Origin of the sequence: Stenotrophomonas maltophilia (assembly GCF_023518235.1) — a bacterium.
GTDB lineage: Bacteria > Pseudomonadota > Gammaproteobacteria > Xanthomonadales > Xanthomonadaceae > Stenotrophomonas.
In genome coordinates this window covers 2,887,129-2,943,114 of sequence record NZ_CP090423.1, presented here as the reverse complement: position 1 = coordinate 2,943,114, position 55,986 = coordinate 2,887,129, and the positions used below count along the sequence as shown (strand labels likewise).

Annotated in this window: 53 protein-coding genes (1 of these 53 only partly in view); 27 read left to right on the top strand and 26 right to left on the bottom strand. The window is 66.0% G+C overall.

Translation table 11 applies throughout. The features are described 5' to 3' along the window. From LZ605_RS13835 to LZ605_RS13825, 3 genes are all read left to right on the top strand, one after another. Positions 1–406: the 3' end of a COX15/CtaA family protein gene (locus tag LZ605_RS13835; RefSeq protein WP_249842142.1), read on the top strand. The gene continues 758 nt to the left of window position 1, outside the view; 406 of the gene's 1,164 nt are visible here — the last part of the coding sequence; its start codon lies off the left edge, out of view; the stop codon is at positions 404–406. A gap of 4 nt (positions 407–410) precedes the next feature. Continuing rightward, on the top strand, positions 411–1,304 hold the full coding sequence (gene cyoE, locus LZ605_RS13830) for a heme o synthase (RefSeq protein WP_249842141.1): 894 nt from the start codon (positions 411–413) through the stop codon (positions 1,302–1,304). A 137-nt stretch (positions 1,305–1,441) separates the two neighbouring features. Next, positions 1,442–2,251, top strand: coding sequence for a calcium-binding protein (locus tag LZ605_RS13825; protein WP_249842140.1), 810 nt, complete (start codon positions 1,442–1,444; stop codon positions 2,249–2,251). A gap of 75 nt (positions 2,252–2,326) precedes the next feature. Here LZ605_RS13825 and LZ605_RS13820 read toward each other — a convergent pair whose 3' ends face one another. Genes LZ605_RS13820 through LZ605_RS13805 form a run of 4 tightly spaced genes read right to left on the bottom strand, consistent with a single transcriptional unit; the run spans position 2,327 to position 6,571 of the window. Then, positions 2,327–3,298, bottom strand: a complete 972-nt coding sequence (locus tag LZ605_RS13820; protein WP_249842139.1) for a bile acid:sodium symporter family protein — start codon at positions 3,296–3,298, stop codon at positions 2,327–2,329. 28 nt (positions 3,299–3,326) lie between these two features. Continuing rightward, on the bottom strand, positions 3,327–3,827 hold the full coding sequence (locus LZ605_RS13815; RefSeq protein WP_249842138.1) for a fused DSP-PTPase phosphatase/NAD kinase-like protein: 501 nt from the start codon (positions 3,825–3,827) through the stop codon (positions 3,327–3,329). Between the two features lie 27 nt (positions 3,828–3,854). Continuing rightward, positions 3,855–5,594, bottom strand: coding sequence for a DNA primase (dnaG, locus tag LZ605_RS13810; protein WP_249842137.1), 1,740 nt, complete (start codon positions 5,592–5,594; stop codon positions 3,855–3,857). Positions 5,595–5,653: 59 nt separating this feature from the next. Next, positions 5,654–6,571: a YihY/virulence factor BrkB family protein gene (locus LZ605_RS13805; RefSeq protein ID WP_249842136.1), complete on the bottom strand. Its 918-nt coding sequence runs from the start codon at positions 6,569–6,571 to the stop codon at positions 5,654–5,656. Positions 6,572–6,783: 212 nt separating this feature from the next. Between LZ605_RS13805 and LZ605_RS13800 the strand changes: the two genes are divergently transcribed. Continuing rightward, positions 6,784–7,722: a hypothetical protein gene (locus LZ605_RS13800; protein WP_249842135.1), complete on the top strand. Its 939-nt coding sequence runs from the start codon at positions 6,784–6,786 to the stop codon at positions 7,720–7,722. 78 nt (positions 7,723–7,800) lie between these two features. On the opposite strand, the gene LZ605_RS13795 is transcribed toward LZ605_RS13800, so the two are convergent. Both LZ605_RS13795 and rpsU read right to left on the bottom strand, forming a co-directional pair. After that, the gene (locus LZ605_RS13795; RefSeq protein WP_249842134.1) at positions 7,801–8,247 is read right to left on the bottom strand and encodes a GatB/YqeY domain-containing protein; all 447 of its coding nucleotides are present in this window, start codon (positions 8,245–8,247) and stop codon (positions 7,801–7,803) included. Positions 8,248–8,380: 133 nt separating this feature from the next. Continuing rightward, positions 8,381–8,596 (bottom strand): 30S ribosomal protein S21, encoded by a 216-nt coding sequence (rpsU, locus tag LZ605_RS13790; protein WP_002808376.1) that lies wholly within the window; start codon positions 8,594–8,596, stop codon positions 8,381–8,383. A 166-nt stretch (positions 8,597–8,762) separates the two neighbouring features. On the opposite strand from rpsU, the gene tsaD reads away from it, so the two are divergent. Beyond that, positions 8,763–9,788, top strand: coding sequence for a tRNA (adenosine(37)-N6)-threonylcarbamoyltransferase complex transferase subunit TsaD (tsaD, locus tag LZ605_RS13785; protein WP_057497438.1), 1,026 nt, complete (start codon positions 8,763–8,765; stop codon positions 9,786–9,788). An 82-nt stretch (positions 9,789–9,870) separates the two neighbouring features. Here the strand turns inward: tsaD and LZ605_RS13780 are convergent, their stop codons facing one another. Beyond that, positions 9,871–10,530: a hypothetical protein gene (locus LZ605_RS13780; protein ID WP_249842133.1), complete on the bottom strand. Its 660-nt coding sequence runs from the start codon at positions 10,528–10,530 to the stop codon at positions 9,871–9,873. A 364-nt stretch (positions 10,531–10,894) separates the two neighbouring features. Between LZ605_RS13780 and folB the strand changes: the two genes are divergently transcribed. The 4 genes from folB (at position 10,895) to LZ605_RS13760 (ending at position 15,564) form a co-directional block, all read left to right on the top strand. Further along, the gene (folB, locus tag LZ605_RS13775) at positions 10,895–11,248 is read left to right on the top strand and encodes a dihydroneopterin aldolase (protein ID WP_049465349.1); all 354 of its coding nucleotides are present in this window, start codon (positions 10,895–10,897) and stop codon (positions 11,246–11,248) included. A gap of 87 nt (positions 11,249–11,335) precedes the next feature. Beyond that, on the top strand, positions 11,336–12,607 hold the full coding sequence (locus LZ605_RS13770) for a mechanosensitive ion channel family protein (protein ID WP_107232117.1): 1,272 nt from the start codon (positions 11,336–11,338) through the stop codon (positions 12,605–12,607). 128 nt (positions 12,608–12,735) lie between these two features. Next, on the top strand, positions 12,736–14,910 hold the full coding sequence (locus tag LZ605_RS13765) for a glycoside hydrolase family 3 N-terminal domain-containing protein (RefSeq protein ID WP_249842132.1): 2,175 nt from the start codon (positions 12,736–12,738) through the stop codon (positions 14,908–14,910). 111 nt (positions 14,911–15,021) lie between these two features. Continuing rightward, the gene (locus tag LZ605_RS13760) at positions 15,022–15,564 is read left to right on the top strand and encodes a hypothetical protein (protein ID WP_249842131.1); all 543 of its coding nucleotides are present in this window, start codon (positions 15,022–15,024) and stop codon (positions 15,562–15,564) included. Between the two features lie 46 nt (positions 15,565–15,610). Here the strand turns inward: LZ605_RS13760 and LZ605_RS13755 are convergent, their stop codons facing one another. Then, positions 15,611–16,780 (bottom strand): PQQ-dependent sugar dehydrogenase, encoded by a 1,170-nt coding sequence (locus LZ605_RS13755; protein WP_249842130.1) that lies wholly within the window; start codon positions 16,778–16,780, stop codon positions 15,611–15,613. A 167-nt stretch (positions 16,781–16,947) separates the two neighbouring features. Between LZ605_RS13755 and yiaA the strand changes: the two genes are divergently transcribed. Next, complete coding sequence (gene yiaA / locus LZ605_RS13750; RefSeq protein ID WP_049426932.1) at positions 16,948–17,403, top strand: inner membrane protein YiaA; 456 nt, start codon at positions 16,948–16,950, stop codon at positions 17,401–17,403. A gap of 104 nt (positions 17,404–17,507) precedes the next feature. Here the strand turns inward: yiaA and LZ605_RS13745 are convergent, their stop codons facing one another. The 6 genes from LZ605_RS13745 to LZ605_RS13720 all read right to left on the bottom strand — a co-directional run bounded on the left by LZ605_RS13745 (position 17,508) and on the right by LZ605_RS13720 (position 23,838). Continuing rightward, the gene (locus tag LZ605_RS13745; RefSeq protein WP_249842129.1) at positions 17,508–17,831 is read right to left on the bottom strand and encodes a hypothetical protein; all 324 of its coding nucleotides are present in this window, start codon (positions 17,829–17,831) and stop codon (positions 17,508–17,510) included. 110 nt (positions 17,832–17,941) lie between these two features. Then, complete coding sequence (locus LZ605_RS13740) at positions 17,942–19,243, bottom strand: APC family permease (protein WP_249842128.1); 1,302 nt, start codon at positions 19,241–19,243, stop codon at positions 17,942–17,944. Continuing rightward, entirely contained in the window at positions 19,240–20,001 is a 762-nt protein-coding gene (locus LZ605_RS13735) for a L,D-transpeptidase family protein (protein WP_249842127.1), read from the bottom strand. Before LZ605_RS13735 ends, LZ605_RS13740 begins: the two co-directional genes overlap by 4 nt. Positions 20,002–20,016: 15 nt before the next feature. Then, positions 20,017–20,865 (bottom strand): MurR/RpiR family transcriptional regulator, encoded by an 849-nt coding sequence (locus LZ605_RS13730; RefSeq protein ID WP_249842126.1) that lies wholly within the window; start codon positions 20,863–20,865, stop codon positions 20,017–20,019. A 427-nt stretch (positions 20,866–21,292) separates the two neighbouring features. After that, entirely contained in the window at positions 21,293–22,387 is a 1,095-nt protein-coding gene (locus LZ605_RS13725; protein WP_249842125.1) for a dipeptide epimerase, read from the bottom strand. Next, positions 22,384–23,838: an SH3 domain-containing protein gene (locus tag LZ605_RS13720; protein ID WP_249842124.1), complete on the bottom strand. Its 1,455-nt coding sequence runs from the start codon at positions 23,836–23,838 to the stop codon at positions 22,384–22,386. Before LZ605_RS13720 ends, LZ605_RS13725 begins: the two co-directional genes overlap by 4 nt. Before the next feature lie 132 nt (positions 23,839–23,970). Between LZ605_RS13720 and LZ605_RS13715 the strand changes: the two genes are divergently transcribed. The 9 genes from LZ605_RS13715 (at position 23,971) to hglS (ending at position 34,750) form a co-directional block, all read left to right on the top strand. Then, a complete protein-coding gene (locus LZ605_RS13715) occupies positions 23,971–25,443 on the top strand; it encodes a transglutaminase-like domain-containing protein (protein ID WP_249842123.1) in 1,473 nt (490 codons plus the stop codon). Between the two features lie 51 nt (positions 25,444–25,494). After that, on the top strand, positions 25,495–28,494 hold the full coding sequence (locus LZ605_RS13710; protein WP_249842122.1) for a TonB-dependent receptor: 3,000 nt from the start codon (positions 25,495–25,497) through the stop codon (positions 28,492–28,494). Beyond that, entirely contained in the window at positions 28,482–30,068 is a 1,587-nt protein-coding gene (locus LZ605_RS13705; RefSeq protein ID WP_249842121.1) for a serine hydrolase domain-containing protein, read from the top strand. Before LZ605_RS13710 ends, LZ605_RS13705 begins: the two co-directional genes overlap by 13 nt. Beyond that, positions 30,001–30,714: a M15 family metallopeptidase gene (locus LZ605_RS13700; RefSeq protein ID WP_249842120.1), complete on the top strand. Its 714-nt coding sequence runs from the start codon at positions 30,001–30,003 to the stop codon at positions 30,712–30,714. The genes LZ605_RS13705 and LZ605_RS13700 overlap by 68 nt, the downstream gene beginning before the upstream one ends. A 64-nt stretch (positions 30,715–30,778) precedes the next feature. Continuing rightward, the gene (locus tag LZ605_RS13695) at positions 30,779–31,150 is read left to right on the top strand and encodes a hypothetical protein (RefSeq protein ID WP_249842119.1); all 372 of its coding nucleotides are present in this window, start codon (positions 30,779–30,781) and stop codon (positions 31,148–31,150) included. Positions 31,151–31,382: 232 nt separating this feature from the next. Next, positions 31,383–31,799 (top strand): EF-hand domain-containing protein, encoded by a 417-nt coding sequence (locus tag LZ605_RS13690; protein ID WP_249842118.1) that lies wholly within the window; start codon positions 31,383–31,385, stop codon positions 31,797–31,799. A gap of 84 nt (positions 31,800–31,883) precedes the next feature. Then, on the top strand, positions 31,884–32,636 hold the full coding sequence (locus LZ605_RS13685; RefSeq protein ID WP_249842117.1) for an HAD family hydrolase: 753 nt from the start codon (positions 31,884–31,886) through the stop codon (positions 32,634–32,636). A gap of 31 nt (positions 32,637–32,667) precedes the next feature. Then, on the top strand, positions 32,668–33,156 hold the full coding sequence (locus tag LZ605_RS13680) for a hypothetical protein (protein WP_249842116.1): 489 nt from the start codon (positions 32,668–32,670) through the stop codon (positions 33,154–33,156). A gap of 229 nt (positions 33,157–33,385) precedes the next feature. After that, on the top strand, positions 33,386–34,750 hold the full coding sequence (gene hglS / locus LZ605_RS13675; RefSeq protein WP_249842115.1) for a 2-oxoadipate dioxygenase/decarboxylase HglS: 1,365 nt from the start codon (positions 33,386–33,388) through the stop codon (positions 34,748–34,750). Positions 34,751–34,914: 164 nt separating this feature from the next. Here the strand turns inward: hglS and LZ605_RS13670 are convergent, their stop codons facing one another. Then, a complete protein-coding gene (locus LZ605_RS13670) occupies positions 34,915–36,429 on the bottom strand; it encodes an acetyl-CoA hydrolase/transferase family protein (RefSeq protein ID WP_249842114.1) in 1,515 nt (504 codons plus the stop codon). 364 nt (positions 36,430–36,793) lie between these two features. Between LZ605_RS13670 and glnE the strand changes: the two genes are divergently transcribed. After that, on the top strand, positions 36,794–39,589 hold the full coding sequence (gene glnE, locus LZ605_RS13665) for a bifunctional [glutamate--ammonia ligase]-adenylyl-L-tyrosine phosphorylase/[glutamate--ammonia-ligase] adenylyltransferase (protein ID WP_249842113.1): 2,796 nt from the start codon (positions 36,794–36,796) through the stop codon (positions 39,587–39,589). A 129-nt stretch (positions 39,590–39,718) separates the two neighbouring features. On the opposite strand, the gene LZ605_RS13660 is transcribed toward glnE, so the two are convergent. From LZ605_RS13660 to LZ605_RS13640, 5 genes are all read right to left on the bottom strand, one after another. Next, a complete protein-coding gene (locus tag LZ605_RS13660; protein ID WP_249842112.1) occupies positions 39,719–40,279 on the bottom strand; it encodes a queuosine precursor transporter in 561 nt (186 codons plus the stop codon). Between the two features lie 75 nt (positions 40,280–40,354). Beyond that, positions 40,355–40,870: a hypothetical protein gene (locus tag LZ605_RS13655; RefSeq protein WP_249842111.1), complete on the bottom strand. Its 516-nt coding sequence runs from the start codon at positions 40,868–40,870 to the stop codon at positions 40,355–40,357. A 35-nt stretch (positions 40,871–40,905) separates the two neighbouring features. After that, positions 40,906–41,757 carry a DUF2145 domain-containing protein gene (locus LZ605_RS13650; protein WP_249842110.1) on the bottom strand — a complete coding sequence of 284 codons (852 nt, stop codon included), beginning with the start codon at positions 41,755–41,757 and terminating at the stop codon, positions 40,906–40,908. A gap of 48 nt (positions 41,758–41,805) precedes the next feature. Further along, a complete protein-coding gene (locus tag LZ605_RS13645; RefSeq protein ID WP_107232142.1) occupies positions 41,806–42,033 on the bottom strand; it encodes a hypothetical protein in 228 nt (75 codons plus the stop codon). Between the two features lie 104 nt (positions 42,034–42,137). Then, positions 42,138–43,097 (bottom strand): mitochondrial fission ELM1 family protein, encoded by a 960-nt coding sequence (locus LZ605_RS13640; protein ID WP_249842109.1) that lies wholly within the window; start codon positions 43,095–43,097, stop codon positions 42,138–42,140. 126 nt (positions 43,098–43,223) lie between these two features. On the opposite strand from LZ605_RS13640, the gene LZ605_RS13635 reads away from it, so the two are divergent. Continuing rightward, positions 43,224–43,814, top strand: coding sequence for a malonic semialdehyde reductase (locus LZ605_RS13635; protein ID WP_107232144.1), 591 nt, complete (start codon positions 43,224–43,226; stop codon positions 43,812–43,814). 86 nt (positions 43,815–43,900) lie between these two features. Continuing rightward, positions 43,901–44,617 (top strand): YceI family protein, encoded by a 717-nt coding sequence (locus LZ605_RS13630; RefSeq protein ID WP_249842108.1) that lies wholly within the window; start codon positions 43,901–43,903, stop codon positions 44,615–44,617. A gap of 199 nt (positions 44,618–44,816) precedes the next feature. On the opposite strand, the gene LZ605_RS13625 is transcribed toward LZ605_RS13630, so the two are convergent. Beyond that, positions 44,817–45,218, bottom strand: a complete 402-nt coding sequence (locus LZ605_RS13625) for a hypothetical protein (RefSeq protein ID WP_249842107.1) — start codon at positions 45,216–45,218, stop codon at positions 44,817–44,819. A 238-nt stretch (positions 45,219–45,456) separates the two neighbouring features. Between LZ605_RS13625 and LZ605_RS13620 the strand changes: the two genes are divergently transcribed. Beyond that, complete coding sequence (locus LZ605_RS13620) at positions 45,457–46,290, top strand: hypothetical protein (RefSeq protein WP_249842106.1); 834 nt, start codon at positions 45,457–45,459, stop codon at positions 46,288–46,290. A gap of 77 nt (positions 46,291–46,367) precedes the next feature. Here the strand turns inward: LZ605_RS13620 and LZ605_RS13615 are convergent, their stop codons facing one another. Further along, positions 46,368–47,165 carry a siderophore-interacting protein gene (locus LZ605_RS13615; protein WP_249842105.1) on the bottom strand — a complete coding sequence of 266 codons (798 nt, stop codon included), beginning with the start codon at positions 47,163–47,165 and terminating at the stop codon, positions 46,368–46,370. Positions 47,166–47,226: 61 nt separating this feature from the next. Then, positions 47,227–47,787, bottom strand: coding sequence for a PadR family transcriptional regulator (locus tag LZ605_RS13610; RefSeq protein ID WP_249842104.1), 561 nt, complete (start codon positions 47,785–47,787; stop codon positions 47,227–47,229). Positions 47,788–48,332: 545 nt separating this feature from the next. Here LZ605_RS13610 and aceE point away from each other — a divergent pair. The 4 genes from aceE (at position 48,333) to LZ605_RS13590 (ending at position 53,593) form a co-directional block, all read left to right on the top strand. Then, positions 48,333–51,020 carry a pyruvate dehydrogenase (acetyl-transferring), homodimeric type gene (gene aceE / locus LZ605_RS13605; RefSeq protein WP_249842103.1) on the top strand — a complete coding sequence of 896 codons (2,688 nt, stop codon included), beginning with the start codon at positions 48,333–48,335 and terminating at the stop codon, positions 51,018–51,020. Between the two features lie 195 nt (positions 51,021–51,215). Further along, complete coding sequence (locus tag LZ605_RS13600; protein ID WP_249842102.1) at positions 51,216–52,007, top strand: phosphoribosyltransferase-like protein; 792 nt, start codon at positions 51,216–51,218, stop codon at positions 52,005–52,007. Further along, positions 52,004–52,327 carry a hypothetical protein gene (locus tag LZ605_RS13595; RefSeq protein ID WP_249842101.1) on the top strand — a complete coding sequence of 108 codons (324 nt, stop codon included), beginning with the start codon at positions 52,004–52,006 and terminating at the stop codon, positions 52,325–52,327. Before LZ605_RS13600 ends, LZ605_RS13595 begins: the two co-directional genes overlap by 4 nt. 210 nt (positions 52,328–52,537) lie before the next feature. After that, positions 52,538–53,593 (top strand): reverse transcriptase family protein, encoded by a 1,056-nt coding sequence (locus LZ605_RS13590; protein WP_249842100.1) that lies wholly within the window; start codon positions 52,538–52,540, stop codon positions 53,591–53,593. Positions 53,594–53,677: 84 nt separating this feature from the next. On the opposite strand, the gene LZ605_RS13585 is transcribed toward LZ605_RS13590, so the two are convergent. The 3 genes from LZ605_RS13585 to LZ605_RS13575 form a co-directional block, all read right to left on the bottom strand. Further along, positions 53,678–54,559 (bottom strand): HNH endonuclease, encoded by an 882-nt coding sequence (locus LZ605_RS13585; RefSeq protein ID WP_249842099.1) that lies wholly within the window; start codon positions 54,557–54,559, stop codon positions 53,678–53,680. A gap of 106 nt (positions 54,560–54,665) precedes the next feature. Continuing rightward, entirely contained in the window at positions 54,666–55,133 is a 468-nt protein-coding gene (locus tag LZ605_RS13580) for a hypothetical protein (protein ID WP_249842098.1), read from the bottom strand. 50 nt (positions 55,134–55,183) lie between these two features. Further along, positions 55,184–55,558: a hypothetical protein gene (locus LZ605_RS13575; protein ID WP_249842097.1), complete on the bottom strand. Its 375-nt coding sequence runs from the start codon at positions 55,556–55,558 to the stop codon at positions 55,184–55,186. Positions 55,559–55,986: the final 428 nt, after the last annotated feature.

Sequence of the window (55,986 nt, the reverse complement as noted above, 5' to 3'; positions counted from 1 at the left end):
TGGCGGTGGCAGCCTGTCGATGGACAACTTCCCGCGCTGCGCCAACCAGTGGTGGCCGCAGCACAACTTCGCCGAAGGCTTCACCCTGTGGCGTGGCATCGGCGTGGATTACGAAGGCGGCGTGCTGGATGGCGCGTCGCGCATCGCGATCCAGATGGCGCACCGCCTGTTCGCGATGGTGGTGGCGGTCTACCTGCTGTGGCTGGGCGCGCGTCTGTTCCGCCTGCCGAGCATGCGTGGCTGGGCCAGCGCGCTGATCGCGCTGCTGGTGCTGCAGGTCACCCTCGGTATCCTCAATGTAAAGCTGGCGCTGCCACTGGAAGTGGCCGTTGCCCACAACGGCGTGGCCGTTGCGCTGCTGTTCGTGCTGGTCAGCCTGCTGGCCCGCCTGCGTGCCCCGGACTGATTCCATGTTTGCCAATTACCGCCAGTACTGGGACCTGACCAAGCCCAAGGTCGTCGCCCTGATCGTGTTCACCGCCCTGGTCGGCATGGTCCTGGCCATTCCGGGCGTGCCCAGCTGGGAACAGATACGCGCCGGCCTGCTCGGCTTCCTCGGCATCTGGCTGGCCGCTTCGGCCGCCGCCGCCATCAACCAACTGCTGGATGCGCACATCGACGCGCAGATGGCGCGCACCTCGTGGCGTCCGTTGGTGGTGGGCAAGGTCAAGCCATGGCAGGTGCTGGTGTTTGCCGGCGTGCTGATCGTGCTGTCGATGGTCATCCTGGTGCTGTGGGTGAACCTGATCACCGCCGTGCTGACCTTCGCCTCGCTGATCGGCTACGCGGTGATCTACACCGTGTACCTGAAGCGCGCGACCTCGCAGAACATCGTCATCGGTGGCCTGGCCGGGGCGATGCCGCCGATGCTGGGCTGGGCCGCGGTCACCGGCATGCAGGGCCCGTCGGACTGGGCGTACTCGTCGCTGCTGGTGCTGATCATCTTCATCTGGACGCCGCCGCACTTCTGGGCGCTGGCGATCTTCCGCCGCGAGGACTATGCCAAGGCGAAGATCCCGATGCTGCCGGTGACCCATGGCGTGGTGCACACCCGCAAGCAGATCATGGTGTATTCGGTGGTGCTGGCGCTGGTCTGCCTGCTGCCGTACCTGGTGGGCATGAGCGGCGCGTTCTACCTGGGCGGCGCGATCGTGCTCAACGCCGTGTTCCTCTGGTACGCCTGGCGCATGCTGGACCCGCCGGACGAACTGTTCTCGATGAAGATGTTCCACTACTCCATCGTCTACCTGATGGCGCTGTTTGCCTTCCTGCTGGTCGACCACTGGATCCTGCCCTGGTTGTAAGGCGCCACCTGTAGAGCCGAGCCCATGCTCGGCTGAGGGGGGGGAGAGCAGCCGAGCGTGGGCTCGGCTCTACACTTGATCCCTTCCAGCGGCGTCGCCATTGCTGTTCCTGACCCCAAGGAAAGGAGCGAGCAAGGATGCATTCGATCTTCCGCTGGACCACCGCGCTGCTCCTGGCGCTGGGCATGGCGTTCGGCGCGCATGCCAACGACACTGCCGCGCAGATCCGCCAGCACGCCGCCGAGCATCGCATGCTGGTGCTGGGCGAATTCCACGGCACCCGCGAGGTACCACTGCTGGTGCGCCAGCTGGTGGATGACTACAGCCGCGAAGGTACCCCGGTGCTGGTGGCGCTGGAACTGCCCCGTGCTGAGAACCCCACGCTGCACGACTATCTGGATTCCGATGGCGGGACGGCGGCACGCCAGCGCCTGGACAACCGTGCGTTCTGGACCGTGCGCGATGACCAGCACGACGGCCGCCGCAGCCGCGACATGCTGGCGATGATCGAAGCACTGCGCGCGCTGAAGGCGCAGGGCCGTGCGATCGAGGTGGTGGGCTACGACGTGAACAGCAGCGGCGGCGGCAACCAGGATCGCGATGACCGCATGGCCGCCGAGCTGCGGCGCCTGTACCGGCGCCTGCCCGACAGCGCACGCATGGTCGTGCTGACCGGCAATGTGCACGCCATGCTGCAACGTCCGGCCGATGCGCCGCCGGAGATGCAGACCCGGCCGATGGCATCGGCGCTGCGTGACCTGGATATCTACAGCGTGCGGCTGGAAGCGCTGCGTGGGCACTTCTGGGGATGCATGGACCGTTGCAAGGCACTGGCTCTGCTCGAACGGCCGGCGCGTGCGGCGCAGGTCAACACCCATGCCGGGCGCGAGTACGACCTGTGGGTGTGGATGCCGCAGCTGAGCGTCGGCACCCTGGTGGACCCGTAGCACAACGCAACCCATCCACGCATGGCGTGGATCTACTGCAGATTCACGCCATCCGTGGATGTTTTCCAGGTCGGATCAGGGCTTGCGCCGCGCATACCGCTGAGCAATCACGCCGCAGACAATCAGCTGGATCTGGTGGTAGATCATCACCGGCAGCACGATCGCGCCGAGGCTGCCGCCGGCGAACAGCACCTTGGCGATCGGCACGCCGGTGGCCAGGCTCTTCTTCGAGCCGCAGAACACGATGGCGATCTCGTCCTCGCGGTTGAAGCGCAGGCGGCGGGCGATGAAGGTGATCAGCGGCATGGCGATGCCCAGCAGCACCGCGGCCACGATCGCCACCGCGAACAGCGACAACAACGGCGTCTTGCTCCACAGCCCTTCAGTGACCGCTTCGCCGAACGCCGAATACACCACCAGCAGAATGGTGGCCTGATCGGTGTAGCGCAGCAGCGCGCGCTGCTTCTCCACCCAGCCGGCGATCCACGGCCGCAGCAGGTGGCCGGCCACGAACGGCACCAGCAGCTGCAGCATGATGCCGCCGATGGCATGCAGCGGGTCGTGCACGCCGCCGGAGGTACCGGCCAGCGCGGTCAGCAGCAGGGGCGTGAGGAACACGCCGAGGATGCTCGACAGCGAGGCGCTGCAGACGGCCGCAGGCACGTTGCCGCGCGCCATCGAGGTGAAGGCGATGGACGACTGCACGGTGGACGGCAGCGTGCACAGGAACAACACGCCCAGGTACAGCTCCGGGGTCAGCAGCCAGCCCGACAGCGGCTTGAACAGCAGCCCCAGCAGCGGGAACAGGATGAAGGTGCAGGCCAGGATGGTCAGGTGCAGCCGCCAGTGCAGCATGCCGCCGATGATCGATTCGCGCGGCAGGCGCGCGCCGTGCAGGAAGAACAGCGCGGCGATGGCCACCGTGGTGACGTCGTCGAGGACGATGGCGGCAGCGCCCTTCATCGGCAGCAGCGAGGCCAGCCCGACGGTGCACAGCAGGGCGAGGGTGAAGTTGTCCGGTCGCAGGCGCGACCACCAGCGGGTCATGGGGGGCGGACTCCTTGGTGCGGGTGATTCAGGGCGAGGTGACCGGCGTGGCCAGGCGCTGGCGGGTGGCGGCCTCCAGCGACTTCAGGCCGGCACGCTGGCCCAGTTGCAGCGCCTGATCGGGGCTGGCCTGTTCGTAGCGTGCATTGACCAGGCTGAGCACGGCGCCGGCGCGGTTGCCGGAGGCGCAGTGCAGCAGCACCGGCCCCTGGCTCTGCTGCAGGGCCTGGTGCACGGCACGCACGTTGGCCGCGTCCAGGCCCTCGGCACCGGCCACCGGAATGCGCACGTAGCGCAGGCCCAATGATTCGGCCTGGCGGGTTTCATCGAAACCGCGGTCCTCGCCGGGCTGGCGCAGATCGATCACGGTGCGCACGCCCTTCGCGGCAAGCTCGCGCAGCTGCGCGGCGCTGGGCTGGCCGCCGGCATACAGGCCAGGGCGGACTTGGTTGAGCGCCGCGTCTTCGGCCAGCGCGGCCAGCGGCAGGCAGAGCGACAACAACAGCAGGCAGGTCAGGCGCAGCAGCATGGTCTTCTCCGTGAAAGCGTCCTGCCGCTACAGGCGCAGTCCGGCGCGGGCCTTGAGCAGCTCGCGCAGTTCGTACTTGTCAGTATCGTCCAGGCCCTGCTGGCGCTGCTTTGCCAACAACTCCTCCAGACGTTGCACCAGCAGCTGTTTCTCCAGCTGGGCCACGGCATCGTGCAGTTCCTGGGTCCACATTGCCTCGTCGCCCGGCATCGTCTGCGCGGCCAGGGTATGCAGGGAGGCCTGTTCTTCGCGGCCGTCGAAATGCTCCAGCAGCGCGCCGGTGCTGATGTCCGGGCGCTGTTCGACCAGCCCCAGCAGTTCCAGCAACAGCTCTACCCCCGGCAGGCGCAGGCCCTGGAAGTGGTGCTTGCCGCCCAGGGTCAGCGCCAGCGAAGGCTGCTGCAGCAGTACGGCAATCGCACCACGCACCAGGCTGCGCTTGGCCACCGGTTGGATCGAACGCGCCGGCGGCCGTTGCGGCATCGGCGAACGTGCCGCCTGGGCATTGCCGCCGAGGCCGGTCAGCTGCCCCAGCTGCTGCTTCATCAGATCGCCGAAGGCGCCATCGGGAATCTGCGCCAGCATCGGCTTTGCGCGTTCGGCCAGGCGGGCCTTGCCGTCCAGCGTGCCCAGGTTGATCTCGCGGGTCAGCTCGTCGAAGAAGAACTGCGACAGCGGCGTGGCCTGCTTCAGGCGCTCGTTGAACGCCTCGGCGCCTTCCTTGCGCACAATGGTGTCCGGGTCTTCGCCATCGGGCAGGAACAGGAAGAACGCCTGGCGGCCATCCTTCATGCGCGGCAGCACCGATTCCAATGCCTTCCAGCCGGCGCGGCGGCCGGCGGCGTCGCCGTCGAAACAGAAGAACACGTCCGGCGCGTTGCGGAACAGCAGCTCGGCATGGTCCGGCGTGGTCGCGGTGCCCAGCGTCGCCACCGCCTGGGTGACGCCGAACTGGAACAGCGAGACCACGTCCATGTAGCCCTCGACCACGATCAAGCGCTCGATCTTCTGGTTGGCCTGGCGCACCTGCCACAGGCCGTACAGTTCGCGGCCCTTGTGGAACAGCGCGGTCTCGGGCGAGTTGAGGTACTTGGGGCCGTCGTCCTTCTCGAACACGCGGCCACCGAAGGCGATCACCCGGCCCCGGCGGTCGAAGATCGGGAACATCACCCGGTCGCGGAACTTGTCGTAGACGTGGCCGCGATCGTTCTTGGAGAACAGGCCGGCGCGGTCGAGCAGCTTCATGCGCCGCTCGTCCTTGCCCAGGGCATCGCGCAGGCCGCTGTAGCCATCCGGTGCATAGCCGATCTGGAAGCGCGCGCGGTTGTCCTCGTCAACGCCACGACCATCGAGATAGCTGCGTGCCTTGTCGCTGCCTTCCAGGTTCTTCTGGAAGAACCTGGCGGCCGCATCCAGCGCCGAGTACAGCTCGCGGCTGTCGTCCTGCTGCTGCGGGCTGCGCGGGTTCTCGTTGCGCGGTACTTCCATGCCGGCGCGCTTGGCCAGCTCATCCACCGCATCGAGGAACTCGAGGCGGTCGTAGTTCATCAGGAAGCTGATCGCGGTGCCGTGTGCGCCGCAACCGAAGCAGTGATAGAACTGCTTGGTGGGCGAGACCGTGAACGAGGCCGAGCGCTCGTCGTGAAACGGGCAGCGCGCCGCGTACTCCTTGCCCTGGCGCTTCAACGGCACTCGGCTGCCCACCACCTCGACGATGTCGGTGCGGGCCAGCAGGTCGTCGATGAAAGCGTCGGGGATACGGGCCATGGGCAACAGGGCAGGGCGCAGCCGGCAGGCCGCGCAGAAGGGAAGGCAGGTTCCCTAGTCTACTCGCTGGTGGCCGCCGGGCCCGCTTCTTCGGTGGTGTCCCCGCCCTTGGCCAGCTGCGTCCGGGCATACAGGCGTTCGTCGATCACCGCGGTCATCAGCGCGCCGACGAAGAACACCGCAGTGGCGTAGTAGATCCAGACCAGCGAGATCACCAGCGCGCCCATCGAGCCGTAGGCGCTGCCCGGGGCCACGGTGGCGATGTAGACGCCGATGCCATAGCGGCCCAGCGCGAACAGCGCCGAGGTGATGGCGCCGCCGATGAAGGCCTGGCGCCAGGCCACGCGGCGGTCGGGCAGGTAGTGGTAGAGGAAGGCGAAGGCCAGCGTGTACAGCAGCAGCGAGGTGAGGTAGCCGATGGCCGGCAGCACCGACGGCAGCTGCGCGAACACCACCTGCAGCGCGGTGGTAGCGGTCATCGACAGGATCAGCAGGAAGCCCAGCGCCAGCACCACGCCGAAGGAGAACACGCGCTTGCGCAGCCAGGCCTTGATGCCATCCAGGCGCTGGCCGCTGGTGTGGAAGATGCGGTTCAGCGCGTTCTGCAGCTGGGCGAACACCGCGGTGGCACCGACAAACAGCAGCAGCGTGCTCCACAGCCCGGCCAGCGAGCCCATGCTGGGCTGGCTGTTGGCGTTGTGCAGCACGGTGTCAGCGACGCTGGCCACGCTGCTGCCGGCCACCGAACCGATCTGGCCGATCAGTGCCTGCTGTGCCGGCGGGTACAGCGAAGCGGTCAGCCACAGCAGCAGCACCAGCAGCGGGGCCATCGACAGCAGGGCGTAGAAGGAGACCGAGGCGGCCTGGGTCAGCACGTCGATCTCGACGAAGCGCTTGGCCACGGCCATCGGGAAGCTGTCCTGCAGCTTTCCCAGGCGAGATCGGACGGCAGGCAGAAAGGCGTGGGGATGCGGCATCGAAGCAGGAGAAGGCAGGTGGATGATGCTTTTTCTAGCAAATCAGGGCGTTGGGTTGGGTGAAGTGCCTATTCAGACGTTGTGCCGTGCAGCGTCCGCGCTATCCTTCTGCCCGACCGTGGGTGCGCAGGGGGGCTGCCGCCACGGTATCCGGGGCCGGCTGCCGCTGCGCAGGGCCGCGACATTCCAATTTCTCTGCAAAAGGACGCGTTATGAAAGGGATGGTCTACACCACGATGGTGTTGCTGGCGACGGTGAGTGGCTCGGCGGCCGCCGCCTCAGCTGCCTGCGAGAAGGCATTCAAGACGGTAGGCGATCCGCGCAACGGCGCGATGTACATGGCCGATGTGACGGTGCCGGGGCTGAAGGTGCAGAGCGCACTGGACCAGCTGCGGCAGATCGGTGCCGAGGACCAGTTCGAGATCGGCGGCCAGCTGGTGGAAGGCAACACCGGCAACCAGTACCTGATCCAGACCAAGGGCCTGCGTACGCCGCTGGTGCTGATCGGTACCGCCGACCACACCGGCCGGGTGACCTTGGCGACCAAGCTGGCGCGTGGCCAGACGATCGGGCAGGACGAGGCGCGGCAGTCGATGTGCGCGATGCTGGACAAGCTGAAGGGCGGCAGCCAGGGTGAGGCGCTTGCCGCCGCGGCGCGCGCGAAGCAGCCGATGCCTGCGCTTGAAGACGTGGCCGCACCGGACCTGTCCAAGAGGATGGGCAAGGAAGTGCGCTCCACGATGGCCGCTTACAATGCCGCTGGCAGCTTCAAGGACCTGATGCTGGGGACCACCACCAACAAGGAAGACCTGGGCGATCGGTCGGCCACCTTCCTGCCGCTGTACGCGAAGTACATCGGCCGCCGGTACCGCATCGACGGGCAGATCTATACCGTCAACCGGAACAGCTACTCCACCCGTCCGGGCGAGGTGGGATCGATCAACTACCTGGTGACGCCGGAACGCGGCCTGCTGCGGATCCGCCAGAACGACGCCTTCAACAACAACAACTACACCATCCGCTGCGAGTTCGCGCCGGACCAGGCGGCCAACTTCAGCGTGCTGCGTGAGCGTGACTGGGCCAAGCTGGAAGGTGAGGTCAGTTCGATCGAAGGCAGCTCGATGACGCTGCGCAACTGCCGCCAGGCGTAAGCGGCAGCGCCCCTGCCTGCAGCAATGACAAGGCCCGCATAGCGCGGGCCTTGTCGTATGCAGCGGGCGGTGCGGTGATCAGCCGGCCAGGGCCTGCTTGACCAGCTTGGACACCAGGCCCATGTCGGCCTGGCCGGCCAGCTTGGGCTTCAGTGCGCCCATCAGCTTGCCCATGTCGGCCGCGCCGGAGGCGCCGGTCTCGGCGATGGCCGCCTGGATGGCGGCCACGATCTCGGCTTCGCCCATCTTGGCCGGCAGGTAGGCTTCGATGACCACGATCTCGGCACGTTCGATCTCGGCCAGGTCTTCGCGCTGGGCCGCTTCGTACTGGCTGACCGAGTCCTTGCGCTGCTTGACCATCTTGTCGAGCACGGCGATCACCGCGGTGTCATCCAGCTCGATGCGCTCGTCCACTTCGCGCTGCTTGATGGCGGCGTTGATCAGGCGGATCACGCCCAGCTTGTGCTTCTCGCCCGCCTTCATGGCGGCCTTCATGTCGTCGGTGAGCTGCTGCTTCATGCTCATGAGGAACCTCGTGGTGGTGGAGGGGCGGGGCGGATGCCCGGGCCCGGAAACGCAAAAAGCCGGCGACGCTCGCGCGTGCCGGCTTCGGCTTCACCGCGGAAGGACAAGCCTGCCGCAATGAAGATGCGTCCGATCAGTACAGGCGCTGACGCTTGGTGACGTCGCGCGACGAGCGGCGCAGCTGACGCTTCACAGCAGCGGCGGCCTTGCGCTTGCGCTCCTGGGTCGGCTTTTCGTAGAACTCGCGCTTGCGGGTTTCGGCCAGCACACCGGCCTTTTCGCAAGTGCGCTTGAAGCGGCGAAGAGCAAACTCGAAGGGCTCGTTCTCGCGGACTTTGACGCTGGGCATGGAATCTCCGGGACACAGTAGAACCGGGTCACGCCCGGCGAGCCGCACATTATAGCGGCGAATAGACAAACTGCAAGCGGCCAACCCTGAATACGGGCCGGAAGTTCGAAAGCAGTGAGATCTGCACATCCCCCGAGGGGGCGGCAGGGGCGTCATAATAGCAGGCATGCGAGTCCTTGGCATCGAATCTTCCTGTGATGAGACCGGCGTGGCGGTGTATGACACCGACCTGTCCGGCAGCGCGGCCCTGCGCGCCCATGCGGTCTACAGCCAGATCGCGCTGCACGCCGAGTACGGCGGTGTGGTGCCCGAACTGGCCAGCCGCGACCACGTCCGCAAGCTGCTGCCGCTGGTGCGCCAGACCCTGGCCGAAGCGGGCCTGGGTGTGGGCGACATCGACGGTGTGGCCTACACGGCCGGCCCCGGCCTGGTCGGCGCTCTGCTGGTGGGTGCCGGCGTGGCCCGTTCGCTGGCCTGGGCGCTGGAGGTGCCGGCGGTGGGGGTCCACCATATGGAAGGCCATCTGCTGGCCCCGCTGATGGAAGATGACCCGCCGCAGGCGCCGTTCGTGGCACTGCTGGTCTCCGGCGGCCATACCCAGCTGGTGGCGGTCGATGCCATCGGGCAGTACCGCCTGCTGGGCGAAACCCTGGACGACGCGGCCGGCGAGGCCTTCGACAAGACCGCCAAGCTGATGGGCCTGCCGTACCCGGGCGGCCCGCAGCTGGCCAGGCTGGCCGAGCAGGGCACGCCGGGCGCGTACCGCTTCGCGCGGCCGATGACCGACCGCCCGGGGCTGGATTTCAGCTTCTCCGGCCTGAAGACCCAGGTCCTGATGGCCTGGCGCGACAGCGACCAGAGCGAACAGACCCGCGCCGACATCGCGCGTGGCTTTGAAGATGCGGTGGTCGAGACCCTGTCGATCAAGTGCGAGCGCGCGCTGGAAGCGGCCGGGACCAATGTGATCGTGGTGGCCGGCGGTGTCGGCGCCAACAAGCGCCTGCGCGCGCGCCTGCAGCAGATGGCCGAGCGTCTAGGCGGCCGTGCCTGCTTCCCGCGGCCGGCGCTGTGCACCGACAACGGCGCGATGATCGCCTTCGCCGGCGCGCTGCGCCTGCAGGCCGGCCAGCACAGCCCGCCGAAGGTGGATGTGACCCCGCGCTGGGACATGGCGACCCTGCCGGCGGTGTGAACCGCTGTCTGTAGCGTCGAGCTTGCTCGACTGTTCCAGGCAACGACTACAAAGGCGGTGAGGCAGTCGAGCAAGCTCGACTCTACGGGCGGGCGGCCAACGGCGATGCGGCCAACACCGTCGTCGCCCGCTCGTGCCGCTGCAGCCACCCCAGCGTATGCGGGCAGCGCGCATGGATCAGCCGCCCGATCGCGGCCAGGTCAGCGCCGATGTCGCGCTCCAGGATGGGTTCGTGGTGGGCGATGCGGTTGCGCAGGTGGCGGATGCGTCCAATGTCTGCGTGGATGGCTTTCCTGATGACACTGGGATGGGCCGAAGGCGCATGACGTAGAACCCCGCCGAGTGCAGGTATCCACAATGTGGCGTCGAAGCGGCAGGTGAAGAGCTGCTGCCAGAAGACCATCGGCAGGTTGGCGACGACTTCGGAGGCCTCTGTTGCGCGGCTGGCGACCTGCTCCAGCGCGATTCTCGCCGAGGTGGATGAAGCGGCGGGCAGCCTGCGCCGCAAGGCTTCATTCCACGGCCATCGCGGGCCGTGCTGTCGGGCCAGGACCGACGCCGCTGCGTTGCGAATGACCACTTCGCACAGATGCACCGGCATCATCAGTGCACCGCACATCTGCATGTTCCACACGTACAGGCATTGGGCAGTGACGTCAGCGCTGCAGGTTGATGCGATTCTCTCGTAGGTCGACAGTCGCTCCGCCGACAACGCGCGCCTCAATGCATCGTATGCAGCCATGGTGATGTGTGGTGAGGGAGGGAAGCGGGATGTTGCCGAGGGGACGAGCCGGCCACCATCAGGAAACATCCTTGTGTACGTGGGCTGTTTCCCGCGTTTCAGCCAGGGCGGGAACACGGATCTGCGTTGTCGTGATTGGCCTTGACCCGCCGGTTGGTCACTGACTAGTCTGGGCACCTGCGCCACCGGGACTCGCGGCTTGAGAAAGCTCCCCCCGGGGACAAACGGTAGTACCAAAGGGCCCCGCTAGCAGGGCCCTTTGTCTTTTCCGGGCCCGCCCCATGCGGGACGCCCACCGCCCGTTCCGGGCAGGGTCACCGCCGTGCCGTTACCATGGCCGCCTGTATTGTCGCTGGTAACCGCAATGGACAAGGTTTTCATCGAGGGGCTGACGATCGACGCCCTGATCGGTATCTACGATTGGGAACGACGGATCCGCCAGGACCTGGTGTTCGACCTGGAAATGGGCTTCGACAACCGTCGCCCTGCGGCGACCGACGACATCGCCCACACCCTGAACTACAAGGCAGTGAGCAAGCGCCTGGAGCAGTTCGTGCGTGAATCGGAGTTCGGCCTGGTGGAAACCCTGGCCGAGCGTTGCGCGCAGATCGTGCTGGACGAGTTCGAGGTGAAGTGGCTGCGCCTGAAGCTGAGCAAGCCCGGTGCAGTGCGTGGCGCGCGCGCGGTGGGTGTGATCATCGAACGCACGCGCGACTGACCCGGTGAACCCGGCCGCCGGCCGGCAATCCGGTAGTGCCGGCCGCCGGCCGGCAACCTCATCAGCAGTAAAACAAGGAGACAACCGATGGTGGACGCGGTGGTGGCGGTACAGTGGCTGGAAAAGCTGCAGAACACACTGGAACCCTATCCTGGCGCCTACCTGGCGTTGATGATCACGGCGCTGTTGATCGCCGCCGGCCTGGCCAACTGGGTGACCAAGCGCATCCTGCTGCGTGGGCTGCGGCGCCTGCTCAGCCGCCTGCCGGGCGCCGACACTGGCCGCGGCAGCCATCTGATGCGGGTGATCTCGCGCCTGTCCAATGTGGTGCCCAGCCAGGTGATCGCCTCGGGTATCCGCATCGTGCCGGACCTGCCACCGGGTCTGGTCAGCTTCATCATCGGCGCCTGCCAGGCCTGGGCGATCCTGACGGTGGTGCTGGCGATCTCGCATGCGCTGGATGCGGCCAACGACCTGTACGAACGTCGCCCCGAAGCCCGCAACAAGCCGATCAAGGGCTACCTGCAGGTCGCCAAGATCGTCATCTTCGTGATTGCCGGCCTGTCGATCGTTGCCACCCTGGCCGGTGTCGACCTGCGCTATCTGGTCACCGGCCTGGGCGCCGCCACCGCGGTGCTGATGCTGATTTTCCAGGACACCATCCTGTCGCTGGTGGCCAGCGTGCAGATCAGCGGCGATGGCCGCGTGCGCATCGGCGACTGGATCGAGATGCCCAGCCAGAATGCCGATGGCGATGTCATCGACATCGCGCTGCACACCGTCACCGTGCAGAACTTCGACAAGACCATCACCACCATCCCGACCAAGAAGCTGGTGACCGAGTCGTTCAAGAACTGGCGCGGCATGCAGGAGGCCGGGGGCCGCCGCATCAAGCGCGCGCTGTATCTGGACCAGCACAGCGTGGGCTTCCTGGACGAGGGCGACCTGGCCTTCCTTGGCCAGTTCGCGCTGCTGGGCGACTACCTGCGTGAGAAGGAACAGGAGCTGGGACAGTGGAACGGGCGCCTGCGCGAGCAGGGCGTGGCCGAGGTCAACAGCCGCCGGGTGACCAACCTGGGCACCTTCCGCGCCTACGTGGAGCGCTACCTGCGCAGCCATCCGGGTATCCACACCGACATGACCCTGCTGGTACGGCAGCTGCAGCCGACCACCGAGGGCCTGCCGCTGGAGCTGTACTGCTTCACCCGCAGCACCGCCTGGGGCGAGTACGAGGCGGTGCAGTCGGACATCTTCGACCACCTGCTGGCGATCCTGCCGGCCTTCGGGCTGCGGGTGTTCCAGGCCTCCAGCGACGCCATGTTGATGGCCGGGCAGCGCCAGTTGGCCGGCTCGGAGTAAGCTGCGAGGCCTCCGGCCGGACCGTACGGATCCGGCTGGAGGTTGAAACTGAACGACGAAACCTCTCGCCAAATGGCTCCGGATCGCTAGAATGCCGGGCTTGTAAACGTTTTCATCAAGGACTGCTGGTGGCCTCCGATCGCATCGAATCCCTCATTACCCAGATGACCGTCGAGGAAAAGGTCGGCCAGCTGGGTGTCTTCGCGGACATGGTCCGCCCGTTCGCCCCGGACGTGAACCCGGAAGCCAACGTGCGCAATGCCGACCAGGTGCTGCAGCAGGTGCGCGAGGGCAAGGTCGGCTCGCTGTTCAACGGTGTCGGCGCCGAGCTGGGCCGCCGCATCCAGCAGGTCGCCACCGAGGAAAGCCGGCTGGGCATCCCGGTGATCCTGGCCGCCGACGTCATCCACGGCATGCGCACCGTGTTCCCGATTCCGCTGGGCGAGGCCGCCAGCTTCGAACCGGACCTGGCCGAGCGCACCGCGCGTGCCACCGCCGTCGAAGCCACCGCCGCCGGCCTGCACTGGACCTATGCGCCGGCCGTGGACATCGCCCGTGACCAGCGCTGGGGCCGTGGCGCCGAAGGTGCCGGTGAGGACGTGGTGCTGGGCTGTGCCTTCGCCGCCGCCCGCGTGCGTGGCTTCCAGGGCAGCGACCTGCGCGCCGCCGATTCGCTGCTGGCCACGCCCAAGCATTTCGCTGCCTATGGCGCGGTGATGGCCGGCATGGAATACAACATGGTGGACATCTCGCCGCAGACCCTGCGCGACGTGCACCTGCCGCCGTTCAAGGCCGCCTTCGACGCCGGCGCGATCACCGTGATGTCCTCGTTCAACGACATCAACGGCGTGCCGGCCAGCGCCAATGCCGAACTGCTGACCGACATCCTGCGCGGTGAGTGGAAGTTCCCGGGCGTGGTGATCTCCGATTACACCGCCGACATGGAACTGGTTGCGCACGGCTATGCCGCTGACGATCGCGATGCCACCGCCAAGGCGTTCACCGCCGGCCTGGACCTGAGCATGCAGAGCGGCTTCTATGCCGAGCACCTGCCGGGCCTGGTCGAGAGCGGCGAAGTGCCGATGGCGGTGCTGGATGAAGGCGTGCGCCGCATCCTGTGGCTGAAGGAAACCATCGGCCTGTTCGACGACCCGTACCGTTCGCTGGACCCGGCGCGCGAAGCCGATACCTCGCACCTCGCCGCGCATGACGCACTGTCGCGCGATGCTGCACGCCGTTCGATCGTGCTGCTGAACAACCGCGACAACGTGCTGCCGCTGCAGAAGAGCGGGCAGAAGATCGCGCTGATCGGCCCGTTCGTGCAGGACCGCGAGAACATCGAAGGCTGCTGGACGCTGTTCGGCGACAAGCAGCGCTATGTGGACCTGGAAACCGGCGTGCGCGCTGCCATCGGCGACCAAGCGCTGCTGGAGATCGTGCCGGGCTGCGAACTGGAAACCGCCATTGCGGGCGGCACCGAAGCGGCCGTGGCTGCCGCGCTGCGCGCCGACGTGGTGGTGCTGGCGCTGGGCGAGCCGCAGCGCTACAGCGGTGAGGCGCAGTCGCGCGTGGAGATCACCCTGCCGCCGGCGCAGCAGGCGCTGGCCGAGGCGGTGGCGATGACCGGCAAGCCGCTGGTGGTGCTGCTGCGCAATGGTCGCGCGCTGGCGCTGCAGGGCGCGGTGCGCAACGCACACGCCGTGGCGGTCACCTGGTACCTGGGCACGCAGACCGGTCATGCCGTGGCCGATGTGCTGTTCGGCGATTACAGCCCGTCCGGCCGCCTGCCGGTCAGCTTCCCGCAGGTGTCCGGCCAGCAGCCGTACTTCTACAACCACCCGCGCACCGGTCGCCCGGAACTGCCGACCATGTCGGAGTTCAAGGCACGCTGGCGCGAGATCCCGAACGAGCCGCTGTACCCGTTCGGTCATGGCATCGGCTACACCACGTTTGCCTACGGCGTGCCGCAGCTGAGTTCGGCCCAGCTCGGCTGGGATGACACCCTGACCCTCACCACCACGCTGACCAACCGCGGCGATGTGGCCGGCGAGGAAGTGGTGCAGCTGTACATCCACGACCGCGTGGCCAGCCGCGTGCGTCCGGTGCGCGAGTTGAAGGACTTCCGCAAGGTGGCCCTGCAGCCGGGCGAATCCACCGAGGTGGTGTTCACCCTGACCCGCGAGCAGCTGGCCTTCACCGGCCGTGACGGCGTGCTGCGTGCCGAACCGGGCGTGTTCGACGTGTGGGTATGCGCCTCGTCGGCGGCCGGTGAAGCGGTACAGTTCGAGTTGTTGAATGCCTGATCGCGATGGGTAGCGCCGGGCCATGCCCGGCGTTGCCTTGCTCACGATGCGCGAACACGCCAGGCGTAGCCCGGCGCTACCATCGGGCTTTCGATCCGATGGAGTCCGCGCATGCGCAAGATTGCTTTCCTGATGACGGCCCTGCTGCTGGCGGCCTGTTCGCAGCCACCCGCGCCGGCCGAACCCGCGGCCGACGCACCGCCGCCGATGCATGCCAGTGCCGCGGCAACGCCGGCTGCACCTGCGACTGAGCCAGCCGCCACTGCGCCGGCTGTGCCCGCAACGCAGGCGCCTGCCGATGACGCGCGTGCCCGCATCGACAGCGTGCTGGGCGACGCGGCGCAATACGAAAAGGTGTTCAATGCGTTCAAGACGGCCGTGGTTGGCGGTGATCGCGCTGCCGTGGTCGAGGAAGTGCACTTCCCGCTGAACATCGCCGATGGGAAGAAGATCACCGGTCCGGGTGAGTTCCAGCGCAACTACGAGAAGATCATCACCCCGGCGGTGGTCAAGGCAGTGTCCGAACAGGACTTCGGCAAGGTCTTCGTCAACCAGCAGGGCGTGATGATTGGCAATGGACAGGTGTGGTTGAACGGGCAGTGCCTGGACCCGGCCTGCACGAAGACCGAGGTGAAGGTCATCACCATCCAGTAAACGGAAACGGCCCCGCATGCGGGGCCGTTCCGGGAAAAAGTTCCGATCAGGCTTTCGGCGTCAGCTTCAGCAGGCGTGCCTTGCTGCCGTCTTCCAGCAGCCACAACGCGCCATCCGGGCCCTGTTCCACTTCGCGGATGCGCTCGCCCATGTTGAAGCGTTCGGCTTCGCGCGCGCTGTCGCCGTCGAAGGTCACGCGCACCAGCGAGGTCGACGACAGGCCGCCGATGAAGCCGCTGCCCTTCCATTGCGGGAACAGCGTGCCGCTGTAGATCACGAAGCCGGCCGGCGAGATCACCGGTGTCCAGGTCACCTTCGGTGCAGCAAATTCCGGGCGGGTGCTGTGGTCGGGAATCGGGCGGCCGTCGTAGTGGTCGCCATTGGAAACCACCGGGTAGCCGTAGTTGGCACCGCGCACGATCAGGTTCAGTTCGTCGCCGCCGGCCGGGCCCATCTCATGCGCCCACAGCTTGCCGTTGGCATCGAAGGCCATGCCGAGGATGTTGCGGTGGCCCAGCGACCAGACCTGCGCGGCCACGCCGCCCTGCGAGGCGAACGGGTTGTCGGCTGGCAGGCTGCCATCGTCGTTGAGGCGCACGATCTTGCCGAGGTTGCCGCCCATGTCCTGCGCCGGATCGAACTTCTGCCGCTCGCTGGAGCTGATCCACAGCTTGCCGTCCGGGCCGAAGGCGAGGCGGTGGCCGTAGTGGCCTTCGCCACTGACCTTGGGGCTCTGCCGCCAGATCACCTTCAGGTCCTTGAGCTGGCCAGCGCCGCTTGCGTCCAGCGTCAACGTCGCACGGGCCACGGCGGCACCGCGGGTGTCCAGCGTGCCTTCCTCGGCATAGCTGAGGTAAACAACATGATTCCGGGCGAAATCGGGGTGCAGGATGATGTCGCCAAAGCCCCCCTGGCCACCGTAGGCCACCTTGGGAACGCCGGTGATCTCGTGCTTCTGGCCGCTGGCCAGGTCCAGGTGCTGCAGCTTGCCGCGCTTCTCGGTGACCAGCAGGCTGCCGTCAGGCAGGAAGGTCATCGCCCACGGCTGGTCGAAACGGCTGACTTCGGTGGCGGTGAACGGGCGCTGGTCGGTGGCGGCGGAGGCTGCCGGTGCGACGGCCTGGGCGCCGTTGGCGGCCGGGTCGGCGGCGTTGCAGGCGGAGGTGGCGAGGATCGGCACCAGGCCGAGGGCGAGCAGCAGGGAGGTGCGGGTCATGGGTATCTCCAGGGCGGGGATGCGGATGGCCGGGCTGTCCCTTGTACACCACCCGGCGTGTGACCGTCGTGGCCCGAAGGTCCTGCGCCCCCTGTGCGACGACGGCCGGATCGACTAGGGTGGGCACGCCCGGGCAAAGCATGCCCGCCTGCCTGCAAGGATCCGCAATGAACACTGCCATGCCGCACAAGCCGTCCACCGCCTTCATCGCCGCCTCCTGGGTTGCCCTGCTGCTGGGAGCGGCGGCCTACCTGATCGGCCTGTTCAACGCCGCCACCATGGCGCTCAACGAAAAGGGCTACTACCTGACCCTGCTGCTGTTCGGCCTGTTCGCAGCGGTATCGCTGCAGAAGAGCGTGCGCGACCGCGTCGAGGGTATTCCGGTGAGCGCGCTGTACTACGCACTGTGCTGGTTCGCGTTGCTGTCGGCGCTGATGCTGCTGCTGGTTGGCCTGTGGAATGCCACCCTGGCATCGAGCGAGAAGGGCTTCTACGGCATGGCGTATGCGCTGTCGCTGTTCGGTGCGGTGGCCGTGCAGAAGAACACCCGCGACCTCATCGCCGCAGGTGGTGGTGAGAGCAAGCGCAGCGCGGTCGTGCCGCCGCTGCCGGAACAGGAGTGACTCCGCAGAGCCGAGCCCATGCTCGGCTCTCCTGCCGCATCTGTAGCGCCGAGTCATGCTCGACTCCCAGCCGAGCATGGGCTCGGCTCTACACGAGCATGGCGTTATCGCTTCAACCGCGGGTCCGCCAGCTGCGCGTCTTCCCAGCCACGGCGCACCGCATTGCGTGCCTGTGCCCATTCCAGCCGGCTGCGGCCACGTTCGCCGGCCCAGCGCGATTCCAGCTCGGCTTCCACCTGTTCGTAGGCGCGGATCATGTCCTGCGCGCGGGCCGCGTGGCCGATGCGGTAGGCCGGTTCGTAGTCCTCGAAGAACAGCTGGTCGTCGTAGTACGGCTCGGCGCTGTAGCGCTCGCGCCAGTAATTGCTGACCGCATCACGCGACGTGCTGTCATCCGGTACGCGGCCAGGGATCTGGTACTCGGTCATGGAAGGCTCCGTTGTGTACGAAGCCTGATCGTGCCTGGGTGGCGGTTAACGGCCCGGTCCGGCAGTGTGATCACCAGATCAATCCGCCGGGCATGGCCCGGCGCTACCAGTTACCCGGCGTCGGCATCCTTGCGCGGCAGCTTGTAGATCACCGCGCCGATGGCAAATGCCACCAGCGCAGCGGCGATGTTCTGCCAGCTGGCACTGGCGAACAGCGCCACGCACAGCAGCAGTGCCAGCACCGGAATCAGCGGCCCACCGGGCAGCTTCAATGCGCCCGGGCGGTCGGCGTAGCGCTTGGCCAGCACCAGCACCGCAGCGGCGGTACCGATGTAGGCAAACAGGCGCGTGGTCATCGACAGCAGTGCCAGCTGCACGAACGAGCCGGACAGCGCCAGCCCGAGTGCAATCAGGCCCTGGCACAGGATCGATGCGGCCGGGGTGTGGAAGCGCGGATGTACCTGCGCCAGGATCTTCGGGCCGTAGCCATCGCGTGCCAGCGCGAACAGGAAGCGCGGGCCCATCATCATCGTGTTGCTGTTGGTGCCGAGGATGGAGATGGTGGCACCGACCGTCAGGATCAGCGCCAATGCTTCGCCACCGAAGCCGGCGGCGGCATCGGCCAGCGGCGTGGCCGAGCTGGCCAGGCCGGCCAGCGTACCCTGTGCCACCACCTGTACCGCGCCGTAGATGACGGTGACGGTGATGATCATGGTGATCAGCGCGAACGGAATATCGCGACGCGGGTTGCGGTATTCGCCGGCGGCCGCGGGGATGTTCTCGAAACCGGCGTAGGCGTACAGCAACAGCAGCGCGGCCTCGCCCATGCGCTGCAGGTCATGCGGGTCCGGGCGCTGGCCGGAGAAGGCCAGCTGCGGGTCGATGTAGAACGCGCCGATGGCCACGAACAGCAGCAGCGGCAGCATCTTGCCGATCACCAGCACCACGCCGGTACGCGCGGCCGAACGCACGCCGATGATGTTGATGCCGGTGAGGAAGCCCAGCGACACCACGATCACCGCGATGCGGCCCAGGCCAGCACCGGCCCACGGCCAGAAACGCGCAACTGCATCGGCCAGCGCGTTGCTGAGCGCAGCGGCCGAGCTGATGCGGGTCAGCCAGATCATCCAGCCGATCTCGAACCCGGCGAAGCGCCCGAACGCCTCGCGGGCATACAGGTAGCTGCCGCCGGGCTCATCGAAGTAGCTGGCGGCCTGCGCGTAGCACAGCACCAGCAGGGCCACGACGATGCCTGCGGCAACCACGCCCCACAGGCTGAACGGGCCGAGCAGGGCGACGGTGGCGGCCGGCAGCAGGTAGATACCGCTGCCGATCACATCGTTGATCGACAGGCCGACGATCTGCCAGCGGCTGACCGCGCGCTGCAGCTGCGGTTCGTCTGGCGCGCTCAACGGGCGTCTCCGCTCAGTGCGGGCAGCTGCCACTGCGCCTGCAGCCGCTTGTACTCGGCGCGTGGCAGCAGCACGAAGCGCGGCGTATCCTGCGGCCGCAACCAGTCCAGCAGGGCCTGCATGCGCGCCTGCGGCATGGCGGTGCAGCCGGCAGTGGCTTCGCCGGGCTGGCGCCACAGGTGGGCGAAGATGCAGCTGCCCTTGCCGGGCTGGTTGTCGGGATTGTGGGCGATCACGAAGCCTTCCTGGTAACGCACGTCGCCCTTGGTGTGCAGGTCCAGCCGCATCGGTTCGGTGGAGCCTTCCACGGCCGCCTTGCCCACCTTCTTCGCGTCGACGATGCGGTTGTAGAACGGCGAGCCGGGTACGTCCATGCAGTAGCTGCTTTCAAGCATCGGCTGGTAGGCCATGGCCGTGCCTGGGCGTGTGACGGCATAGCCGAACGCGCTGCCGAGCGCGAACACGCCCGCAGGGCTGCGGCCATCGCCTTCCTGCTTCTGCGGGCCGTCGGCCTGCGCCGGATGCAGGCCCAGCCCCCAGGCGCTGCCGGTGCGGCCGAGGGCCACCGGGAACGCCTGGCCATGCGCGTGCCAGCCCTTGCCGTCGCGCACATAGGCCTGCAGCTGCCCCTGGGGGCTGTCCCAGCCTTCGCTGGTGACCACGATCAGCTGGCGCGCCCCATCCAGCGGCGCAGCATGGACGGACACCGCCGCAGCAAGCAGCAGCGCAGCGGTAGCGAGGCGGACCAGCGATTTCATCAACAGGTGCTCCGGTCAGGAATCCAGCAGGTGGTCGATCCGCTCCAGGTTCACCGCCAGCTGCTGCTGGCGGTCCGGATTGGTGTGGCAGAGCAGCACGAACAGGAAATCGAGCAGGGCGTGCATGGCGCTACGGTACAGCAGCTGCGCCACCTGCGGCGTGCGATCGTGTGCGCACACCACCAGTGCTGCATCCGCATGCGCGCGCAGCGGGTTGGCGGTGTGGCGGGTGATGGAAATCACCTTGCCGCCCATGTCCTGGAACTGGCGCGACAGCTGCGAAAGCTGGGGCAGGTTGCCGAATTCGGAGAACACCAGCAGCACATCGCCGGGGCGTGCGGCCGACAGGTTGGCCAGCATCAGGATCGGGTCGGTATGCGGCACCACCAGCAGGCCGAGCAGCGACAGCCGCATGGCGAACTCGCGGGCATACAGGCCATCGTCACCCAGGCCGTACACGAACAGCTTGGGCGCGTCGTCGAGCAGCTGCACGATGCGTTCGATCTCTTCGCGCGGATTGGCCTGTCGGGTCTCTTCCTCAGCCTGTGCCTTGCTGCGGCGCAGGGCCTCGCCCAGGCGAAGGTAGTCATCGCCGCTGTCGGGTTCGCTGGGCGCCTGCTGCGGATCGGCACCGGCGCGGGCCACATCCTGGCCGATCGAGTACTTCAGGTCCGGGTAGCCCTTGAAGCCGAGCTTCTGGCTGAACTTCACCACGCTGGACTGGCTGATGCCCAGCGCGCTGGCCAGCTGCTGCGAAGAGTAGTCGCGCAGCAGGTGGGCGTTGTCGAGGATGAAATCGGCAATGCGGCGTTCGATGGCCGACATCTGCCCGCGCTCGGAACGGATCTTCAGCAAGGGCGGCATGCGGGGCGTCCGGACATGGATAGGCGCGTTGCGGTTGGCAGCGTAGGGCGTGTCATGGAATGGGTCGGGCGGGTGGGATGTGCAGGGGACGCCGTGAATCCATCCATGGAGGCTTGGCCGCGCCATCCATGGCGCGGACACCCCTGCAAATCCCACCCGCCCGACCCCGGACAGATCGCGCGCGTGCCAGCCGCGAAGAGGATACGGGGTAGGGCAGAAGCAGGAGCATCCACGCATGGCGTGGATCTACCCGGAGCTGCTGTTGAGTCCGCCTTGTAGCGAGCCGAGCACCGCAGGGCACCGGCGTGCGTAGCACGTCGGCTCGCGGCCGGCGGAGCGTTTCTTTTGGTTACTTTTCTTTTCGCGAAAAGAAAAGTAACGCCCGACCCAATGTCAGTTGCATGCCAGGTCAGCCGCAAGGCAGAGATCAACCCAGCATCTCCAGCCCGCGCACTTCGGTGATGCCCAGCCCCGGCACATCGCTGACGCTGATCTCCGATTCGTTGAAGTGCACGCCGCCGCTGACTGGATCGAACTGGCCCAGCGACGGGCCGTCCAGATCGACCTTGGTGATCACATCGCTCTTGGCCACCGCCAGGTGCACGGCAGCGGCGACGCTGATGCTCGATTCGATCATGCAGCCGATCATGCACGGCACACCGTAGATGCCGGCGATGTCGGCAATGCGGATCGCGTTGGACAGGCCGCCGGTCTTCATCAGCTTGATGTTGATGATGTCGGCGGCGCGCTGCTGGATCAGGTCCATCACCTGGCTCGGGCTGAACACGCTTTCGTCAGCCATCACCGGTGTATTGACCCGGTCGGTGACGTACTTCAGGCCGCTGATGTCGGCCGCCTTCACCGGCTGCTCCAGCAGCTCCAGCACCACGCCGGCTTCTTCCAGAGTGCGCATGGCATGCACCGCCTGCTTGGCGGTCCAGCCCTGATTGGCGTCCAGGCGCAGCAGGGCGCGGCCCTCGACGGCGGCATGGATCGCCTTGACCCGTTCGATGTCCAGGCCGATGTCCTTGCCGACCTTGATCTTCAGCGACTCGAAACCGCGGTCGATCGCCGACAGCGAATCGGCCACCATCTTGTCGATGTAGTCCACGCTGATGGTGATGTCAGTGGTGATCACCGGGTCGCCGCCGCCGAGCATCTGGTACAACGGCGCACCATGCAGCTGCGCCCACAGATCGTACAGCGCGATCTCCACCGCGGCCTTGGCGCTGGTGTTGCGCTCCATCGCGCCCTGCACCAGGCCGCACAGGCGGTTGAGGTTGACCACGTCCTGGCCGATCAGGCGCGGGGCGATGAAATGGCGGATCGCTTCGATGATCGAGCCGTGCGTATCGCCGGTGATCACCGCCGTGGCCGGGGCTTCGCCATAGCCGGTGTGGCCACTATCGGTGCGGATCAGCACCACCACGTCTTCCACGGTTTCCACCGTGCGCAGGGCGGTCTTGAACGGTGTCTTCAGCGGCACGCGCAGCATGCCCAGTTCGATGGCAGTGATCTTCATTCAGGAGTCTTGGCGCGCAGGCGCTGGATGTTGGTGATGCGGTCGATGTAGCGGACGGTATCGCTGGCCATCATCGGCTCCAGCGGCGTCACCGAAACACCATTGAGGTGGGCCTGCACGCGTTTGCCGTCGGCACCGGACCAGCTGCCGCCTGCCGTATCGTGGATGACCCAGGTACGGCCGTCGACGTGGCCGATGGCCATCATCACGTGGCCGGGTATGTAGACCAGATCGCCCACCTGAAGGTCGGTCACAGCACGGTCGCGCGCGGCCTTTGTGTCCTTGTCGGTGAACGGCAGGCGGTCCAGTGCCGGGCTGACGGCCTGGGCGCTGGTATTGCGCGGCAGCAGCACGCCGAAGCTGCGGTAGATCTCGGAAACGAAACCGCTGCAGTCGCGGGTGTCGTAGTCGTGGCCCCAACCGTAACGCTCGCCGAGGAACTTGAAGGCCTGCTGCAGCAGCAGGCGCGGGGTCAGCGGCAGGTAATCGGCTGCGGTGTCCTGCGAGCGCGGCAGCAGGGCCGGCACCAGCTTCAGGCGCCCGTCGGCCTCGCGTACCGGCAGCTGCACCACCCACGAGGCATGCGCCTGCTGGCCGTTCACCGCTTCGGCGGCGGGCCAGTCGGCCAGCACCGGCAGTCGCACGCCCATCTCCAGCTGCAGGCGCGAGACGCGCGGTTCCTCCGGGGTGTAGGCGGTCTGCGCGGTGGCGCCGGTGACAACGCGGTACGGGCCCTTCGTGCCGTAGCCGAGCACCGTGGCCTTGTCGCCGCCAGCGATCGCATCGGCTTCGATCCACGCGCTGTAGCGCTCGCTGTGCACGAACAGCCAGCGGCCATCGGCGCTGCGATGGACCACCGCCACCTTGTCGCCGGGGAACAGAGCCGACTCCTGGAAGCGGTCGATGTCGGTGTCACCGACGGTGCTGAAGACGCGCTCGCGGGTGGGGAAGGTGCGCAACGCCGCGCGCTTCACCACCAGGCCGTAGGCGGGTGCGACGTGTGCGGGAATCGCATCGAGGCCGAGGTTGGCTTCGATGCCACTGCGCAGCGCAGGCGCGATGGCCTGGCCCCGCTCGTTGAACAGTGCACGCCCGGGCCAGCGCGACAACGCGCTGATGCTGGCGCGTACCTGCGCGGCATCAAGCTGTGCGGGCAGCGCGGCGATGTCCTGGATGTGGCTGTCCTGCGCGCGCATCCGCGCGTTCTGCGCATCGATCTGCGCGCGGTCCATGATCGGCGCATCGGCGTTGTCCAGCCGGGCCGCCCAGTACTGCGGCGTCAGGTAGGCCTCATGCAGGCCGATCACATACGGCAGCGGCGCGCCGGGATCGGGTGCCGGTGCGGCCGGTGCGGCCGGTGCAAAGGCCGGTGCGGCCAGCAGGCACACGGCCAGGGTCAACCGGCGCGGCCATCGCCACTGCCGCAGTGGTTCGCGGGAAGCCAGGATCATGCGCAGCACACCCTCCTCGAATGCCTATTGGAATATTTATTCCTTTCGGCACAGAAAGCAAGAATAAATTATTGACCGGCGTCCCGGCCCGTGTTACACAGCCATTACCACCCGCGCTGGGGAAGTGTCGCTGTGGATCCTGCCGTTCGCAAACCGCGTCTGCTTGCTGCTGCCGGCCTGTGTGCCGCGCTGCTGCTGTGGGCGTCGGCCACGCAGGCGGCCGATGGGCGCAGCAGCCAGCAGCGGGCGCGGCAGACGCAGGTGATCGACCTGATCGGCAGCGGTCGCTTCAACGATGCCCAAGCCCTGCTGGCAACGGCGGCCGATGCTGCCGAAGGCGCCTTCCAGCGCGAACGCATGCGCCGCATCCGCCTGGATTTCAGCCTCGACGAAACCGCCGCCAAGGCCGCTGTGCGGCGCTGGATTCCCGATCTGAGCGACGAAGAATTCGCGCGCTGGGACCAGCTCGGCCTGATCGAACACCTCGATATCGATGGCACGCGCGGGTACTTCAAGCGCGCTCCGTCGAACCTGTTCCTGCTCAGCGACGAAGCACGCGCGCGGCGCCGCGCAGATGCACCGATGCCGCCTCCGGGGCCCAACGAAGTGCTCAATGCGCACCACGCGCGCGTGCTTGCTGCGGCCGAACACAGTGGCCGGGTGGCGGTGCTGCCGCAGCGCATCGAGTTCACCCAATCGCTCACGGTGAAGGCCGATGCCGTGCCGGCCGGCGAGACCGTACGCGCCTGGATTCCCTACCCGCGCGAGATCCCCGGCCAGCAGGAGCAGGTGCAGTGGCTGGGCAGCACGCCGGGCAAGGCACGCGTGGCTCCGGCCAGTACCTTGCAGCGCACCGCCTACCTGGAAGCCAAGGCCGTAGCCGGCAAGCCGACCCGCTTCGAGATCCGCTACGCAGCGACGATCTTCGCCCGGCATACCGCGATCGATCCGGCCAAGGTGCAACCGACCCCGGCCGATCAGGCCTTGAAGCCCTATCTGGCCGAGCAGCTGCCACATGTGCGCTTCACCCCGGCGCTGAAGCTGTTCTCCGACCAGGTGCTGCAGGGCGAGACGCGCCCCCATGAAGTGGTGCGCAAGCTGTTCGCGGCGGTCGACCGCATTCCCTGGGCCGGTGCACGCGAATACTCCACGATCAGCAACATCAGCGATTACGCCTTGCGCGCTGGCCATGCCGACTGCGGGCAGCAGACCCTGCTGCTGATCGCGCTGCTGCGCCTGAACGGCATTCCCGCGCGCTGGCAGTCGGGCATGGTGTTCTCCGACGATGGCAGTGGTTACAACAACCTGCATGACTGGGGGCAGGTCTATCTGGCGCCGTACGGTTGGCTGCCGATGGATGTAACCACCGGCGCGCTGGCCAGCGATGTGCCGGCCCTGCGCGATTTCTACCTGGGTGGCCTCGATGGCTACCGCATCGCCTTCAACGATGATTTCGGCCAGCCCTTCGTGCCGGCCAAACAGCACTACCGCTCGGAAACGGTCGACTCGCAGCGCGGCGAGGCCGAGTGGGCAGGCGGCAACCTGTACTTCGACCAATGGAGCTACGACTTCCAGTGGCGGGTACTGCCAGCCAGGCAACGCTAGCGCGACACCTCGCATTCCACACCATTCAATTCTTGCAGGAGAGAGCAGGGGATGAAGGCTTACAGCATCAAGCGGGCGGCGTTGTGCGTCGCCCTTGGGGCGTGTCTGGGCGTGATCGCGCCCAGCGCATTCGCACAGGATGGTTCGGTGGTCGGCCGATTGGTCAGCGATGCCGGACAGGTACCGGCCGGTGCCACGGTGACCGTACGCAATCCCGCAACGGGGTTCGTCCGCTCCGTGCAGGCCGAGGCCAACGGCAGCTACCGTATTCCGCTGTTGCCGGTCGGTACTTATGACATGGAGGTGAGCCTGCCCGGCGGAGGTGCCAGCCGTGTTGGCCAGGTGACGGTCGGTCTGGGCAGCGCGACCACGGTGAACGTGCCGCTCGGCGCGGTCAGCACGCTGGGCACGGTTGAAGTGCGGGCACCGCAGGTGGTGTCGATGGTGGATGTGAAGTCCACCGAGTCGGCCACCAACATCACCCGCGAAGAACTTTCGCGCCTGCCGGTGGACCGTGACATCACTGCGGTGGCGCTGCTGGCGCCGGGTGCGGTGAAGGGCAAAGGGTCGCTGGGTGGCCAGGGCATTTCCTTCGGCGGTTCGTCGGTGGCCGAGAACACGGTCTACATCAATGGCCTGAACGTCACCGACTTCTACAACCGGGTCGGCTTCTCGTCGGTACCGTTCTCGTTCTACCAGGAATTCCAGGTCAAGACGGGTGGCTACTCGGTGGAGTTCGGGCGCAGCACCGGCGGTGTCATCAATGCGGTGACGCGTTCGGGCAGCAATGATTTCAAGGCGGGTGCCGAGCTGGTGTTCGAGCCTCGCGCGTGGCAGTCGCAGGCACGCGACCGCTACGACGGCAATGGCAGCCGCTACATCACCGCCAGCCGCGACGACTACAGCCGCAGTGCGCTGAACGTGTTCGCCTCCGGTGCGCTGGTGCAGGATCGACTTTTCTTCTTCGGCATGTACGAAGCGCGCGATTACCGCCCGACCTCGACCAACGACGCCGGTACGCGCCTGAGCCAGGGCAAGGCTGATGATCCGTTCTGGGGCGGCAAGATCGACTGGCAGATCACGGACAACCAGATGTTGTCGCTGTTCGGTTTCTCGGACAAAAGCAAGACGCTCACCGATGTCTACGCCTACGACTACGCCACGGGGCAGGCCGTGGGCGAGCGCAGCAACCAGATCTACAACACGGTGGGCGGCAAGAACTGGTCCGGCACCTACAGCTGGCAGGTCAACAACGACCTGACCATGAAGCTGATGTATGGCGAGAACAAGCGCAACCGTGCGCAGAGCTCGTTGATGGACGAGAACTGCAACCGCGTGTTCGACAACCGCACCGCCAGCCAGGGCGTGCCGCCCTCGCTGCAGGGTGACCGCAGCTGCACCAGCAGTTCGCAGCTCGAATCCGCACTGGACACCCGCAAGGCTGCGCGCGCCGATTTCGAATGGACGCTGGGCAACCATCTGCTGCGGTTTGGCCTGGATCGGGAAGAGAACACGTCCGACTACAGCCGCGCCTATCCCGGGCCCGGCGGCCTGCGCTATGACATCTACGCCCGCACGCCCGGTAGTTCGCTCAACGGCGGCGTCGTGCCGGCCAGTGGCCTGGTGGCGCGCACCCGTCGTTATGAAGTGGAGGGTGCCTTCGAGACGATCAACTCGGCCTACTACCTGGAAGACAACTGGCAGGTGACGCCGAATCTGCTGCTGAACATGGGCCTGCGCCTGGAAGCCTTCGACAACAAGGGCGGCGACGGCAGCAGCTACATCAAGATCGACGACATGCTGGCCCCACGCCTGGGATTCTCCTGGGACGTGCGCGGCGACGGCACCACCAAGGTGTTCGGCAACCTGGGCCGCTACTTCCTGCCGGTGGCCAACGTCATCAACATCAAGCAGGCCGGTGGATTCCTCGACGAACGCACCTGGTATGAGTTCCTTGGCTATAGCGGAGCGACCAACAACATCCCGAACCTGGGCGCGCAGATCGGCCCGGTGGACAATTCTCAGGGCGACGGCAGCGTGCCGGACCTGCGTGCGGAAGTGAACCGGGACATGGACCCGGTGTACCAGGATGAGGCGATCCTGGGCTTCCAGCAGATGATCAACGAGGCCTGGTCGGTCGGTGCCAGCGTGACCTACCGCCGGCTGCACAACGCCATCGATGACATGAACATCACCGCGACCGGGCAGTGTGGTGCCATCGACGGGGTGTGGATCATGGGCAATCCGGGCCGGACCAATACCGTATGGGGTGACACCGACTGTGACGGCAGCAATGACGGCTGGATCAGCATCGACACCTCGAAGGAAGGCTGGGCGCTGTACGACGACAACGGCAACTACGTCGGCCAGCGCGGCTGGGTTAAGCCCAAGCGCGACTACAAGGCACTGGAGCTGCAGGTCGACCGCGCCTGGGACGGCAAGTGGGGTTTCAACGCGTCCTATACGCTCGCATACGGTCGCGGCAATGCAGAAGGCCCGGTCAACTCCGATACTGACTTCGCCGATGCCGGGCGTACCGAGAACTTCGACAATCCGTGGGTGAACTACCGCGGCTACGGCTATCTGGCCAACGACCGCCGCCACCAGTTCAAGTTCCGTGGCAGTTATGCCTTGACCGAGAACCTGAGTGTAGCCGCTACGCTGGGCGTGCAGTCGGGCAGCCCGATCACGCGCTTTGGCGCCGGCAACCCGTTCGACGACACCGATTTCCACAGCTACTACGTGTGCGTGTCCAACTGCCAGGCGACGGTTCCGTCCCAGCGCGTGTTCGTGCATTCCCCACGCGGTGGCGACGGGCGTACGCCGTGGACCTACGATCTGGACGTGAGCGTGTCGTACAAGGTGCCGACCCCCACCGACCTGCGCCTGAAGCTGGCGGTGTACAACGTGCTCAACCAGCAGCGCGTGGTGACCGTGGACCAGGACTACGAACCGCAGGACAGCATCGGTACGCTCAACCCGCTGTACCGCTACGGTACCGGCTTCCAGTCACCGCGCTATGCGCAGTTGACCGTGACATGGGCCTACTGAAACCTGTCCGGCATGCACGACGCTGCGTCTGCGTGGCGGCGTGGGCGGTGTTCCCGATTGCCGCGGCGCAGACGACCACGACCGCCTCCATCGATGCCGACGTCGCGGCCATCGTCCAGCACGAGCACCTGCCCGGGCTGGCCATGGCCGTGGTCGACCACGGGCAGGTGGTCTACCAGCACGCCGATGGTATGCGCGGCGATGGTGGCCACATCGATCAGGACACGCTGTTCAAGATCGCCTCCAACAGCAAGGCGATGACCGCCGCGCTGCTGGCGCGGCTGGTGCAGCAGGGCCGGCTGCGCTGGGATGATCCGGTGCAGCGGCACCTGCCAGGTTTCCGCATGCATGACGCGTGGGTGGGCCAGCAGATGCAGGTGCGCGACCTGCTGATCCACAACAGCGGCCTCGGCCTGGGCGCGGGTGACCTGATGCTGTGGCCGGAGCCGAACGCATTCACCCGCGCCGACATCATTGCCGGTCTGGCGCACCTGAAACCGGTCAGCAGCTTCCGCAGCCGCTATGCCTACGACAACCTGATGTATGTGGTGGCCGGCGAAGTGGCGGCCGCTGCCGGTGGCAAGCCATACGACCAGCTGATGCGCGAGCAGGTGTTCGAGCCGCTCGGCATGGACCGTTGCCAGGTCGGGGCATGGCCGGTGAAGCAGGTGGGCAACGTGGCCCAGCCGCATGCCTGGCGCGCGGGCCGCAACGTGGTGGTGAACTCCGATGGTGAAACCAGCCCCGACCTGACGTCGATGGCCGCCGGCGGCATCCGCTGTTCCCTGCGTGACATGACGCGTTGGATGCAGGTGCTGCTGGAGCCTTCCCTGGTCCCTGATTGGCTCAATGCCGAGCAGCGCCGCACGCTGTGGACCCTGCACATGCCGATGCCGCTGGGCGAACGCCAGCGGCGCTGGGACAACGCGCACTTCTACGGCTACGGCTATGGCTGGCGGGTGTCGGACATGGACGGGCAGTGGAAGGTGGCGCACACCGGCACGCTGTCGGGCATGTATTCGTCGCTGGCCCTGCTGCCCGACCGCAAGGTGGGCGTGGTGATGCTGATCAACGGCGAGGGCGAGGACGCACGCACGGCGCTGATGCAGGCGCTGCTGAAGCGCTTCACCGCTCCGCATGATGCGCGCCCGGCCGAGGCCTATCTGGCCGAACTGAAGACCGAGCAGGCCACGCGGGCAGCATCGGGCCATCAGCGACCTGTGACGTCCCCGGCGCAGGCGGCGCGCGCGGTCGATCTGCCGCGCTGGCAGGGCCGTTACCGCGATCCCTGGCTGGGGCCGGCCTCGCTGTGCCCGGGCAAGGACGGCCTGCGTTTCAGCGTGGACAAGTCGCCGAAGCTGCAGAGCGCCGTGCTGCAACAGCAAGGACGCTGGCTGCTGCGCTGGGATACGCTGGGAGACGAAGCGCAGGCATGGCTGCAACCGGGCGAAGGCCCGGTGCCGACGCTGGACCTGCGCGCCATCGATCCGGACATCGACTTCAGCTATGACTTCCAGGACCTGCATTTCACTCGTACTGGCGATTGCCCTGGCCGCGACCGCCCACGCCGCTGAGCCACCCCGCGTTTCGCCGGCCACCGATGCGGCGGAGGCTGGGCTGGTGGAGATCGGCACGCTGTCGCCGCACATCGAGATGGATATCCGCTATGCGACGGCGAACAACTTCACCGGTGCGCGCGTCCCCGGCTACGAGGCGCCGTCCTGCTATCTGCTGGCGCCGGTCGCGAAGGCACTGGCCCAGGTGGAGCAGGACCTGCGCGCGCAGGGCTTCGGCCTGCGTGTTTACGACTGCTATCGACCGGTGCGTTCGGTGCAGGCTTTCATGGCCTGGGTGAACGATCCGAACGAGCGCTCGCGCAAGGCGGTGCAGTATCCAGACCTGGAGAAGCCGCGCCTGCTGGCCGACGGCTATATCGCCGAGCGCTCCGGTCACAGTCGCGGTGCCACCGTAGATCTGGGGTTGCTGGATTGCCGCAGCGGTGGTTGTACGGTGCTGGAGATGGGCACCGACTTCGATTTCTTCGGCCCGCGTGCGCATACGCAGACGACCGGGCTGAGTGAAGCACAGCAGGCGAACCGCCAGCAGCTGGTGCGGGCGATGGCGCGGCGCGGCTTTGTGAACTATCCGCAGGAGTGGTGGCACTACACGTTCCAGCCCGAACCGGACCCCGGCACCGCCTACGACGTTCCCGTGCGGTAGGGGCGACACGGTAGTGCCGGGCGATACCCCTTACACTGGCCGCCTTCCCACCGCTGCCCACCCGATGAACCTTCCCCTGCACTTCGGCCTGCTCGGTACCCTGGAAGCGGGCGCCATCGCTCTGCTGGCCGGCCTGCTGGTGTACCTGCTGTGGTCGCGGTTGTGCCGGCTGCTGCACTGGCCGATGGGCCATGCGATTGGCTGGTCCTGCGTCATCTCGGTGGTGATCTCGGCGGGCATCGATGCGTGGAAGCTGTTCTACATGGGCATCGTGCGCCTGGAATCACCGCTGTACGCGCGCATCTTCCTGTCCACCATCCACGATCCGAACGAACTGGGCAGCCGCGTGGTGCTGGAAATCGCCGGCGCGCTGGCCGGTGTGGCATTGGGATGGGTGATGTTCAGTTCGCGGTCATCGGAAAAAACCGTCGACTGACGCAGGTTTTTCGTTGGCACCCGGTTAAATCCGGGCGCACTGAATGCGCATCTTATGAGCCACTCACCCGCCGCTAACCAGCGCACTAATGCATGCGCGCGGGCCAGTGGTTAATCGCGCGTGTGGGCGCCGGTCGCAGCGCAAAATCGATTCAGAAAGGCGGTGGCAGGGTAGGTGCCGTGCGGAGACAACAGGCCGCGCAACACCATCCAACAGGTAGGAGACACCCCTGATGACTATTCGCAACCGCAAGCCCCTGATCGCCCTGATCGTCGCCGCCGGCAGCGTACTGGCCATTCCGGCGATGGCGCAGTCGGCCAAGCAGCAGGCCGCGCAGGCGCAGAACGAGGCCGCGCAGGCCCAGCAGGCAGCGGCTCAGGCGGGTCAGGCTGCTGACCAGGCGACCAATGCGGCCGCGGCGGCATCGGCGCAGGCCAATGGCGGTGGCCAGACCTGGGCCAGCATCGATACCGATGGCAACGGCACCATCAGCAAGACCGAGGCGCAGGTGAACGCGGGTCTGGCACAGGTGTTCGACCAGGCCGACAGCAACAAGGACGGCGAGTTGAGCGCCGATGAGTACAAGGCCTACGTGGCCGCCCAGCAGGCGGGTGCGGGCGGCGCTGCGCAGGGCGCGCAGGGCAGGTAACACCTGCATCGGGGCGTATGGGAACCCGGGCGGCTGCGGCCGCCCGGGTTTTTCTCGTCACCATGGCCCCTGTATCCTTGGCCGATGAATACCTCCACGCCTGCGCCGTCGCGCGCCATCGGCCTGGTCGGTTTTGACGGTGACGATACGCTGTGGAAGAGCGAGGACTACTACCGCAAGGCCGAGCAGGATTATCTTGACCTGCTGTCGCGCTACGTCGACGTGCATGACACCCAGACCGCGCGCCACCTGCTGGAAGTGCAGCAGCGCCACCTGGGTACCTTCGGCTACGGCGTGAAGAGCATGACCCTGTCGATGATCGAAGCGGCCATCGACATCACCGGCCAGCGCATCGAAGCCAAGGACATCCAGCGCATCCTCGATATCGGCCATGCCACCCTGGGGCATCCGGTCGAGTTGATCGACGGTGTGCGCGAAGCGGTGGCGGCCATCGCCGAGCACTACCCGGTGGTGCTGATCACCAAGGGCGATCTGTTCCATCAGGAAGCCAAGATCAAGGTCGCCAACCTGGCCGAGCTGTTCCCGCGCATCGAGATCGTCTCCGAGAAGGATCCGGAAACCTACGCCCGCGTGCTGTCCGAGTTCGACCTGCCGATGCAGCGCTTTGTGATGGTCGGCAACTCGCTGCGTTCGGATATCGAGCCGGTGGTCACCCTCGGTGGCTGGGGCGTGCATACGCCGTACGCGGTGACCTGGGCGCACGAGACCCAGCACGGCGTGGCCGAGGACGAGCCGCGCATGGTCACCGCCGACAGCGCCCACGATTGGCCGGCCGCGCTGGCCGCGATCGAGGCCAAGGCCGCTGCTGCGGCCTGACAGGAACGGGCGGCTGCGGCAGAATCGGGCCATGAACCTGCGACTGCGCGCACTGCTGTTGTCCCTGCTGCTGGCGCCGGCCACCGTGCTGGCCCAGCAGACCGCCGAGCGTTCGGCCGCGTATGAGGTGGAGACCGGCGACAGCTGGGTGGATGACCAGCTGCAGGACATCAACCATTACGCCGAACGCTACCCCGACGCCTTCCTTGACGAAGTGTCGCGCTATGCGGGCGTGCCACGCGGCTACATCAGCGCGCTGTTCACCACGCATGGCTGGCAGGCCGGGGACATCTATTTCGCCTGTTTCTGGGCCAAGGCCAGTGGCCAGACCTGCCGCGACAGCGTGCGTGCGTTCAGCCAGAACCCGGAGGGCGGCTGGGAGGCGGTGGTGAAGCGGATGCCGGTGAAACCGCAGAACGTGCATGTGCGCGCCGTACGCCATGCCATCGTGGCCAGCTACCAGCACTGGGACCGGCCGATCACCCTGGATGCCACCCTGAAGCGTCAGCTCAACCGGTAATGCCGGGCCGCGTCCGGTGGGTGCGAACCTTGGTTCGCACGGAACTGCCAGGGGCCGGTGCAGAAGCACTGCGAACCAGGGTTCGCACCTACCAGGAGCAGTCCGGGGGTTGCCGGCCAGCGGCCGGCACTACCGGTTTGCTTCATGTTGCTCTGCATATCGCCGCCGCCCCGCGCTCCGGCGACAATACGGGCCCGAGCTGTTCCCCGTTCCCGTAATCGAGTGACTGATGAGCGCCTCTTTCGTTTCGCCTGATGTGATCCGCCGCCTGTTCGCACAGGCCATGTCCCGCATGTACCGCACCGAAGTGCCGCTGTACGGCACGCTGGTGGAACTGGTGGAGCGGATCAACGCGCAGGTGCTGGCCCAGGACCCGGCGCTGGCCGCGCAGCTGCAGCGCAACGACGAGCGCGCGCGCCTGGATGAAGAGCGCCATGGCGCCATCCGCGTTGGCACCGTGCAGGAACTGGCCACGCTGCGCCGCCTGTTCGCGGTGATGGGCATGTACCCGGTGGGCTACTACGATCTGTCGGTGGCCGGTGTGCCGGTGCATTCCACCGCGTTCCGCCCGCTCACCGGCGCCGCGCTGGCGCAGAACCCGTTCCGCGTGTTCACCTCGCTGCTGCGCCTGGAGCTGATCGAAGACGAAGCGCTGCGTGCCGAATCGGCAACGATCCTTGCCCGCCGCCGCATCTTCACCGACGGCGCGCTGGCGCTGATCGAGCAGGCCGAGCGTGACGGTGGCCTGTCACAGGCCGATGCCGAGCGTTTTGTCGAGCAGGCGCTGGAGACCTTCCGCTGGCATGGTGATGCCACCGTCGACCTGCCGACCTACCACGCCCTGCACAACGCGCACCGCCTGGTGGCCGACGTGGTGAGCTTCCGTGGCCCGCACATCAACCACCTGACCCCACGTACGCTGGACATCGATGCCGCGCAGACTGCGATGATCGAGCATGGCATGGCGGCCAAGGCGGTGATCGAAGGCCCGCCGCGCCGTGACTGTCCGATCCTGCTGCGCCAGACCAGCTTCAAGGCGCTGGAAGAGGCCGTGCACTTCCCGGACAGCGAAGGCGGCGATGCCGGCACCCACACCGCGCGTTTCGGCGAGATCGAACAGCGCGGCCTGGCCCTGACCCCGAAGGGCCGCGCGCTGTACGACCAGCTGCTGGCACAGGCGCGCGATGCCGGTGGAGCCGGCAGCACCGGTGGCGACTACGGCCAGCGCCTGCAGGCGGTGTTTGCCAGTTTCCCGGATGACCACGACACCCTGCGCCAGGAAGGGCTGGGCTATTACCGCTACCAGCTGACCGACGCTGGCCGCGCCGCACCGGAGCGCGTGGCCGATCTGCCCGCCGAAGTGCTGGTGGCCGCGGGCCTGGCCACGGCCGACCCGATCGTCTACGAAGATTTCCTGCCGGTCAGTGCCGCGGGCATTTTCCAGTCGAACCTGGGCGGCGAGGAGCAGCGCGCCTATGCCGCGCATGCCAACCGCGAGGCATTCGAACAGGCGCTGGGTGTGGCGGTGAATGACGAGTTCGAGATCTACGAGCGGCTGCAGGCCGAATCGCTGGCGGCGCTGCGCACCGCCTGAAGGTAGAGCCGGCCGCTGGCCGGCTGTTGCGGAAGCCGGCCAGCGGCCGGCTCTACCCGATGTCCGTACCTGGGGTCATGCTGCTGCCCCTTTGTAGAGCCGAGCCATGCTCGGCTGCACGGGGAAGGAGAGTCGAGCATGGCTCGACTCTACAGAAGCGGGCGTCAGCCCTTCATCGTGCCGGTATCCAGCCAACGCTGGTGCCACGACAGCGCTTCGGGCAGCAGGTGCGGGGTGTGCTTGCCGTAGCTCTCGCGGCTGGCACGGTCGAAGTAGTCCTGCAGCTGCGCGCGGAAATCCGGGTGCGCGCAGTTGTCGATCAGCACCTGCGCGCGCTTGCGCGGGGTCAGCCCGCGCAGATCGGCCAGGCCCTGTTCGGTGACGATCACCGACACGTCGTGCTCGGTGTGGTCGACGTGGCTGGCCATCGGCACGATTGCCGAGATGGTGCCGTTCTTGGCGGTGGACGGGCTCAGGAATGCCGACAGGAAACCGTTGCGGGCAAAGTCACCCGAACCGCCGATGCCGTTCATGATCCGCGTGCCCATCACGTGCGTCGAATTGACGTTGCCGTAGATGTCCACCTCGATCATGCCGTTCATGCCGATGCAGCCCAGGCGGCGCACCAGTTCCGGATGGTTGGAGATCTCCTGCGTGCGCATGATGATGCGCTCGCGGTAGAAATCGATGTGCTCCTTGAACGTCTCGTTGGCCTGCGGGCTCAGCGCAAAACCCGTGCACGAGGCATAGCTCAGCACGCCGTCGCGCAGCAGGTCGAGCATGCCGTCCTGGATCACTTCGGTGAACGCGGCCAGGTCGCGGAAACCACTCTTGGCCAAGCCGGCCAGCACCGCATTGGGAATATTGCCCACGCCCGACTGCAACGGCAGCAGGTTCGGCGGCAGGCGGCCCTTCTTCACTTCGTGCTGCAGGAACTCGATCAGGTGCGAGGCGATCTGTTCGCTGGTGGCATCGATCGGGCTGAACGGGCTGTTGCGATCCGGGCCGTTGGTGCGCACCACCGCCACGATCTTGTCCGGGTCGCAGCGCAGCGCGGTATCGCCGATGCGGTCGTTGGCGTTCACCAGCGGAATCGGCTTGCGGTGCGGCGGCAGCGCGGTGCCGTAGTAGATGTCATGCATGCCATCGACGCCGGCCGGCTGCCACTCGTTGACCTCGACGATCACCTTCTTCGCCAGGTCCAGCCAGGTCTTGTTGTTGCCCACCGAGGTGGAGGGCACCAGCGAACCGTCTTCGCGGATGGCCGACACTTCGATCACCGCGGTATCGATCTCGCCGTAGAAGCCGAACCACACGTGCTGGGCCACGTGGCTGAGGTGGATGTCGATGTAATCCAGCTTGCCCTCGTTGATGCGGTTTCGCGCATCCGGGTCGCTCTGGAACGGCATGCGCATGGCGATGCCATCGGCCTTGGCCAGCGCGCCATCGAGTTCCGGCGCGGTGGAGGCGCCGGTCATCAGTTTGATCTGGAAGGGGTTGCCCTGGGCGTGCACCGCTTCGATGCGGCGGGCCAGTTCGACGGGAACGGCCTTGGGATACCCGGAGCCGGTAAAGCCGCTCATGGCCACGGTTTCACCGGGCTGGATCAGCGCGGCTGCGGCCTCGGCGGAGACCACGCGGTCACGGAGACGCGCGTTGGCGATGCGATCAACAGACATGACGACAGTGTTTCTGGGGGGAAACCCGATTATCGGCCATCCTCATCCGTACGGGGGGTTCTACCTTCGTGGAATGGCTTTTCCCCACAGGGCTCACCCATACCCACCGGTTCTGTTTTGCAGTGCAGCGTGCAAAGTGCTTTCGCAGCCCGCACGATGGCCCTGCATCCCGACGTGGGGGAGGGAGCAGAGCCCGCTGGCAGTTCGCTGCAAGCGGGCTTTTTTATTGCCTGTCGCCCAGAATGAATACGCGACCTCCATTACCGGTAGTGCCGGCCGTTGGCCGGCAACCCCAGCAACCTTCGGCAGGATCATCGGATTTGCCGGCCAGCGGCCGGCAGCACCGGGTCGCTACAATCAGCCCATGACCCTCGCCCCCGCTGAACTGCCCGCCTCCCTGCAGCCGCTCGTCGACCGCGCGCTGTCGCGATTGACCCAGGTTTTGCCCGAGCCCGTCACGGTCGAGCTGCAGCCGCTGCTGATCCGGCTGGCTGTGACCAGCGACTTCGCCCTCGATACGCTGGTGCGCCAGCCGGCCCTGCTGGCGCAGCTGGCTGCCCCCGGTTGCCCGCCGATCCCGGCGCCGGTGCTCGACCCGCTGCAGCCCAGCGACTGGCCGGCACAGCTGCGGCGTTGGCGTGCGGCGATGTCCACGCGGCTGATCTGGCGCGACCTGGCCGGTCTGGACGACGTGGCGCAGACCCTGGCCGGTGCCACCACCCTGGCCGAAGACTGCCTGCGGCTGGCGTTGGAGGCCCTGCAGCAGGAGTTCGCGCAGCGCCACGGCGTGGTCTGTGATTCCGAGGGCCACCCACAGCAGCTGGTGGTGTTCGGCCTTGGCAAGCTCGGCGGCGGCGAGCTGAACTTCAGTTCCGATATCGACCTGGTCTACGCCTACCCGCACGGCGGTGAATCCGACGGCCCGCGCGCACTGGCCGCCGAAGAGTATTTCGCCCGCCTCGGCCAGCGCCTGGCCAAGTTGCTGGACGAAACCACGGTCGATGGCTTCAGCCACCGCGTCGACCTGCGCCTGCGCCCGTTCGGCAGCGCTGGCCGCGTCGCACTTTCGTTTGCGGCGATGGACCAGTATTTCCAGCGCGAGGGCCGCGACTGGGAACGCTATGCCTGGTTGAAGGCGCGTGCAGTGGCCGGTGATATCGCTGCCGGTGAAGCATGGCTGCAGACCCTGCGCCCGTTCGTGTACCGGCGTTATCTCGATTTCACCGCGCTCGATGGCCTGCGCGAGATGAAGGCGGCGATCACCGCCGAGGTCGCGCGCCGCGAACTGCATGAAGACATCAAGCGTGGTGCCGGTGGCATCCGCGAGATCGAGTTCCTGTGCCAAGCGCTGCAGCTGATCCGTGGCGGCCGCGAGCCGGCGCTGCGTGAGCGCCGCCTGCTGGTGGCGCTGGAGGCACTGGTGGCCGCCGGGCAGATCGCGGCGGAGGATGGCGCCGCGCTGCGCGAGGCCTACCTGTTCCTGCGCCGCCTGGAAAACCGCCTGCAGATGCTGCGCGACGCGCAGACCCACGTGCTGCCCAGCGATGCCTTGGACCGCGAGCGCATCGCCATCGGCCTCGGCTACCCGGACTGGGACGTGCTGCGCGCGGCGCTGGCCGTGCAGCAGCAGCGGGTCAGTACCGAATTCGCCGCGCTGCTGGCACCGCGCAAAGGACAGGCCGCGCCTGACGCGCTGGCCAACTACTGGCGCAGCCTGCCCGACGGCAGCGATGCACCGCTGCTGGCCGAAGCCGGTTTCCTCGATGCCAACGGCGCCGACCAGTCACTGCGCGATTTCGCCCAGGGCACCGGCGTGAAATCGCTGTCCGACGCCGCACGCGCACGCCTGGACCGCGTGCTGCCGGCGCTGCTGCATGCGGCCACGCGCTCGCCGCAACCGGACGCGGCGCTCAAGCGCGTGCTCGGCCTGCTGCAGGCGGTGCTGCGCCGGACCAGTTATCTGGCGCTGCTGGACGAACAGCCGAGCGCGCTGGCGCGGCTGGTGGACGTGCTGGCGCGCAGCGCATTGCTGGCCGAACGGCTGGCGGCGTATCCGCTGCTGCTGGACGAACTGCTGGACGTGCGCGTGTCCGGGCCGATGCCGGATGCGGACGGCATGCTGGCCGAGTGCCGGCAGGTGCTCTCGGTGGAGGATCCCGAATCCGCGCTGCGCTGGCTCAACGAGACGCGGCTGGCGCTCAGCTTCCGCATGGCGATGGCCACGCTGGACGGCCGTCAGGGCGCGGTGGACAGCACCCGGCAACTGGCCGAGCTGGCACAGGCCGTCGTCATCACGGTGCTGGCGATGGCCGAGGCGGACATGCGCGCCGCGCACGGCGAGATTCCCGGCGGCCGCTTCGCGATCATCGGCTACGGCAGCCTGGGTGGTCTTGAACTGGGCTTCGGTTCCGATCTGGACCTGGTGTTCCTGCACGACAATCCGGCCGGGGTGGATGCCAGCGATGGCGCGCGCCCGCTGGAACCGGGGCGCTGGTACGCGCGCCTGGCGCAGAAGGTGATGGCCCTGCTCGGTGCGGTCACCGCTGCCGGGCGCCTGTACGACATCGACGTGCGCCTGCGCCCGGATGGCGGCAAGGGTTCGCTGGTGTCTTCGCTGGCAAGCTACACCGAGTATCAGCGCGAACGCGCCTGGACCTGGGAACACCAGGCGCTGGTGCGTGCGCGTGGTGTGGCCGGTGATGCCAGCCTGCTGGCCGACTTCGAGCAGGTGCGCGCGCAGACGTTGGGTCGCGAACGCGATCAGGCCACGCTGTATGCCGATGTGTTGAAGATGCGCGGCCGCATGCGCACCGAGCTGGACCGAAGTGATGCCGCGCGGCTGGACCTGAAGCAGGGCGCCGGTGGCGTGGTGGACCTGGAGTTCCTGCTGCAGACCGGCGTGCTGGCGCGCAGCGCGCAGCATGCGGCGCTGCTGCAGCCGCGTGATACGCCATCATTGATCGATGCATTGGCCGTTACCGGTTTCCTGCCCGATGGCACTGCGCAGGCGCTGCACAGCGCACATGCCACGCTGCTGGAGGTGGGTTTGGCCTGCACGCTGGATCGGCGGCCACGTTTGGCAGCGACCACCCCGGCCATTGAACAGGCCTGCGCGGCGATCACTTCGGCGTGCGTTGAGGCGGAGTTGCCGTTCGCCTGACCGGCAGCGATGGCTGGGCAATGGCCCGCTTCTGGTAGGCGCCAACCTCGGTTGGCACAGGCCCTCAGGGCTCATGACCCCGGCGAGAGCGTGCCGACCAACGGTCGGCACCTGCCAGAGCGATGGCGGTCAGCCGGCGGTGCGCAGCGGCGCCATCTTCCACAACAGCGCGCGGAACGGGGCCAGCAGGCACACGCCGATCGCCAGCTTCACCGCCAGGTCGCCGGCGGCCCAGCTCACCCACGGCAGCGCCGAACCGGCAAACGCGATCGACCAGAAGATCGTGGTGTCCACCGTCGCGCTGCAGGTGGTGGCCACCATCGGCGCGCGCCACCAGCTGCCACGGCGCAGGCGGTCGAACACGGTGATGTCCAGCAGCTGCGCCACGATGAACGCCGAGCACGAGGCAATGGCAATACGTGGCGTGGCCACCCACACCGACAACACCACCGCCACCAGGAAACCAATCCACGCCACGCGGCGTGCGGGGCCCGGGCCGAAGCGGCGGTTGATCAGGTTGCTGACCAGAAACGCCACCGGATAGCTGAAGGCACCCCAGGTCAGCCAGTCGTTGATCGGGTACTGCACCAGCACGTTCGACAGCAGCACCACCGCGCCCATCGCCAGTACCGCCAGCACCAGGGCGCTCGGGGTCAGCGGGGCAAAGACAGGGGCAGGACGCACGGACATGGCGAGCCAGGGGGACAAGGGGAATCGCCCATTATCCGCCCGGCCCGCGGCAAAGCCAAAACCGGCCGTTCAGCTTTACAGCGCTTCGCTCATCACATCGCCGGCGGCGTAGGCGGTGGGCACGTAGGCAAGCGTCTGGCCCTGGGCACCCTTCACGTTCCAGCCGGCACCGGCCGGGGTCGGCTCGAAACGCACCTGCTGGCCGACCACAAAGGCCGCCGTCGGGTCCTGGTCCTTCGGCGTAACCGGCCAGTGCAGGGTGGCAGTCTGGTCGGCCTTGTCGGGCACCTGCAACTGCACCTTGCGCTCGCCCTGCGGCGTGGTCTCCACCTTCTTCACCTCCATCGGCGGCAGCGGCACCGCCTTGGTGCGGGTGGCCTTGCCGTGGCGCTCGCTGGCTTCGAACGGCGCCTTGGACAGCTCGGACAGGCCCATCGAGGCCGCCAGCGGCAACGACAGCACCACGAACGAAGTGACGATCACGCTGGCCTGGCTGCTGTTCAACTGCGGCGCAGCGCCGGCATGGACGGTGGGCACCAGCAGTGCGGACAGCAGCAGGGCGGACGCGGGAACACGCAGGCAACGGAACATGCAGACCTCCAGGGAGCGAGGAAAATGGAAAGGATTCAGGGCGCGGCGGCGGCAGCACCAGCCACCGGCACATGAGGGATCACCAGTTCCTGCTGCAGCTGGCTGCGCTGGTGCAGGAAGTCGAACACCGATTCCACCGTCACCACCGAGTAGTTGCCGGAGATGCGTTCGCCGGCGGGATGATCGGTGGTGGTGGCGTTGGCCACGAACAGGCGCGCACCCACGCGCTTGCCCAGGCCGATATGCAGCACGCTGGGCTGGTACTTCTGCTGCCGCAGCCACTGCTGGGCCTGTTCGCGCTTGACGATGGCCGGCGCGCCGTCGGCCTGTGCCATTGCTGCGGCCAGCACTTCCAGCACCCACTGGTTGGAGTTCTGGTAATCGGTGGCGAACGGATAGGCCACCACGTTGTACCGGGTTTCGTGCAGCGCCTTGGGCTGGATCGACGGCGCGGCCAGCATCGCCTTCAGCGCCGCACGCAACGCCGGCGAAGGGATGCCGATGCGCACATCGGTATGCCCCGCGCTTTCACCGACGAAGTTGCCCAGGCCCTCGTGGTACAGCTGCGAGCTGTCGGTCTTGCAGCGGTTGAGCAGGTGCATCGCGCGCCAGCGGCCGTCGTCGTCGCGCAGCAGGAAGGCCAGATGGCTGTGGCGCAGGCCGTAACGGCTCAGGTCCTGGCCACCGCGCGCGGCCACCACCACGTCCACCTCGGGCAGCGCGTCCAGGCGTTCGGCGGTGGTCCAGGCAACGTCCAGCATCGCCGCCTGCGACGCCACGCTGGGGTAGTGCTCGCGGCACTCGGTGCTGTTGGCCCAGGCGGGTGTGGTCGCCAGCAGGCTGGCGAACAGCAGCGCGGCGCGGGGCAGGCGATAGAAACGATCCATGTCGGTACCTTCAACGGCGGTCAGGGCCGCGCGCTGATCATACGCCGGTCAGCGCAGCGGGCGGTCCACACCCTTGCGCTTGAGCTCGCGGTCGCAGGCCTCGCTGATCGGTGCCACCGGCAGTGGCGGGCGCTCGTCGCGCGGATTGCGCAGCGCCGGCTGCTCGCGGTACGCATCCAGCTGCTGCTGGCACTGGTAGGAAATCGGGTCCAGCTCGGTGGGCGCGGTGGAGCACGCGGCGAGCAGGGCCAGCGGCAGCAGAAGCAGGGTACGCATGGGGACATCCGGTCCGATGGGGGAAGCTGGACTCTAACCGTGCGGCCCGATCGAGATGTTCAAAAATCGCTGGGCGATCAGGTGGTGCCGGCCAGCAGCCGGCACTACCGTAGTGCCAGGCGCTGCTTTACCTCGGCGGCAATCCGCGCGGTTTCGCGCAGTGGTTCGATGCGCTCGTACTGCCAATCCAGCCACTTCGGCTGCAAGCGCCCGCGTTCGCGCAGCTGCTGCTGGAAGCGCGCCAGCCGCCCTTGCACGGTGTCGGCCAGCGCCACCATCACCGGCATGCGCGTGGCGCAGGCTTCAGAGAGCAGGTTCACCGAATCGGGCGATACCACCACGCGGTTGGCCCAGCCGAGCAGGCCGCCATACGGATTCACGCCGTCGCCGCCGTCGCCCCAGATCACGTGCGGCAGGTCGGCGAAGGTCGCGCGCAGGATCTCGGCCAGCGCCGGCGGCGTGCGTCGCGAGGTGGTCGCCAGCAGGCTGCCACCTTCGCTGCGGATCTGCTCGGCCAGGGCGCGGAACACACCGACCATCGCGGTCTCGTCCCACGGCGCCAGCGGCGTAGGGCCGCCCACCAGCAGTGCGGTGCGCGGGCCGGGCAGCGTGCTGAAGCCGGCGAACGCGGCGCGGCCCCAGGCCAGCCAGTCGTCGTCCACCGGGTTGAGGCTGCCGAGCAGGGTCAGCACGTTGCTGCCGCGCAGGCGGTCGTGCTCGGGCACCACCACCACATCCCAATGGCGCGCGCCCAGGCGCGGGTCAAGGATCTGCACCACCTGGCTGCCGCGTGCACGCAGCACGCGCAGGGCACCGGCGGCCTGGCGGCCACAGCCGATCGCCAATGCCGGCGGGTCGGCAGCCAGTGTCGCCAATGCCTCGCCATAGCCATTCACATCACCGGGCAGGCGGCGAGGTGACAGCCAGCGCCACGGTGCACGCGGCTGCAGGAGCAGCGGCCGATGGGTGCCCTGGCGCAGCGCCGAGGCCAGCGCGACCGCCTGGCGGACATTGCCCGCGCGGCCGTCGGTGACCGTCCAGGGCGCGCTCGATCGTTTCACCATTGGCATTAATTCGTTTCAGCCCTGCTGGGTGTTGCAACAGTCGCGACACTCTACACTGCGGCTCGTCGATTCGCCCCGCGCCGCCCGCGGGCACTGACTTCCCTTAGCCGCCCTGGAGATCCACCGATGTCCCACGCGCTTGACGCTGCCGCCCTGGACCAGCTGTTCCGTACCGCCCGCACCCAGAACGCCTTCCTCGACAAGCCGGTGTCCGACAGCCTGCTGCAGGAACTGTACGAGCTGGTGAAGTGGGGCCCGACCGCAGCCAACACCACCCCGGCCCGCTTCGTCTTCGTGAAGTCGGCCGAGGCCAAGGCCAAGCTGGCCCCGGCCCTGTCCGAAGGCAACCACGACAAGACCATGGCCGCCCCGGTCACCGTCATCATCGGTTTCGACCTGGATTTCCACGAGAAGCTGCCGTACCTGTTCCCGCACACCGATGCCAAGGCCTGGTTCGAGGGCCCGCGTGAAGGCCGCCACGAAGCCGCCATCCGCAACGGCAGCCTGCAGGGCGCCTACCTGATCCTGGCCGCGCGCGCGCTGGGCCTGGATGCCGGCCCGATGTCCGGCTTCGACAATGCCAAGGTGGACGAGGCGTTCTTCGCCGGCACCGCCATCAAGTCGAATTTCCTGGTCAACCTGGGTTACGGTGACTCGGCGGGCCTGTTCCCGCGTCTGCCGCGCCTGTCGTTCGACGAAGCGGCGCGCATCGCGTAAGTCGCTGTATCGGTTTCGGGCCCGCCGTCGCTCGGCGGGCTCTTGCTGCACCGTGTACCCACCCTACGATCCGGAGAGTTCCTCAGATGAGCGCCACCCGTAAACTGCTGCTGCCGATGGCCCTGACCCTGGCCATCGCCGCCTGCTCCAAGCCGGCCGATACCGCTGCCCCGGCCGCTGATGCTGCCGCCCCGGCCACCACCGAACAGGCCGCTGCCCCGGCTGCTGCGGCCGCCGATGCTGCCGCTGCCGCCCCGGCCGCCGAAGCGATCAAGATCGCCTCGGGCACCTACAAGCTGGACCCGAGCCACACCGACGTGCTGGCCCAGTGGAGCCACTTCGGCTTCTCCAACCCCAGCGCGCACTTCGGCAACGTGGAAGGCACCCTGGTGTACAACGCCGAAGACGTGACCAAGTCCACCGTGGAAGTGAAGCTGCCGCTGAGCGGCCTGAACAGCTTCACCGCCAAGTTCGACGAGCACCTGAAGAGCGCCGACTTCTTCGACGCCGCCAAGTTTGCTGATGCCACCTTCAAGAGCACCAAGGTGGAAGCGGCGGGCACCAACAAGCTGACCGTCACCGGCGACCTGACCATCAAGGGCATCACCAAGCCGGTCACCCTGGACGTCACCGTCAACGGCGGCGGCGAGCACCCGATGGCCAAGGTTCCGGCCGCCGGCTTCGATGCCACCACCACGCTGAAGCGCAGCGATTTCGGCGTCGGCGCCTATGCTCCGAACGTCAGCGATGAAGTGAAGATCCGCATCACCACCGAAGCCACTGGCGAAAAGCCGGCGGCTTGATGCACCCCGCTCACTCGTCGTGAGAAGGCAGAAGGCCCGCTGAAAAGCGGGCCTTCTTTTTGGGTTCCGGTAGAGCCGGCCGCTGGCCGGCTGCATGCGAGGTGCCCGCTGCTGATGGGGTTGCCGGCCAGCGGCCGGCACTACCCGGTAGGTGCGGACCTGCATCTGGTGGGGGCGGACCGTTGGTCCGCACGATCCCTCAGCGCAGCGCGCCCATCCACGCCACGCACGCCTCGCTGGGGCTCTGCTTGGCCTTCACCGTCAGCCCGCTCACGCGCACGAAGGTCTGCGCCGCCTGCGCCACCACCTGACGGGCGATCAACGCCGCCTGCTTGGTCGCGGCCTGCTGCTTGCGCAGCTGCACGATGTGCACCGACGGGCGGCCCACCGGCGCGTACTTCTGGTCGCGACGCAGCACATCGGCCACCTGCGCCACTTCGAACTCGGCCTGCAGGTAGCGGTGCTGCGCCTCCACCAGGTCGCGCAGCGGCGCGCGCAGCGCGGCGGTGTCGGTGAACGCGGCCAGCGCCGTGTCGCAGGCGGCATCATCGGCGAAACGGGTACGCAGCGCGTCCACGCTGGCCAGGGTCAGTTTGGCCATGTGGGCCTCGTTGCTGCAGGAAAGGAGCGCGATTGTCGCATTGCTCGCCGGCCCCTGCGTTGATCCGGGGTACTTTCGGCCTTCATTGGATGGGGCGGGGCGGCACGCCTGTAGAGCCGAGCCGATGCCCGGCTCATCGCGCGTGGCGCGGGGAACTGATCAATGGCGGCTGGGAGAGCAGCCGAGCGTGGGCTCGGCTCTACAATGGGCCGCTGTTTCATTCACGGAAGAACGACCCATGCAGGACGCGCAGTACTGGTTGAACGAATTCTGGGCCGGCTTGAGCGTGCTCGATCTGGCGTTGGGCAGCGTGCTGGGCACGTTGCTGGGGCTCATCGCCGGCCTGGCCGTGTGGTATGGCCTGCGCCGCCGCGGCTGGCTGCAGCGGCGCAAGCGCTGGCATCACTGGCTGCTGGCCAGCTACATGGTGCTGCTGCCGCTGGCCACCGCCTTCTTCGGTCTGCAGCTGGGCTTCACCGCCGGTGCGCACCGCGCGCTGTTCAAGCAGCTGGACCATTTCCAGCCGCACCTGCAGACCCTGGTGGCCGAATGGAGCCACGGCTTCACCGATTCGCTGGACGACCCGCGCATGCGCGAGGCGCTGCGCAGCCAGGGCACGGTGGGCGATGTGGCCGATGCGGTGGCCTCGGCCTACCTCAGCGAGCATCCGCTGCCGGCACTGGACCGCCTGGGCGACGGCATACTGGCACGTGCCACGGGCTGGGTGATCGGCAAGGTGCGCGAAGGCGTGCTGCGTGGCCTGGTGGAAGACACGCTGGTGGACAAGGCGGGCGCACTGGGCGTGGAGCCGAAGGTGGTGCGTGAGGCCCTGACCATGCACGTGGATGAGCTGCTGCACACGCGCGGCGTGCTGCGGCTGGTGAAGGCGCAGATCAACGGCATGATGCCCGGTGTGTACTTCGGGCTGCTGCTGCCGTGGCTGTTGATCCTGCTGCTGGTGGCGCTGGAGATCTGGGCCGCGCACCGGTTCGGATGGACGCGGAAGGTGGCGGCCGGCGTGGTAGTGCCGGCCGCTGGCCGGCAGCTGCAGGTTCCTGCCGAAGGTTCATGAGGTTGCCGGCCAGCGGCCGGCACTACCTGTCGGAGAGCGTGCGGACCAGCGGTCCGCACCTACCCAGGTGCATGCAGTCAGTCGCCGTCGGTTTCGTCCGGGTGGGCTTTCCAGTAGCCGGTCGAACGGATCCAATCGCGCGGCACGCCCAGGTGGCCTTCGATGAACTTGCGCATCATCCGCGCGCGGCGCGATTCGGTGGCGATCCAGTAGAAGGCATCGCCGTCCGGGGCCTCGAAGTCGGTCAGCATGTCCTCCAGCAACGTGCTGCTGGCGGCCGGGAAGCCGTTGCGCTCCAGCCAGTGGATGCGCACGTTCTCGTACTGCGGCAGGTCCTGGCGTTCGGCTTCATCGCTCACTTCGATGTAGGCCTGCACTTCGGCGCCGTCCGGCAGCACGTCCAGCCAGCGGGCGATGGCCGGCAGCGCGGTCTCATCGCCAATCAGCACATAGGCGTCGTAGCTGTCGGCCACCACGAACGAGCCGCGCGGGCCGCCGATCACCAGCGGGTCGCCCGGCTGCGCGCGTTCGGCCCACGGCCCGGCGATGCCCTGGTCGTGCAGCACGAAGTCGATGGCCAGCTTGCCAGTCTGGTGGTCCCACCAGCGCGGGGTGTAGTCGCGGGCGGGCGAGGGCTCCTTGCCCTCCGGGTAGCTGCGGCCTTCGGCGGTCAGCACCGGCAGCACCATCTCGCCAGCGGCATTGGGGAAGAACAGCTTGATGTGGTCGTCGGCGCCGGGCGAATCGAAACCGGCCAGGTCGTCGCCGCCCAGCACGATGCGGCGCATGTGCGGGGTGACTTCTTCAGTGCGCAGCACGGTCAGTTCACGGAAGCGCACATCCAGGCGCAGGCGCGTGTTGTTGTGTTCGGTCATTGGGGGTACCTGCAAAGGTGTCGCGCAGTGGTGCGCGGCGTAGGGGAGGACCTGGCTGGAATCAGTCTGGCTGGGTCGTTGAAAGCGGGGGTGTCTCGTTACCGGCGGTGCCGTTGAGCAGGGCCGAGGCCCGGGTCAGCAGCGCCGCCACTTCGTCGGCCTCACCCTCGGCCCAGCGGCCGTGGTGGTGCACCAGCGCCCGCTTGAACTCGCGCAGGGCGCTGGCCAGCGGCGGCGGCAGCGAGGCCTTGGTGATCTCGCGGGCGCGGTCGAAGGCGCGTCGCTGCGCCAGCCGCACCTGGGTGCGCTGCACCTTCAGCTCGAACTCGCCGGCGGCGGTGATGCGGAAGATCCGCTTGCCATCCACTTCCTCGGCCTCGATCCAGCCGGCCTGCTCGAAGCTGGCCAGCAGCGGGTACATGGTGCCGGCGCTGGGCGTGTAGGCCTGCATGAACTGGTTGCTGATCAGCTGCATCAGCTCGTAGCCATGGCGCGGCTGCTCGCCGATCAGGGCCAGCACCAGCAGGCGCAGGTCACCACGGCTGAGTACCCGCGGCTGGCCGTTGCGGCGTGGCACCGCCGAATCGGTGGAACGGGCTCGGGGAGAAGGGGAACGGCTCATTTCGATATATCGGTAAACGAGTGTGCAAACGATATATCGATATGTCGAAGCCGGCAATCATCGATCCGGCCACAAGCAGATCTGTTTTGGGCCACGGCCGACGGCGCGCACGGTAAAAGGGGCGCCCCTTGCGAGGCGCCCCGGCGATGCTGTGGAAGGGAGCAGGGCCACCGGGCCCATCACTCACGGGCCACCCTGGGCCCATGGCCAGCGGCAATCCAGAGGCAGGTGCGACACGTTGTCGCCGGTTCAGAACCGCTGCCCGGCGCCCACCTACGGCGGTGCCGGAGTTGCCCCACAACCGTCATCGGCAGCAGTAACACTGCGTCCTGCACATGGGCGCAGCGGCCCGTAAGCGACAGCCCACGCAGCCGCCAAGGCCCGCCGCAGGGACATCAAGGGCGCTTGCAAGCCCCTTGCGGACACTGGCCGCTTGCGTCCATACGCCAGCGTAGCCAAGTGACGAAAGCCCTTGGTGCGCTACACTTTGCGGTCTAGAAATCTATACAACAGTCGCGCGCGTGCGTGCGGTTATGGGAGCGCTAATGAACTGGTTGAACGAGGTGCTGAACAACGACCCGAATCCTGTGGAAACCCAGGAGTGGATCGAGTCGTTGAAGGCCGTTATTGATGTCGAGGGCTCCGAGCGCGCGCATCAGCTGCTGGAAGGCATGGTGGAGCTGACCCGTCGTTCGGGCGCCTACCTGCCGTTCTCTCCCACCACCGAGTACGTCAACACCATCGAGCCGCAGCTCGAGGCCAAGAGCCCGGGCAATGCCGAGCTGGAATGGCGCATCCGTTCGATCATCCGCTGGAACGCGATGGCCACCGTGGTCCGCGCCAACCGCAAGCCGGGTGACCTGGGCGGCCACATCGCCTCGTTCGCCTCCGGCGCCACCCTGTACGACGTGGGCTTCAACCACTTCTGGCGCGCCCCGAGCGAAAGCCACCCGGGCGACCTGCTGTTCATCCAGGGCCACAGCGCCCCGGGCATCTACGCGCGTTCCTTCCTGGAAGGCCGCATCAGCGAAGAGCAGCTGGACAAGTTCCGCATGGAAGTGGACGGCGGTGGCCTGTCCTCGTACCCGCACCCGTGGCTGATGCCCGATTACTGGCAGACCCCGACCGTGTCGATGGGCCTGGGCCCGCTGGCCGCCATCTACCAGGCGCAGTTCATGCGCTACCTGGAAAACCGTGGCCTGATCGAGAAGTCCGACCGCAAGGTGTGGTGCTTCATCGGCGACGGCGAGAGCGACGAGCCGGAAACCCTGGGTGCTATCGCGCTGGCCGGCCGTGAAGGCCTGGACAACCTGATCTTCGTGGTGAACTGCAACCTGCAGCGCCTGGACGGCCCGGTGCGCGGCAACGGCAAGATCATCCAGGAACTGGAAGGCGTGTTCCGTGGCGGCGGCTGGAACGTGATCAAGCTGCTGTGGGGCGGTTACTGGGATGCCCTGCTGGCCAAGGACACCGACGGCGTCCTGAAGAAGCTGATGATGGAAACCGTCGACGGCGAATACCAGAACTGCAAGGCCTTCGGCGGCGCGTATACCCGCGAGCATTTCTTCGGCAAGTACCCGGAAACCGCTGCGATGGTGGCCGGCCTGAGCGACGACGACATCTGGCGCCTGAACCGTGGCGGCCACGACCCGCACAAGGTGTATGCCGCCTACCACCAGGCCGTGAACACCAAGGGCATGCCGACCGTCATCCTGGCCAAGACCGTGAAGGGTTACGGCATGGGCAGCGCCGGTGAAGCGCTGAACCCGACCCACCAGACCAAGAAGCTGGACGACGATGCGGTGCGCCACTTCCGCGACCGCTTCAACATTCCGGTGACCGACGCGCAGCTGGCCGATGGCCAGGTGCCGTTCTACCACCCGGGCCCGGATTCGCCGGAAGTGCAGTACCTGCAGGAACGCCGTGCCGCGCTGGGCGGTTACCTGCCGCAGCGCCGCCGCAAGGCCGACAAGACCTTCGTGGCGCCGAAGCTTGAAGCCTACGACCGCCTGCTGAAGAGCAGCGGCGAGCGCAGCTACTCCACCACCATGGCGTTCGTGCAGAGCCTGAACATCACCCTGCGTGACAAGGAACTGGGCCCGCACATCGTGCCGATCGTGGCCGACGAAGCCCGTACCTTCGGTATGGAAGGCCTGTTCCGCCAGATCGGCATCTACGCGCCGTTCGGCCAGAAGTACAAGCCGGTGGACGCCGACCAGCTGATGTTCTACCGCGAAGACCAGAGCGGCCAGGTGCTGCAGCAGGGCATCAGCGAGCCGGGTGCAATCAGCTCGTGGATGGCCGCCGGTACCAGCTACTCGGTCAGCAACGTGCCGATGCTGCCGTTCTACATCTACTACTCGATGTTCGGCTTCCAGCGCGTGGGCGACATCGCCTGGCAGGCGGCGGATATGCGTACCCGCGGCTTCCTGCTGGGTGGCACCGCCGGCCGCACCACGTTGAACGGTGAAGGCCTGCAGCACGAAGATGGCTTCAGCCATCTGGTGGCCGGTGGCATTCCGAACGTGCGCAGCTACGACCCGACCTTCGGCTTCGAAGTGACCGTGGTTCTGCAGCACGGCACCAAGCGCATGATGGAAGACCAGGTGGACGAGTATTACTACGTCACCCTGATGAACGAGAACTACACCCACCCGGAAATGCCGGAAGGCGCGGCCGAAGGCATCGTCAAGGGCATGTACCTGTTGACCGACGCCGGCAAGCCGAAGAAGGGCGAGCTGCGCGTGCAGCTGCTGGGTTCGGGCACCATCCTGCGCGAAGCCATTGCCGCGGCCGAGCTGCTGGACAAGGACTTCGGCGTGACCGCCGATATCTGGAGCTGCCCGAGCTTCAACGAACTGCGTCGCGATGGTTTCGACGTGGAACGTGCCAACCGCCTGCATCCGGAAGGTGAGCAGCGCAAGGCCTACGTGACCGAGCTGCTGGAAGGCCGCCAGGGCCCGGCGATTGCCGCCACCGACTATGTGCGTGCGTATGCGGACCAGATCCGTGCGTTCGTGCCGATGAGCTACACCGTGCTGGGTACCGATGGTTTCGGCCGCTCGGATACGCGTGCGAACCTGCGTCGGTTCTTTGAGGTGGATCGCTACTACATCGCGCATGCCGCGATTGCGGCGCTGGCGAAGGAAGGGAAGATGACCGCGAAGGATGTGGCCCGGGCGATCAAGCAGTACAAGATTGATCCGGAGAAGGCTAATCCTGTTGGGGTTTGATCTGGTAAGTTAGTTGACACAGGGAAAGGGCGGCCAATGGCCGCCTTTTTCTTGCAATGGAAAAACATAGTTGTGTGCCAAAAACTGGCTCAATTCCGTTGATGCCTAGTCTGTGAAAGAGCGTGGGGCGATGCGCACTGGCTTTCACTTCTTGTAAGCTAAGGCGACAAACTCATGGGGGCCGGAATGCTCGACGTGGAAGATCTGGATAGGCTTACAAAGATTCTGGAGAGCCGCTCGATTCCAATGGAAGTACTTGAAAACATGATCGAGCTCTTCAACTATCATGATCACGAGGGCAGAGAGCTCCTATTCGAACTGCTGGGAGAATTTCAAGTATGCGAATTTGAACAGTACAAGAAGAAGGGGAGCGAGTTGGCTGAGGCGTTGATGCAGGACGTTCCGAGCTCCGTGAAGACGATTGTTCTGCTTCCCTTGCTTGATAAGGTTCCGGCCTCAAAGTCAAAGAGCGGCGATGCAATTGCATGGATCATGAGCCGATCTTTGGGGAGGCTAGCTAAAGCGACTGGGCGCGAATTTAAAATGGCTTCTCAGACAATCTCCGCGGAAATAATTTCACGCGGAGATGCCACGGCTTTCTTTATGGTCGATGACTATATCGGCAGCGGCAATACTGCCCTTGGCGCGGTGGAGGGGTTGGTGCAGCAAGGAGTGCATGCAGCTCAAATATCCGTCGCAGCTTTTGTTGGTATGGCAGAGGCGGGTACGAGACTTGCGTCAGCCGGAGTTCGTACGATCTTCCTAGCAAATCTTCCAAAGGGAATCAGTGGTTCTTCTCGAATTTCAAATAAGAATTACGCAATTGAAGTAATGTTGCGTATGGAGAATAAAATGAAGGTGGGGCGACGATTTGAGTTAGGCTATGAGCGCACTGAGGCGTTGGTGTTGATGTGTTTCTGTCCTAATAATACGTTTCCTGTGTTTTGGTGGAAGGGGCCGACATGGGGGGGGGTATTCGAGAGATGAATGATGAGCAGGGGGCTACTCGACTCAATGTTCTAGTCTTGGCTCTTGTTCGAAAGAGAGTTTCGATGCCACAAGTTGTAAAGGAGGGGTTCACGCCTGGTCAGGTGGCGCGGGCACTTCTAGCGCTTGAAGATCTCGGGATGATCATCGATAGCGATCAAGGCCTCGCCTTGAGTGAGAGTGGTTTGAAAGCCTTGACAGAGGGTGATAAAAGCATCGAGCATAGTGGATGGGTATCTCCACTTGAAGGAGCTAGAGTTGGGAGTGGAATATCTGTTCTCGATGTATTTTTGCCGCAAGAGTACGTAAGATTGGACTGAGAGGCGCCTGTAGGGAGTGAGCGGCGAGTTAGCACATGCCGCAAGGCAGGATCGGCGAGTCGCCGTATCTGGAAAGAACTGTCATTCAAGCCTCAGGCCGAATCCGTCGTCGCGAGCAGGAGCTCGCAACGCCGCCTTCGACCTGCGCCATGAAGCCGGCGCACTGAAGCCAAAGAGCGGCTTCAGTGAAAACAGAAAGGACAATGTGATTTGACCGCTCACTCCCTACAGTCGCTTCCCGATTTTAATGAGTATTCGGCAAGATTCACTGAAGCGCTGATCTCGCGAGACGGCGAAGATTACGATCCATCTTATCTTTCCCGCTGCCTCAGTTATGCGAAGGGCCTTCTTGAAAGACGATTGCCCGTAATCTTTGACCGGGAGCATCTATGTGCTCTGACTGGCTATTCAAGCCGATTTATAGAGTCGGCAGTTGGTTCTCCGCACCTGTTTTATCGGAATTTTGAGATCCCCAAGAAATCCGGTGGATTTCGCGAGATATCCGAGCCTCTTCCTTCGCTTAAGGACGTTCAGCGATGGATTTATCAGAATTTGCTTCTGAGGATTCCTGTGTCTGTTGCGGCAAAAGCTTTTGTCCCCGGGAAGAAGCTGCGGGATGGGGTTAGGTTCCATGTTGGACAGAAGTTTGTAATTAGAGTTGACATTGCAGATTTCTTTCCAAGCATAACGAGAGGGAGAGTATTTGGTCTATTTAGATCGCTTGGCTATTCATCTGAGGTTTCAGGGGATCTTGCGAGTCTTTGCTGTGTTTGCGACTGCTTGCCTCAAGGTGGCGTATGTAGTCCATACCTGTCTAACATTATTATGAGATCCGCAGATCGACGCCTTCTTGCGTACGCTAGAGAGAACTCGCTGCGCTATACAAGATACGCTGATGACTTCACGGTTTCGGGTCAGAAGTTCTCGAAATCAATCATTGAAGAAGTTATGAGCGTTATTAAGTCTGAAGGATTTACTGTCAATCAGAAGAAGACTAGGGTAAGTAGATCTGGTGGCCGGCAAGTTGTACTTGGACATGTTGTGAATGGGAAGGTTAATGCCCCGCGGGAGTATAGGCGTGAATTGCGAAAAGTTGCGTATTACGTAGATAGGTTTGGGCTTGATAATCATCTCGCATATTTGAATGAGCGGCGATCAAGTGCCAGTGATTATTATCTTGGAAAGGCGTCATTTGTCTTGTCTGCTAACCATCGAGATCGAGATGCTTTAGATCTCAAGCGGATTCTGTTGGATGAAGTTGAATGACTGTGGCGTAGTCGATGCTGTTGCCATTTTTCCTGGAGTGGACGGAAGATGACGCGATGATCGCGCCAGATTCCTCAGCTTCTACTATCGTCTATCGAATATAAGATTGCGGTGAAATTCCAAGAAGCCAAGCTGCTTTTGGGAGAACTTCCTGTAATGAGGATGCGCATCCAAGTTCAGGCCGATCCGATCTTTTACATCGGAGGGTAGATAGTTGGAAACGAGCAGTAGACCGCTTGCCGAAAAGCTAATCCACCCCCGATCAAACAGCAGATCCGCATGGGGAGCGAGCAGAAGCCCGTTCTCCCCATCAACGCGCTCGCTATGAGTGCTGTCCGCCCATGGCTTGATATGGCTTGCGCGGAGGAACCTTAGATCCTCAATGCCAGTCAGCCGGCAGCCCTTCTCGACGCCGATCAAGCGCTCGCGGAACAGGCGTTGCTTCGTCCGCACTTCGGTTTCGCGTCTTGTGGTCGTCGCGCCAACGTCATCGATAGAGGAATCGATCTCTGCCTGGTCCGTCTCTCCTGCCGCGAGGCCAAGTGAAGCGTCCAGTGATCTCAAACGGAACACGATGGCAGATCGTGGCTGCCCTTCTCGATCGGGCGTGCCAGGTTGAACGTAAGAGGACTGGCACATGAACCTACCAAGGTACCGATAGGGCCGCCCCTTGCCCATCATCTGAAACACTATGAGCGTCTTGCCATCCTTGACGTGCTCACCAATCGCTCGGTTGCCCGCCACATACTTCATGTCTCCGACTTGGCCCTCGCCGAAGTAATGAAAGACTTCGTCGTCGTCCCAGAAATCATGGTAGCCGTGAGACACGCCGGCCTCGCCAGTGAACGCGATGACTAGCGGATGATCCTTGGGTGTCGAAATGCCGCCTTGCTGCTGCCCGCCAAAGACGCCATGGATCTGCTTTTGACGGTTGTAGAGCGCGCCCACCTCGAATGGGAGTTCCATCCTAGATCCCTGTCCCAGAAGCTAAGTGCCCAGGATTCTAGCCAGAACCAGGTTACTTGTGTCATTGGTTGACGCGTTTGGCTGATGGGAAAGATGCAGATGGGCGCTACTGGGATGCGGAACGAGCGCAGCTGCTCTCAGGCGAGCTCAAATTTCTCCTTCGTTTCTCTGGTGAGTCCCATCCATCTTTCCAGTGTTGTAGGTCCATTGCATCGCCCGCAACCGCAGGCATGGTGACGACCAACAGCCTAGGGCCAGAGTTGTCCGCGAACAGGATAGGATCAGTCCGCACGCTCACGACAAAGAAGTGCGCGCCGGAATCATGCTTTCCGATGGTGACTCCTTGGCAGGTCAACTCTTCGGCGAAGCGCTTGGCTTCGGCCTGAAACATCGAGAACTCCGAGTCGGCGAGACTTGGGTAGATCTCAAGATTCATGGTGGTGGCCGGTACATACACCCGGCCAATGAGCAATCCCAGCAGCGCTGCCGCCGCCAGGGCAAGTAAAGTCCGGCTTGGCATAGTGAGGCCAGCGTTGGAGGCCATAAGGCTCAGGCTGCGGCGGATGTCTCGCATCGCGGACACGATCCGGTGCATTGCAGCGGATGTGCGTAGCGAAGCGCGTGCTACTCCCGCACCTGCAACCGATCAGCCACCTGCGCCGTCAACGCCACGCACGCCATCTTCAACCCTTCCATCACCCGATCCCCCAGGTACTCCTCGGGCGCACCATTCTGGCGCGTGCGCTCCGCAGCCAGCATCAACTCCGCGACCACACGCAGACCGGCCACGGCGCAGTCCGCATCTGCCAACTGAAGGCAGCGTCCAGGCAGCTGATGCCGCTCCGGCCAAGGCTGGCCGTCTGCCGCCGCACCGGTTCCGATGCGGCGCAACGTGGCGACGAAGGAGTTGGGATCGGTGGACGGTTCGCGCTCGGCGTCGGCGTCGGCGTTGTCCGGATCGTATAGCGCGTGCAGGGAACGGAAGTCCGAGGTGCTCATGGCAATGCTCCGTACAGGACAGATAGCAGCGCCACCAGTAAAGGCGGCGGACGGTGCGGGCTCGAAAACCGGTATGTACCAGACCGGCGGATCCGAAGATCCCCACGCACCGTCCGCCATAGAACGCGAACGGATTGCCAGCCGGCGCCCCACAAAAGGTGACGCCGGCCGGCAAGCGCATACATCTGGTACATGGACGGGTTTTCGAGTCCCGCGCCACCCTTTTCCGGTGGCACGCCAAGATGTACCCGCACTAATGCGAATTGCCAAGAATTCGTAGGCCACAAGGGCCTCAGATGCTGACGCTTCCGGCATTGTTGCATGGCAGGCACAGGGCGGAACCCTTGCCGTGCAGCGGTCTCGGCCGTTGTTAAGTTACCGCCTGAATGCGCTCCTAAAAGCACGGTTTGCCGCCGCCCGCGGTTCCA

Excerpts from the sequence above, each read along its gene's own strand:
- cyoE (WP_249842141.1), top strand. The coding sequence starts at position 411 with ATGTTTGCCAATTACCGCCAGTACTGGGACCTGACCAAGCCCAAGGTC.
- LZ605_RS13825 (WP_249842140.1), top strand. The coding sequence starts at position 1,442 with ATGCATTCGATCTTCCGCTGGACCACCGCGCTGCTCCTGGCGCTGGGC.
- LZ605_RS13820 (WP_249842139.1), bottom strand. The coding sequence starts at position 3,298 with ATGACCCGCTGGTGGTCGCGCCTGCGACCGGACAACTTCACCCTCGCC.
- LZ605_RS13815 (WP_249842138.1), bottom strand. The coding sequence starts at position 3,827 with ATGCTGCTGCGCCTGACCTGCCTGCTGTTGTTGTCGCTCTGCCTGCCG.
- dnaG (WP_249842137.1), bottom strand. The coding sequence starts at position 5,594 with ATGGCCCGTATCCCCGACGCTTTCATCGACGACCTGCTGGCCCGCACC.
- LZ605_RS13805 (WP_249842136.1), bottom strand. The coding sequence starts at position 6,571 with ATGCCGCATCCCCACGCCTTTCTGCCTGCCGTCCGATCTCGCCTGGGA.
- LZ605_RS13800 (WP_249842135.1), top strand. The coding sequence starts at position 6,784 with ATGAAAGGGATGGTCTACACCACGATGGTGTTGCTGGCGACGGTGAGT.
- LZ605_RS13795 (WP_249842134.1), bottom strand. The coding sequence starts at position 8,247 with ATGAGCATGAAGCAGCAGCTCACCGACGACATGAAGGCCGCCATGAAG.
- rpsU (WP_002808376.1), bottom strand. The coding sequence starts at position 8,596 with ATGCCCAGCGTCAAAGTCCGCGAGAACGAGCCCTTCGAGTTTGCTCTT.
- tsaD (WP_057497438.1), top strand. The coding sequence starts at position 8,763 with ATGCGAGTCCTTGGCATCGAATCTTCCTGTGATGAGACCGGCGTGGCG.
- LZ605_RS13780 (WP_249842133.1), bottom strand. The coding sequence starts at position 10,530 with ATGGCTGCATACGATGCATTGAGGCGCGCGTTGTCGGCGGAGCGACTG.
- folB (WP_049465349.1), top strand. The coding sequence starts at position 10,895 with ATGGACAAGGTTTTCATCGAGGGGCTGACGATCGACGCCCTGATCGGT.
- LZ605_RS13770 (WP_107232117.1), top strand. The coding sequence starts at position 11,336 with ATGGTGGACGCGGTGGTGGCGGTACAGTGGCTGGAAAAGCTGCAGAAC.
- LZ605_RS13760 (WP_249842131.1), top strand. The coding sequence starts at position 15,022 with ATGCGCAAGATTGCTTTCCTGATGACGGCCCTGCTGCTGGCGGCCTGT.
- LZ605_RS13755 (WP_249842130.1), bottom strand. The coding sequence starts at position 16,780 with ATGACCCGCACCTCCCTGCTGCTCGCCCTCGGCCTGGTGCCGATCCTC.
- yiaA (WP_049426932.1), top strand. The coding sequence starts at position 16,948 with ATGAACACTGCCATGCCGCACAAGCCGTCCACCGCCTTCATCGCCGCC.
- LZ605_RS13745 (WP_249842129.1), bottom strand. The coding sequence starts at position 17,831 with ATGACCGAGTACCAGATCCCTGGCCGCGTACCGGATGACAGCACGTCG.
- LZ605_RS13735 (WP_249842127.1), bottom strand. The coding sequence starts at position 20,001 with ATGAAATCGCTGGTCCGCCTCGCTACCGCTGCGCTGCTGCTTGCTGCG.
- LZ605_RS13730 (WP_249842126.1), bottom strand. The coding sequence starts at position 20,865 with ATGCCGCCCTTGCTGAAGATCCGTTCCGAGCGCGGGCAGATGTCGGCC.
- LZ605_RS13725 (WP_249842125.1), bottom strand. The coding sequence starts at position 22,387 with ATGAAGATCACTGCCATCGAACTGGGCATGCTGCGCGTGCCGCTGAAG.
- LZ605_RS13720 (WP_249842124.1), bottom strand. The coding sequence starts at position 23,838 with ATGATCCTGGCTTCCCGCGAACCACTGCGGCAGTGGCGATGGCCGCGC.
- LZ605_RS13710 (WP_249842122.1), top strand. The coding sequence starts at position 25,495 with ATGAAGGCTTACAGCATCAAGCGGGCGGCGTTGTGCGTCGCCCTTGGG.
- LZ605_RS13705 (WP_249842121.1), top strand. The coding sequence starts at position 28,482 with ATGGGCCTACTGAAACCTGTCCGGCATGCACGACGCTGCGTCTGCGTG.
- LZ605_RS13700 (WP_249842120.1), top strand. The coding sequence starts at position 30,001 with ATGACTTCCAGGACCTGCATTTCACTCGTACTGGCGATTGCCCTGGCC.
- LZ605_RS13695 (WP_249842119.1), top strand. The coding sequence starts at position 30,779 with ATGAACCTTCCCCTGCACTTCGGCCTGCTCGGTACCCTGGAAGCGGGC.
- LZ605_RS13690 (WP_249842118.1), top strand. The coding sequence starts at position 31,383 with ATGACTATTCGCAACCGCAAGCCCCTGATCGCCCTGATCGTCGCCGCC.
- LZ605_RS13685 (WP_249842117.1), top strand. The coding sequence starts at position 31,884 with ATGAATACCTCCACGCCTGCGCCGTCGCGCGCCATCGGCCTGGTCGGT.
- LZ605_RS13680 (WP_249842116.1), top strand. The coding sequence starts at position 32,668 with ATGAACCTGCGACTGCGCGCACTGCTGTTGTCCCTGCTGCTGGCGCCG.
- hglS (WP_249842115.1), top strand. The coding sequence starts at position 33,386 with ATGAGCGCCTCTTTCGTTTCGCCTGATGTGATCCGCCGCCTGTTCGCA.
- LZ605_RS13670 (WP_249842114.1), bottom strand. The coding sequence starts at position 36,429 with ATGTCTGTTGATCGCATCGCCAACGCGCGTCTCCGTGACCGCGTGGTC.
- glnE (WP_249842113.1), top strand. The coding sequence starts at position 36,794 with ATGACCCTCGCCCCCGCTGAACTGCCCGCCTCCCTGCAGCCGCTCGTC.
- LZ605_RS13660 (WP_249842112.1), bottom strand. The coding sequence starts at position 40,279 with ATGTCCGTGCGTCCTGCCCCTGTCTTTGCCCCGCTGACCCCGAGCGCC.
- LZ605_RS13655 (WP_249842111.1), bottom strand. The coding sequence starts at position 40,870 with ATGTTCCGTTGCCTGCGTGTTCCCGCGTCCGCCCTGCTGCTGTCCGCA.
- LZ605_RS13650 (WP_249842110.1), bottom strand. The coding sequence starts at position 41,757 with ATGGATCGTTTCTATCGCCTGCCCCGCGCCGCGCTGCTGTTCGCCAGC.
- LZ605_RS13645 (WP_107232142.1), bottom strand. The coding sequence starts at position 42,033 with ATGCGTACCCTGCTTCTGCTGCCGCTGGCCCTGCTCGCCGCGTGCTCC.
- LZ605_RS13640 (WP_249842109.1), bottom strand. The coding sequence starts at position 43,097 with ATGGTGAAACGATCGAGCGCGCCCTGGACGGTCACCGACGGCCGCGCG.
- LZ605_RS13635 (WP_107232144.1), top strand. The coding sequence starts at position 43,224 with ATGTCCCACGCGCTTGACGCTGCCGCCCTGGACCAGCTGTTCCGTACC.
- LZ605_RS13630 (WP_249842108.1), top strand. The coding sequence starts at position 43,901 with ATGAGCGCCACCCGTAAACTGCTGCTGCCGATGGCCCTGACCCTGGCC.
- LZ605_RS13625 (WP_249842107.1), bottom strand. The coding sequence starts at position 45,218 with ATGGCCAAACTGACCCTGGCCAGCGTGGACGCGCTGCGTACCCGTTTC.
- LZ605_RS13620 (WP_249842106.1), top strand. The coding sequence starts at position 45,457 with ATGCAGGACGCGCAGTACTGGTTGAACGAATTCTGGGCCGGCTTGAGC.
- LZ605_RS13615 (WP_249842105.1), bottom strand. The coding sequence starts at position 47,165 with ATGACCGAACACAACAACACGCGCCTGCGCCTGGATGTGCGCTTCCGT.
- LZ605_RS13610 (WP_249842104.1), bottom strand. The coding sequence starts at position 47,787 with ATGAGCCGTTCCCCTTCTCCCCGAGCCCGTTCCACCGATTCGGCGGTG.
- aceE (WP_249842103.1), top strand. The coding sequence starts at position 48,333 with ATGAACTGGTTGAACGAGGTGCTGAACAACGACCCGAATCCTGTGGAA.
- LZ605_RS13595 (WP_249842101.1), top strand. The coding sequence starts at position 52,004 with ATGAATGATGAGCAGGGGGCTACTCGACTCAATGTTCTAGTCTTGGCT.
- LZ605_RS13585 (WP_249842099.1), bottom strand. The coding sequence starts at position 54,559 with ATGGAACTCCCATTCGAGGTGGGCGCGCTCTACAACCGTCAAAAGCAG.
- LZ605_RS13580 (WP_249842098.1), bottom strand. The coding sequence starts at position 55,133 with ATGCGAGACATCCGCCGCAGCCTGAGCCTTATGGCCTCCAACGCTGGC.
- LZ605_RS13575 (WP_249842097.1), bottom strand. The coding sequence starts at position 55,558 with ATGAGCACCTCGGACTTCCGTTCCCTGCACGCGCTATACGATCCGGAC.